Source organism: Actinokineospora sp. NBRC 105648 (genome assembly GCF_030269645.1).
Classification (GTDB): domain Bacteria; phylum Actinomycetota; class Actinomycetes; order Mycobacteriales; family Pseudonocardiaceae; genus Actinokineospora.
The window spans coordinates 111,411-169,081 of record NZ_BSTR01000001.1 but is presented as its reverse complement, the minus strand read 5'-3'; the positions used below and the strand labels follow the sequence as shown (position 1 = coordinate 169,081).

The following is a 57,671-nucleotide window of genomic DNA, read 5'->3' as shown; positions in this document are numbered from 1 at the left end:
GACACCCGACCAGGAGAACGGCACCCGGGCCACCCCGTCGCCAACCGCCCCGTCACTACCAACGCTGCTACTGCCCACAACGGCGATCGCTTGCAGGGCGGCGTCGAGGAGCGCCGGGTGCACCCCGAAGTCACCCGCGTCCGGCCGCCCCGGCAACCCCACCTCGGCCCAGGCAGATCGTTCAACAATTCTACGTGAGGACAAGTGAACATCAGGATTGTTCACAGGTTGAACTGGTGAATCGTCCAACCAGACAGCGCGGAGTCCCTGGAAGAGCGGGCCGTAGTCCAGACCGGCGGCCGACAGCCTGGAGTAGTGATCGCCCAGGTCGACGGAGTCCGCGGTGTCGAGCGACCAGGTCTCGGCGGCGGCGTGCTCGGTCGGGTTGTCCGCGGCGAGGGTGCCGGACGCGTGATGGGTCCAGGGTCCGTCGCCGGCACGGGAGTGGATCGTCAGGGCAGCGTCGGCGACGGTGACCTGGAGTTCGACGGCGCCACGCTCGGGCAGGGCGAGCGGCGCGTGCAGAGTCAGCTCGTCCACGACCGGTCGGGCGACGAGGTGACCCGCGTGCAGGGCGATGTCCAGCAACGCCGTGCCGGGAACAACAGCCGTGCCGTGCACGCGGTGCTCACCCAGCCACGGGTGGGTCGCCAGCGAGAGCCTCCCGGTGAGGACGAGCCCGTCACCACTCGCCGGGGTGAGAACGGCGGCTAGCAACGGGTGACCCGCCGAACGCAAACCCGCCGAGGTCACGTCGCCTGTGGGCGGGACGTGCTGCCAGTAGCGCTCCCCCTGGAACGGGTAGGTGGGCAGGTCGACATGCCCACCACCACCCCACGGCTGGAACACGGCGGCCCAGTCCGGGGTCGCGCCGTGCACGTAGGCGTGTGCCAGCGCGGTGAGCGCGGTCTCGACCTCGTCGCGGTCACGGCGCAGCAGCGGGGTGCTGTCCTCGACCAGCGCGGACAGGGCACCGTCGGGGCCGAGTTCGAGGTACGTGGCGTCACGGTCGGCCACGGCGTCAGCGAAACGGACGGGTTCGCGGACTTGGCGCACCCAGTAGTCCGGGGTGTCGATGTCGCCCGAGGCCGTGGTGGCGATCGGGATGCGCGGGGCGTGGTAGGTCAACCCGGCCGCGACCTGCGCGAACTCGGCGAGCATCGGGTCCATCAAGTGCGAGTGGAACGCGTGCGAGACCGTCAGCCGCTTGACCTTGCCGCCCTCGGAGCGCAGCTGCGACTCCAGCGCGGCCACGGCGTCCTCGGCGCCGGACACCACCAGCGACCGTGGACCGTTGACCGCCGCGAGATCAACACCTGCGGGCAGGTCGACCTCGTCGGCCTGGACGGCCAGCATCGCGCCGCCGGGCGGGAGGGCCTGCATCAGCCTGCCACGGGCCGACACCAGGGCACAGGCGTCGTCCAGCGACAGCACCCCGGCCACGTGCGCGGCGGCCAACTCGCCGATCGAATGTCCAATGAGGACGTCCGGGACGACGCCCCACGACTCGAGCAGCCGGAACAGCGCCACTTCCAGCGCGAACAGCCCCGCCTGCGTGTAGACCGTCTGGTCCAGGTCCCCGCCCGAGCCGAAGACGACCTCGGCCAGCGGTCGGTCGAGTTCGACCAGCGCGCACACCGCGTCGAAGGACTCGGCGAACACCGGGAAGGTGGCGTGCAGGACACGCCCCATGCCCACGCGCTGGGAACCCTGACCGGTGAACAGGAACGCGATCGGGCGACCCGGGCGCGCCGTTCCCCGCACCACCCCAGGACCGCTCGTCCCGGCCGCCAACGCCGCGAGCCCCGGCACGCCGGACAACACAACCGCGCGGTGGCTCAACGCCGCTCGACCGGTGGCGAGCGTGCGGCCGACATCAACCGCAGACCGCAGTTCACCTGACAGCGCCGTGGCCAACTGCCCGGCCCGCGCCGTGAGCGCGAGCGGCGTGTGCGCGGACAACGGCCAGAAGGCCGGGCCGTCGATGGGCTCGGGGGTCGAAGACATCGGCGGGTCGCCGATGATCACGTGGGCGTTCGTGCCGCTGATGCCGAACGCGGAAACCGCCGCACGACGGGGATTCGCGCGCTTGGGCCACGGGCGGGGATCAGCGAGCAGCTCCAAAGCGCCCGTCGACCAGTCTACATGCGACGACGGCGACTCGGCGTGCAGCGAGGCGGGCAGCACCCCGTGGCGCAGGGCCAGCACCGCCTTGATCACCCCGGCCGCGCCCGCCGCCGCCTGGGTGTGCCCCAGGTTCGACTTCACCGAGCCCAGCCACACCGGGTCGACGCGGTCCTGGCCGTAGGTGGCCAGCAGCGCCTCGGCCTCGATCGGGTCGCCCAGCACGGTGCCGGTCCCGTGTGCCTCCACGACGTCCACATCGGACGAACGGAGCCCCGCCGAGGCCAGCGCCGCCCGGATGACGCGCTGTTGCGATGGGCCGTTCGGCGCGGTGAGGCCGTTCGACGCCCCGTCGGAGTTCACCGCCGAGCCCTCGACGACCGCGAGCACCGGGTGCCCGTTGCGCCGGGCGTCGGAGAGGCGCTCCACCAACAACACACCGACGCCCTCGCCCCAGGCGGTGCCGTCAGCGTTGTCGGAGAACGGTTTGCAGCGGCCGTCAGCGGCGAGGCCGCGCTGACGGCTGAACTCCACGAACGCGCCGGGTGTCGCCATCACGGTCACACCAGCCGCGAGCGCCAGCGTGCACTCCCCGTGGCGCAACGCCTGTGCGGCCAGGTGCAAGGCCACCAACGCCGATGAACACGCCGTGTCCACGGTCAGCGCGGGCCCCTCCAGCCCGAACGCGTAGGCGACCCGCCCGGACATCACACTGGCCGCGCCGCCGGTCGCGACATGCCCCTCCGGCACGTCGACCGCGAGGGTCAACCGCGTGTAGTCCTGACCGTTGGTCCCGGCGAACACACCGGTCCGCGAGCCACGCAGAGAACGGGGATCAATGCCCGCCCGCTCGAAGACCTCCCAAGTGGTCTCCAGCAGCAACCGCTGCTGCGGGTCCATCGCGACGGCCTCGCGCGGCGAGATGCCGAACAGGTCCGCGTCGAACCGGTCGGCCGCAGTGAGGAACGCACCCCGGTCGACGTAGGAGGTGCCGGGGTGGTCCGGATCGGGGTGGACCAGTGTGTCGAGGTCCCAGCCGCGGTCGGTGGGGAACGGCCCCAGCACGTCCCGGCGTTCGACCAGGAGCTCCCACAGCTGCTCGGGACTGTCGATCCCACCCGGGAAACGGCAGCTCATACCCACGATGACCACCGGGTCGTCGGTCACCGCGACCGGCGCCGGCACATCGTCCACTGTGGAATCACCGACGAGGTGCGCGGCGAGCGCCATGGCGGTCGGGAAGTCGAACACGACCCCGGCCGGAAGCCGGAGACCGGTGGCGGTCACCAGCCGGTCCCGCAGCTCGACCGAGGTCAGCGAGTCGAAGCCCAGATCGGCGAACGCCCGGTCCGGCGCGACCCGGTCCGCCGAGTCATGCCCCAGCGCCGCGGCGGCCTCGGTGCGGACCAGGGTGATCGCGGCGCGCAAGCGCTCGGCCACGGGGAGGTCCGCGAAGGGGCTCGAACCAGCAACCCTTCGATTAACAGTCGAATGCAGCATCAAAGCGGAGAGCAGCGGGCTGGGCCGGGCAGCGGTGAAAGTCGCGCCGAAGCGGTCCCAATCGACCTGGGCCACGGTAACAGCCGTCTCGCCGTGGTCGACCGCCTGGGCCAGGGCCGCGATGGCCCGCTCCGGCGACATCGCGGTGAGTCCGCGTTTGCGCAGGTATTCCTCGCCGTCCTCGGCCGCGAGCATGCCCGACCCCGCCCACGGCCCCCACGCCACCGAGGTGGCGGCCAGGCCCAGTGCGCGACGGTGCTCGGCGAGGCCGTCGAGGTAGGCGTTCGCGGCGGAGTAGGCGGCTTGGCCGCCGCTGCCCCAGGTGCCCGCGATCGACGAGAACAGCACGAAAGCGTCCACGTCCGGGCACAGCTCGTGCAGGTTCGCCGCGCCGGTCACCTTGGCGTGCAGAACTTCCGCGAGGTGATCGGCCGTGGTCTCGACCAGCGGGGACGCGCCGATGACACCGGCGGTGTGCACCACGGCGGTGATCGGGTGCTCAGCCAGCAACGCGGCCAGCGCGTCCCGGTCGGCGACATCGCAGGACACCGCGACAGCCTCGGCGCCCAAAGCGGTCAGCTCGGCGACGAGCTCGGCCGCGCCGGGGGCGTCCGGACCGCGCCTGCCCGCCAGCACGATCTTCGCCGCCCCACGGCCCGCCAGCCACCGGGCGACGTGCCCACCCAGCGCACCCGTCCCGCCGGTCACCAGGACAGTGCCCGGTTGCCACGGTCGCGCGCCCGCGGGTTTGGCCGCCCGGCGCAGCCTGCGGCCGAACGCACCGGTCTCACGGACGGCCACCTGGTCTTCGTCGCCGCTCAGGACGCTCCGAAGCAGGCGCGCGTCATCCACAGTGGACGGTAGGTCGATCAGGCCGCGCCACTGCGGCAGCTCCAGGGCCGCGACCCGCCCCAGGCCCCACACCGCGCTCGCGGTCGGGTCGGGGACATCACTCGCGGCAACGGCCACCGCACCCCGCGTGATACCCCACACCGGGATGTCAAGACCGACCACGTGCAGCAGATCTTCAGGTCGTTCAGCCAGACAGAGCACGCCATCGGCGTCGATCGGGGCACCGAACCGGACACCGACCGCGTCCAGCACCTCGGCCAAGTCGGCTGGTACGACGCCGTCGGCGCTGAGCACAGCCCACCGGCGCCGCTCGCCCGCGACCTCAGGCAAGCGCTCCCACTCGACGACATACCGATCCAGGTCCACAGTGGACCGCCCAGCCGCGTCCAGCCAGAACCGCCGCCGCTGGAACGGGTACACCGGCAGGTCGACCCGTCGACCACCCCACGGCGCGACCACGGCCGACCAGTCGACCTCGGTGCCGTGCACGTGCGCGGTGGCCACGGCGTGCAGCAGCGCGGCAGGCTCCGGTCGATCGACCCGCAAGGCCGGGGCGAAGACACCTTCGCCGCCCTGCCGCGCCAACGCGGTCAACGTGCCGTCCGGGCCCAGCTCCAGCATCGTGGTGACCCCGGCCGTGCGCAGTCCGTCAATGGCATCGGCGAACCGCACGGTCTCGCGGACCTGGCGCACCCAGTAGTCCGGCGTGTCGATCTCGCCGGAGGAGGTGGTGAAAATCGGGATGCGTGGCGCCCGGTAGGTCAGACCGGCCGCGACCTGCGCGAACTCGGCGAGCATCGGCTCCATGCGGTGCGAGTGGAACGCATGCGACACCGTCAGGCGCTTGACCCGCACGCCGTCGGCCCGCAGTTCTGACGCCAGCGCGACGATCGGCTCCTCGTCCCCTGAGAGCACCAGCGACCGCGGGCCGTTCACCGCCGCCAGGTCCAACCCTGCGGGCAGCTCGACCTCGTCCGCTTCGACGGCCAGCATGGCGCCACCTGTGGGAAGCGCCTGCATGAGCCGACCACGGGCGCGGACCAGCGTGCACGCGTCGTCCAGCGACAGCACCCCGGCGACGTGCGCGGCGGCCAGCTCGCCGATGGAGTGACCTGCCAGCGCGGTGGGTCGCAGTCCCCACGACTCCACGAGCCGGAAGAGGGCGACCTCAAGCGCGAACAGCGCGGCTTGGGCGTTGACGGTCTGGTGGATCTTGTCGTCGTCGGCGAACCCGACCCGGGCGCGGATCTCGTCGTGGGCGTTGGCGAAGGTCGGGAACGCGGCCCGGAGCTCGTGGCCCATGCCCGGCCGCTGGGAGCCCTGGCCGGTGAACAGGAACGCGAGCTTGCCCGGCACCGCGACGCCGGTGACCAGGTCGGCCGCGGAATGCCCGGCGGCCAACGCGGTCACCGCGTCGGCACTGAAGGCGACGGCTCGGTGGTCGAGGACCGCCCGTGTGGTGGCCAGGGAGTGCGCGAGGTCCAGCGGGTCCATGTCGAGGTCTCGCAGCTCGGCGGCGCGGGCGTGCAGGGCTTCGGGCCCACGAGCGGAGATCACGAACGGCAGCACCGGCGGCGCGACCCGGTGGGCCGCCACCGATTCGACAATCGGCGCCTGTTCGATGACCGTGTGCACATTGGTGCCGCTGATACCGAACGACGAGACGGCCGCACGGCGAGGACGGTCGGTCATGGGCCAGTCACGCGGTTCGGAGAGCAGCCGTACAGCACCGGTCGACCAGTCCACATGGGACGAAGGCGTATCCGCGTGCAGTGTCTTGGGCAGGATGCCGTGCCGGATGGCCTGCACCATCTTGATCAGGCCCGCCATGCCGGAGGCGGCCTGGGCGTGGCCGATGTTGGACTTGAGCGAGCCGAGCCACAGCGGCTCGGCCCGGTCGGCGCCGTAGGTCGCCAAGAGCGCCTGCGCCTCGATGGGGTCGCCCAGCCGGGTGCCGGTGCCGTGCCCCTCCACAGCGTCCACATCGGACGGAACCAGGCCCGCGTTGGCGAGCGCCTGCCGAATGACCCGTTGCTGGGACGGGCCGTTGGGCGCGGTGAGGCCGTTGGACGCGCCGTCGGAGTTGACCGCGCTGCCCCGCACCACGGCCAGGATCTCCCGCCCCTGGGCCAGCGCGTCGGAGAGCCGCTCGACGAGGATCACCGCGACCCCCTCCGACCAGCCGGTACCGTCGGCGGACTCGGCGAAGGCCTTGCAGCGGCCGTCGGTGGCGAGGCCACCCTGGCGCGCGAACTCGGTGAACGCGGCTGGGGTCGGCATCACGGTGACGCCGCCCGCGAGCGCCAAGGTGCACTCGCCCTGACGAAGTGCCTGCGCGGCGAGGTGAAGGGCGACCAGGCTGCTGGAGCACGCGGTGTCGACGGTGAGCGCGGGCCCTTCGAGGCCCAGCGTGTAGGCGACTCGACCGGAGATCACACTGTTGGCGCTGCCGGTGAGCAGGTGGCCCGCCACCTCGTCCGGCGTGTCGGACCCGAGGCCGTAGCCGGAGTTGGACGCGCCGACGAACACACCGGTTTGGCTGCCGCGCAGCGAAGTCGGGTTGACGCCCGCGCGTTCGAGCAGCTCCCAGCACGCCTCCAGCAGCACCCGCTGCTGCGGGTCCATCGCCGTGGCTTCCCGGGGCGAGATGCCGAACAGCTCGGCGTCGAAGCCGGTCGCGTCGTGCACGAAACCGCCCAGTGCGGCGAAGTCCGCGCCAGTGACGTCCCAGCCGCGGTCGGTCGGGAACGCGGAGATGCCGTCCGCACCGGCCGAGACGAGGTCCCACAGGTCCTGCGGCGACCGGACGCCGCCAGGGAGCCTGCACGCCATGCCCACGATGGCGATCGGTTCGGTCGTGGCCACCGCCACCGGAGCGGCGACCGGGGCGGCGTCCCCGCCGAGCAGGACCACCAGGTGAGTGGCCAGTGCCGTGGCCGTGGGGTGGTCGAACGCCGTGGTCGTCGGCAGCGCCAGTCCGGTGGCCTCGGCCAGGCGGTTGCGCAGTTCCACGGCGGTGAGCGAGTCGAAGCCCAGGTCGGCGAACGCGATGCCGGGATCGACCGGCGTCCGGTGGCCCAGCACCGCGCCGACAGCCTTGGTCACCAGGTCGAGCAGCGTGACCTGGAACTCCACAGTAGACAGTTCGAGCAACCCCGCGTCGGCTTCGCGGTGCTCCTCCGGGGCCACCAGGGACAGCAGCGGACTCGGCCGGGTCGAGGTGAACACCGGCGCGAAGCGGGACCAATCGACATCGGCGACCGTGACGCACGCCGCCGGATCGACCACGGCGGCATCGAGGGCGGTGATCGCCAACGCGGGCGCCAGCGGGCGGAGACCTCGTTTGCGCAGGTAGTCGGCGGCGTCGCCACGTGCTGCCATGCCCGCGTCGGCCCACGGGCCCCAGGAGACCGAGGTCGCCCGGCGCCCCTGGGCCCGGCGGCGCTCGGCCAGCGCGTCGAGGTGGGCGTTGCCCGCCGCATAGCCCGCCTGGTTGGCACTGCCCCAGACGCCCGCGATCGACGAGAACAGGACCAGCTCCGCGTCGGGCAGCAGTTCATCGAGGTTGTCGGCCGCGTCCACCTTGGCGCGCAGGACATCTGTGAGTCGCTCGGGAGTTAGGGCGGCGATCGCGACGTCGTCGGTGACACCCGCCGCGTGCACGACCGCAGCGATGTCCTCGTCCGTCAACAACTCGGCCAATGCCGCCCGATCGGCGACATCGCAAGCCACGACATCCACGAGCGCGCCGAGGGCGACCAACTCGACGCGGAGGGCTTCAGCGCCGGGCGCGTCAAGGCCGCGCCTGCTGGTGAGGATCAAGTGCGGGGTACCCCGCGAGGCGAGGGCACGGGCGACGTGCGCGCCCAGGGCCCCGGTGCCGCCGGTGATCAGGACGGTGCCATCGGGCCGCCACGGCTGGGCCGCGACCGAGTCGGCGAGGCGGAGCCTGCGGGCGTACGCGCCGAACTCACGGATCGCGACCTGGTCTTCCGAGCCGCCCAGCACCGCCGCCAAGCGGGCTGCGGCGCGCGTGTCCAAGTCGGCGGGCAGGTCCACCAGACCACCCCAGCGGTCTGGGTGCTCCAACGCGGCCACCCGGCCCAGACCCCACACCTGCGCGGCCCCTGGACGCCCTGCGGCATCCACGCAGGACACAGCGGCCCTGGTCAGCACCCACAGCGGTGCCTCGGCCGCGTGGACGAGCGCGAGCACCTCGGCGAGGTCCGGCTCGACGGCGACCACCCCGGCCAGACCGGGAACGGGCTCTTCGACGACCTCGACACCGGCCGAGCGCAGCGCCTTCGCGACTCGCGCGTCCGTGACCAGCCAGGTCCCGGTGGCGGGGGTGGCGGCCTCGACCGACACCCAGGAAACCTGGTAGCGCCAAGAGTCCACAGTGGCCTGAGACTGGCGGCCCTTCCGCCAGGTGGCCAGCGCGGGCAGCACGGCGTCGATCCCCGCCGTCGACAGGTCGAGCGTGGTCGCGAGGGTGGTGACGTCACCGGCGTCGACAGCCGCCCAGAACAGGGCCTCGGCCGGGTCGGCGGTGAACTCAGGGACCTCTGAGACCTCTGGGGCAATGTCGAGCCAGAACCGCTCGCGCTGGAACGCGTAGGTGGGCAGGTCGACGCGCCTGCCGCCGGGCGTGAGGGCGCGCAGGTCCAGCGGGGCGCCACGAGTGTGCGCGGCGGTGACGGCGGCGAGCAGCGTCTCAACCTCCGCACGCCCCGCGCGCAGCGTCGGGATGCCGTGGTCGACCAAGGCGGACAGAACGCCGTCGGGACCAAGCTCGAGGTAGGTGCCGACGCTGGCACGGGACACCGCGTCGGCGAACCGGACCGTGCCGCGGACCTGGCGCACCCAGTAGTCCGGCGACGTCGGGTCACCATCCGAAGTGGACAAAATCGGGATCGACGGTGAGTGGTAGGTCAGACCGGCCGCGACCCGTGCGAACTCGTCGAGCATCGGGTCCATGCGGTGCGAGTGGAACGCGTGGGACACCGCGAGCCGCTTGACCTTGCGCCCCTCGCCGCGCCACTGGACCTCCAGGGCGGCGATCACGTCCTCGTCGCCCGACACCACCAGTGACCGGGGTCCGTTCACCGCGGCCAGGTCGACTCCGGCGGGCAGGTCGAGCCCGTCAGCTCCGTCGGCCTCGACCGCCAGCATCGCACCGCCCGTGGGCAACGCCTGCATCAGGCGGGCGCGGGCGGAGACCAGGGCGCAGGCGTCGTCCAGTGACAGGATCCCGGCGACGTGCGCGGCGGCCAGCTCGCCGACCGAGTGTCCGATGAGGACATCCGGCACCAGGCCCCAGGACTCCAGCAGCCGGAACAGCGCCACCTCGAGCGCGAACAGCGCGGGCTGCGCGTCGCCGGTCTGGTCGAGAGCGTCGCCGAAGTCGACGCGCGCTCGGATCTCGTCGTACGCCGAGGCGAATACCGGGAACGCCGCGTGAAGCTCCGTCCCCATCCGCGCGCGCTGCGAACCTTGACCGGTGAACAGGAACGCCACACCCGTGGACGCGCGCCCCCCGGTACCGGGCGTCAGACCCGCCAGCACATCTTCCCTGGTCAGAGCCGCGAAGGTCGTGCGGTGTGCCTGGAGTTGGCGGGCGGCAAGCGAGTGCGCGAGGTCGACCGGCCGGATGGCCGGGTCGCGCTCGACCAGCGCGCGCAGCCGTTCGACCTGGGCGGCAAGCGCTTGCGGCGAGTGCGCCGACACAGCGATCGGCACCGGGTGCGTGGGCTTGACACCTGCGGGACGCGCGGCGGCGGGCGCCTCCTCGATGATCGTGTGCACGTTCGTGCCGCTTACCCCGAAGGACGACACCCCCGCCCGGCGCGGCCGATCGCCCGCGTGCCACGGCCGCGCCGACGTCAGCAGCGACACCGCCCCGGCGGTCCAGTCGACGTGCGGTGACGGCTCGTCGACGTGCAGGGTCGCGGGCAGCAGGCCGTTGCGAAGGGCCTGCACCACCTTGATCACGCCCGCGACACCCGCGGCGGACTGGGCGTGGCCGAGGTTGGACTTCAGCGAGCCCAGCCACAGCGGCTCGGTCCGCTCGGCGCCGTAGGTCGCCAGGAGCGCCTGGGCCTCGATGGGGTCACCGAGCGCGGTACCGGTGCCGTGCGCCTCGACGGTGTCCACATCGGATGGTTTCAGTCCCGCGTTGGCCAGCGCGGCGCGGATGACGCGCTGCTGGGCGGGACCGTTGGGCGCGGTGAGGCCGTTGGACGCGCCATCCTGGTTGACCGCGCTTCCCCGCACCAAAGCCAAGATCTCGTGGCCGTTGCGCTGGGCGTCGGACAACCGCTCGACCAACAGCACGCCGACACCCTCGGACCACCCGGTCCCATCGGCGCCCGCGGCGAACGACTTGCACCGGCCGTCGACCGACAACCCCTTCTGGCGACTGAATTCCGTGAAGATCCCAGGGCTCACCATGACGGTCACGCCACCGGCCAGCGCCAGGTCGCACTCGCCGTTCCGCAACGCCTGAACGGCCAGGTGCAGCGCCACCAGACTGCTGGAACAGGCGGTGTCCACGGTGACCGCGGGCCCCTCCAACCCGAAGGTGTAGGCGAGCCTGCCGGAGGCGACGCTCGTGGAGCTGCCGGTCAGGAAGTGCCCCTCGACCCCCTCGGGCAGCCGCACGTTGACGCCGTAGCCGGAGGACGCGACACCGACGAACACCCCGGCGGAGGTGCCGCGCACCGAGCCGGGCTCGATGCCCGCCGCCTCGAACGCCGCCCAGGTGGCCTCCAGCAGCAGGCGCTGCTGGGGGTCCATCGCGGTCGCCTCACGCGGGGAGATGCCGAACAGCGCGGCGTCGAAACCCGTTACGCCGTCGAGGAACCCGCCCGCGCGGGTGTAGGTGGTGCCGACCCGCTCGGGGTCCGGGTCGTAGAGCGAGTCGAGGTCCCACCCGCGATCGGTCGGGAACGGGCCGATGACGTCGCGCCCCTCGGCGACCAACCGCCACAGGTCCCCAGGGGACTCAACACCCCCTGGATACCGGCAGCTCATGCCCACGATGGCGATCGGTTCGTCGACCCTGGTCGAGGTGGCGACCCGCGCCCGCGGAGCGGCAGCCTGGGTGTCGGGCATGAGCGAGAGCAGGTACGCGGCGAGCGCGGCCGGGGTGGGGTGGTCGAAGATCAGCGTCGCGGGCAGGCGCAGACCCGCCGCCCCCGCCAGCCGGTTGCGCAGCTCCACGGCGGTGAGGGAGTCGAACCCCAGTTCCTTGAACGGGCGGGCCGGGTCGATGCCGTCCACAGTGGAGTGACCCAGGACCGCGGCGACCTCGGTCCGGACCATGGCCACGAGCACCCGCGTCCGCTCGGCGGCGGGAAGCGCGGCCAGCCGGTCAGCCAGTGACGCGTCGGTGGCGGTGGCCGCCCGGCGGGTCTGGGTCCGGACAAGACCGCGCAGCAACGCGGGCAACGGGGTCAACCCGCGGGCGACAGCGGGGTCGAACCGGACGGGCACCGTGTGCGCGAGCGGGCTGCGCAGCACGGCGTCGAACAGGGTGAGCCCCTGCTCGGTGCTCAACGCGCCGCCGATCCGGGTGGCGCGTGCCAAGTCGGTGGTGTCGAGGCCGCCGCTGATAGCGCTGGCCTGAGCCCACAAGCCCCAGGACAACGACGACCCAGCGAGCCCACGGGCCCTGCGGTGGGCGGCGAGGCCGTCGAGCAGCGCGTTCGCGGCGGCGTAGTTGGCCTGGCCGGGTGAGCCGAACACCGATGAGGCCGAGGAGTACATCGCGAACACGGCCACGTCGCCGACCAGCTCGTGCAACGCGAGCGCGGCCTCAGCCTTGGGGCGCAGCACCGCGCTGATCCGCTCGGGGGTCAGCGCGGCCAGCACGCCGTCGTCCGCGATGCCCGCGGCGTGCACGACACCGGTGAGCGGTCGATCACGCGCGATGTCGGCCAGCAGCGCCCCGAGCGCGGTCCGGTCGGCCACGTCGCAGGCCACCACGCGGATGTCCGCGGGCAGGTCCAGCAGTTCGGCCACGCCCTGGGCGTCCGGGCCACGCCTGCTCGCCAGCACCAGGTGCCGCACGCCGTGCTCGGCGACCAAGTGCCGGACGAGCGCCGCGCCGAGGACCCCGGTACCGCCGGTGACCAGCACCGTCCCCTGTGGATCGAAGGTCTGGGGCACGGTCAGCACGTTCTTGCCGATGTGCTTGCCCTGGCCCACGAACCGGAACGCCGACGGCGCGTCCCGCAGGTCCCACGCGCGCACCGGCAGCAGCGTGAACACCCCGCGGGCGAACAGGTCGAGCACCTCGGTGAGCAGCTCCGCGAGCCGGTCCGGGCCCGCCTCGCCCAGGTCGAAGGCCCGGTAGCCGGGGATGTCGGCGCGCAGGTCGGCCTTGCCCATCTCGATGAACCGGGCGCCCGGCTTGAGCAGCCGCACGGTCGCGTCGATGAACTCGCCCGCGAGCGCGTTGAGCACCACGTCCACGGCCGGGAACCGGTCGGCGAAGCCAAGATCGCGTGAAGACGCCAGGTGGTCCGCGGGCAGGCCGGTCGCGGGCCACTTGGCCGGGCTCGCGGTGCCGTAGACCTCGGCGCCCAGGTGCCGCGCGACCTGCACGGCCGCCATGCCGACCCCACCCGCCGCCGCGTGGATGAGCACCGACTCACCCGCGCGCAGCCCGGCGAGGTCCACCAGCCCGTAGTAGGCGGTGAGGAACACCATCGGCACCGAGGCCGCCTGGGTGAACGACCACTCGCTCGGCATCAGGGCGACCATCCGCCGGTCGACCACGACCGAAGGACCGAAGCCGCCGGAGAACAGGCCGAACACCCGGTCCCCAGGCGCCAGGTCCGCGACCTCGGCACCGACCTCGACCACGACGCCCGCACCCTCGGAGCCCATGAGCGCGCGCTCCGGGTACGAGCCGAGGGCGATCAGCACATCGCGGAAGTTGAGACCGGTGGCGCGTACCGCGATCCGCACCTCGCCGGGCGCGAGCTCGCGATCCGGAACCTCGACGAGTGCCAACTCGTCGAGTGAGCCCGCGCCGGGCTCCAAACGCCAGGCCGCGCTCTCGGGCGGCACGAGGCCGGTGGCCGCGCGCGCGAGCCGGGGCGCGAGGATCTCGTTGCCGCGCAACGCGAGTTGCGGCTCGTCAAGGGCGAGGATGCCCGCGATGACGGCGTCGGTGGGCTCGGTATCGGCGTCGACCAGCAGGAACCGGCCGGGGTTCTCCGACTGCGCGGACCGCACCAGGCCACCGAGCGCGGCACCGGCGAGATCGGTGACATCGTCGCCGGGACCCGCCGCGACCGCGCCGGAGGTCAGCACGACCAGGGTGGACTCGGCGAACCGGTCGTCGTCCAGCCAGGTCCGCAGGGCCGTCAGCCCATCGACCACAGTGGACTCGACGGCGCCGGTCGGCACCCGCCAGACCACGGCGTCGGCAGGCTCCCAGTCGGCGGGTTGGGCCCGGAGTACGGTCGCCTGGCTGTCCACAAGCGACAGATGGGTCCAGTCGAGGGCGAACAGCGAGTCACTCGGCCGGACGGCCGTCGGCTTGCGCAGGCCGAGAGCGCTGACCGTCGCCACGGGCGCGCCGGTCGGGTCGGTGATGGTGAGCGCGTAGGTGTCCAGGCCCCGCGCGGTGATCCGCACGCGCAGACTGGTGGCACCGACAGCGTGCAGGGCGACCCCGGACCAGGAGAACGGCAGGCCGGCGCGAGCCGGGTCGAGGCCGGTGGGGTGCAGGGCGGCGTCGAGCAGGGCCGGGTGCAGGCCGCACCGCGCGGCGTCGCGGTGACCGGGCTCGGGCAGCTCGACCTCGGCGAACAGCTCGTCGCCGGACTGCCAGGCGGCGGTCAACCCCTGGAACAGCGGGCCGTAGCGGAAGCCCGCCTCGGCGGCGCGCTCGTAGAACCCGGTCAGGTCGACCGGCTCGGCGATCGGCGGCCAGGTCAGCGGCTCGGGCGTGATCACCGCCGGGCTCAGCACACCGTCGGCGTTCCTGATCCACTCACCCTCGTCGACCCGGGAGTGGATCTGCACCGCGCGGGTACCGTCGTCCGCAGGCGCACCCACGCTGACCTGCACCTGCGCGGTCCCGCTGAGCACCAGCGGAGCCTCGATGGCCAACTCGTCCAGGGTGGGGCAGCCCGCCTGCTCACCGGCGTGCAGGGCCAGCTCCACGAACGCGGCGCCCGGGACCAGGACGTCGCCTAGGACGCGGTGATCGGTCAACCACCCGTGGCTCGACGCGGAGAGCCGCCCGGTCAGCAGCAACCCACCGCCCGCAGCCAGCGACACGGCGGCGCCCAGCAGCGGGTGGTCGGCGGTACCGAGTCCGGCAGCGGTGACATCGGCGCGGACGGTGGCGCGCGGCCAGTAGGCGTGCCGCTCGAACGGGTAAGTCGGCAGGTCGACCCGGGTGCCACCGGGCAGTAGGGCGGTCCAGTCGGGCCGGGCACCCTGGGTGTGGACGCGGGCCAGGGCGCGCACGGCGGTCGTCGGTTCGTCACGACCCGCACGGAGCAGGGGAACACCCGTACCGACCAACGCGCTGAGCACACCATCTGGACCCAGCTCCAGACAGCGGGCACTCTCGGGCAGGCGTGCGGCGGCGTCGGCGAAACGAACAGTCTCGCGCACCTGTCGAACCCAGTAGCCGGGCGTGTCCACCGCGCCGGTCGCCGTGGCGAGCAGGGGAATCCGGGGCGGGTGGAACGTGAGCCGCTCGGCGACCCGCGCGAACTCCTCGAGCATCGGCTCCATGCGGTGCGAGTGGAACGCGTGCGAGACGGTGAGCCGCTTGACCTTCCGGCCCTCCGCGCGCCATTGGGCCTCGAGCGCGTCGATCGCGTCCTCGTCACCGGACACCACGAGCGAACGCGGACCGTTGATCGCGGCGAGGTCAACGCCCGCAGGCAAAGTGACCTCGTCGGCCTCGACCGCGAGCATGGCACCGCCAGTGGGCAACGCCTGCATCAGCCGTCCGCGAGCGGCGACCAGTGCGCACGCGTCATCGAGCGAGAGAACACCGGCGACGTGCGCGGCGGCCAACTCGCCGATCGAATGTCCCAAGAGGACGTCTGGCCGCAGGCCCCAGGACTCCAGCAGCCGGAAGAGCCCGACCTGCAGGGCGAACAGCGCCGCTTGGGCGTTGACGGTCTGGTGCACAGACTCGTCGTCGGCGAACTCGACCCGCGCGCGCACCGCGTCGACGGCAGCCGCGAACACCGGGAACTCCCGGTACAGCTCGGCACCCATCCCCGGGCGCTGGGATCCCTGACCGGTGAACAGGTACACGAGCTTGCCAGGTGTCGCGACCCCGGCCTCGCCACGTTGGGCGAGGTCGCGCCCCTGCGCCACCTCGGTCAACGCGGCGATCGCCGAAGCCCGGTCAGCCGCGACGACCACAGCCCGGTGCGGCAGCACGGCACGCCCGGTGACCAGGGAGTATGCGGTGTCGAGCAGCGCGGCGTCGGACTCCGCGAGGAACTCGGCCAACCGCGCGGCCTGGGCCCGCAGGGTGTCGGCGGTGTGACCGGACAGGGCCAGTGGCACCAGGGCGGGCGCGGGGGCGGCCGCCGCAGGCTCAGGCTCGGGGGCCTGTTCCAGGATGGTGTGGGCGTTCGTGCCGCTGACCCCGAACGAGGACACCGCCACCCGGCGCGGGCGGTCGACGGCGGGCCACGGCCGGGTCTCGGTGAGCAGCTCGACGGCACCGGCCGACCAGTCCACGTGCGACGACGGCCGATCCGCGTGCAGGGTCGCGGGCAGCACACCGTGCCGCAGCGCCTGCACCATCTTGATCACACCGGCGACACCGGCGGCGGCCTGGGTGTGCCCGATGTTCGACTTCACCGAACCCAGCCACAGCGGCGTCGCCCGGTCGCGCCCGTAGGTGGCCAGGAGCGCCTGCGCCTCGATCGGGTCACCGAGCCGGGTGCCGGTTCCGTGCGCCTCCACGGCGTCCACATCGGATGGTTCAAGCCCGGCCGAGGCTAGCGCCGCCCGGATCACCCGCTGCTGCGCGGGCCCGTTCGGCGCGGTCAGACCGTTGGACGCACCGTCCTGGTTGACCGCCGACCCTCGCACCACAGCGAGCACCTGGTGCCCGTTGGCCTGAGCGTCGGAGAGCTTCTCGACGAGCAGGACACCGACGCCCTCACCCCAGCCAGTGCCGTCAGCGCCGTCGCCGAATGCCTTGCACCTGCCGTCCGGGGCGAGCGCGCGCTGGCGGCTGAACTCCACGAACGCCGCGGGCGTGGCCATCACCGTCACACCACCGGCCAACGCCAGGGTGCACTCGCCCGAGCGCAGCGCCCGGATGGCCAGGTGCAGCGCGACCAGGCTGCTGGAGCACGCCGTGTCGACGGTGACCGCAGGCCCTTCGAGCCCGAAGGTGTAGGAGATTCGTCCGGAAAGGACACTCGCGGCGCTACCGGTCGCCAGATACCCCTCGGCGGCCTCAGGGTCGGCGGCGATGACACTGGCGTAGTCCTGGCCGTTGGTCCCCGCGAACACCCCGACCGGCTTGCCGCGCAACGACTTCGGGTCGATACCCGCCCGCTCGAAGACCTCCCAGCAGGCCTGCAGCAGCACGCGCTGCTGCGGGTCCATCGCCGTCGCCTCGCGCGGCGACACCTCGAACAGCGCGGCGTCGAACTCCGCCGCGTCGGGCAGGAAGCCGCCCTCGCGCCCGTAGCTGGTGCCCGGCACGTCCGGGTCGGGGTCGAACAGCCCGTCCAGGTCCCAGCCCCGGTCGGCCGGGAACGGGCCGATGGCGTCCGTACCCGCGGCGACCAAGTCCCACAGCTGCTCGGGGCTGCCGACCCCACCGGGGAACCGGCAGCTCATCGCCACGATCGCGATCGGTTCGGCGTCCCGCTCCTCGACCTCGCGCAGCCGCCGGTGCGCCTGGCGCAGCTCGCCGGTGACGAACTTCAGGTGGTCGAGCAGCTTCTCTTCATTCGCCATCGTCAGCGACTCCCAGCGGGGACGGCCTCATCCGGACTTGCCGAACTCTTTGTGGATCAGGTCGAACAGGTCGTCGGCGCTGACATCGGCCAGCTCGTCGCCTGCGTCTTGCCCGCCGCCGGTCCCCTGTGGACCTTCGGTGACCCGCGGCGTGTCCAGCTGGGCCAGCAGATCGCGCAGCCGGGCGGTGATCGTGACCACCTCGACACCGGTCGGCGGCAGCTCGGCGAGCGCCGCCTCCAGCTTGTCGAGCTCGGCGATCGCGGGCAGCTCGTCCGCCGGGAGCGCCAGCTCGCCGAGCAGGTGCGCGGCCAGCGCGGCCGGGGTCGGGTAGTCGAAGACCACTGTGGACGGCAGCGCGAGTCCGGTCGCCGCGTCGAGCAGGTTGCGCAGCTCCACGCCGGTGAGCGAGTCGAAGCCCAGATCGCGGAACGGGCGCTCCGGGTCGATCGACTCGTCCGCCGAGTGCCCGAGCGCGACCGCCGCGCGAGCGGCCACCAGGTCAAGCACGAGTGCCGGGCGCTCGGCCGCGGGCGCCTCGGCGAGGCGGGCCCGGAGGTCAGGTTCGGGGGTCGCGGCGGGCCGGGCCTCGGGCAGCAGGTCGAGCAGCGGCGGATTCCCGAGGGTGCCCGCGAACCGGGACCAGTCGATGTCGGCGACGCACACGGTGGTCTCGTCCCCGTCGAGCGCGGCGGCCAACGCCTCGATGGCCTGCTCGGGCGACAGGGCGGTGACCCCGGTCCGGTGCTGCCGTTCGGCGTGCTCGGCCCCCATGCCCGCCTCCGCCCACGGGCCCCAGGCGATGGCGGTCGCGGGCTTGCCCCGGGACCGGCGGTGCTCGGCGAGGGCGTCGAGGTAGGCGTTGGCTGCGGCGTAGTTGGCCTGGCCGGGGTTACCGACCACACCGGCGAAGGACGAGAAGAGCACGAACGCGTCCAGCTCACCCGCCAGCTCGTCGAGGTGGCGGGCGGCGTCGGCCTTGCCGCGCCACACCGCGTCCAGGCGGTCCGGGGTGAGGGTGTCGATCACGCCGTCGTCCACCGTGCCCGCGGCGTGGAAGACCGAGGTGACCGGGTGCTCGGCCAACAGCCCGGCCACCGCGTCACGATCGGCGACGTCGCAGGCCACGACGTCGACCCGGACCCCCGCAGAGATCAACTCGTCCCGCAACCGCGGCGCACCAGGTGCGTTCAACCCGCTGCGGCTGGTGAGCACCAGGTGTCCAGCGCCCCTGGTGACCAGCCAGCGAGCCACGTGCGCACCGAGCGCGCCAGTGCCGCCCGTGATCAGCACCGACCCGCTCGGTGTCCACTGTGGTCCGGATCGCTCGGTGCGGCGCACGAGCCTGCGCGCGAGCACGTGTTCGTCGCGCAGCGTGATCTCGTTCTCACCACCGGCCAGCACGGCGGCGAGACCGACCGCGTCGGTGGTGTCGATCAACCCGCCCCAACGGCGGGGCAGCTCCAGCGCGGCGACCCGGCCGAAGCCCCACACCGCGGCGTGGCCGGGACCCGTGGTGCTGTCGGTGACGCACCAGAGCGGGACGTCAATCCTGCCCAGCAGGTCTAAGACCTGGTGCGGGGTATCGGGCGTGGCGATGGCACCCGCGTACTCACCGGGCACGATCTCCCCGGCCGAGTCGACGACGACGGTGTCGATGCCCGCCATGGCCGCGGTGATGGCGGGCGTGGGGGCGACGAGCAGCCAGGGGCCGGCGAACGGCTTCGCCGCGAGCTCCACCGGGACCCAGTCGACGCCGTAGCGGAGGTGGTCGAGCCGGGCCGGGCGGTCGACCTGGGGCCAGAAGCGCTTGTGCTGGAACGGGTAGGTCGGGATCGGCGCGGGTGTGCCCGCCGGGAACAGCGCGGTCCACTTCGGATCGCCGCCGCGCACGTAGTACTGGCCGACGGCGGTGAGCAGCGTGGACACCTCGGCGCGGTCGCGGCGCAGGGTCGCGATGGCGTCGGGGACGAGGGCGGACAGCACGCCGTCCGGGCCGAGCTCCAGGCACTTGACCCCGGCCGGGAGCTGGGCGGCCGCGTCGGCGAAGCGGACGGTCTCGCGGATCTGCCGCACCCAGTAGTCGGCGGTGTCGATCACGCCGGTCGAGGTGGTGATGATCGGGATGCGCGGGGCGTGGAAGGTGAGCCGCTCGGCCACGGCGGCGAACTCGGCGAGCATCGGCTCCATCAGGTGCGAGTGGAACGCGTGCGACACGGTGAGCCGCCGCACCTTGCGCCCCGAGGCCCGCAACTCGCTCTCCAGCGCCGCCACGGCGTGTTCAGCCCCCGACACCACCAGCGAGGTCGGCGAGTTGACCGCCGCCAAGTCGACGCCGCCGGGCAGGTCCAGGTGTTCCGCGGCGACGGCCAACATCGCGCCACCCGCCGGGAGCGCCTGCATCAGCCTGCCGCGGGCACCGACCAGGGCACAGGCGTCGTCGAGGTCGAGCACACCGGCCACGTGCGCGGCGGCCAACTCGCCGATCGAATGTCCGATCAGGACATCCGGGGTGACGCCCCAAGACTCCATGAGCCGGAACAGCGCCACTTCCAGGGCCAACAAGGCCGCCTGGGCGTTCCCGGTCTGGTCGATCGCGGCGTCGTCCCAGTCGACGCGCAGACGCACGGCGTCGAACGCGTCGGCGAACACGGGGTAGGTCGCGTAGAGTTCTTGCCCCATACCCGCACGCTGAGAACCCTGACCGGTGAACAAGAACGCGAGTGGGCCAGGTCGAGCCACACCGCGCAAGACGCCGGGTGCCTCGTTGACCACAGCAGCCAGACCGCGGTGCAGACCGGCCAAGTCGTCGGCGACCACGACAGCCCGGTGCTCCAAGCCCGCGCACGCCGCGGCGAGCGTGCGGCCAACAGCGCTGGGCGGCAGGCTGACCGCGGCTAGCTGAATTGCCCGAGCCCGCAACGCTTCGGGGGTGCGAGCGGAGATGACCCAGGGCAGCGGTGCGGTGTGGGTGGGCGCCGGCGGAGCAGCTGCGTAGCCCTCGAGAACAGCGTGGGCGTTCGTACCGCCGATGCCGAACGCGGAGACCGCGGCCCGACGGGGGCGGTCCAGCTCGGGCCACGGTCGGGCCTGCGTCAACAGTTCGACACCGCCCTGCGACCAGTCGACGTGCGAGGTGGGCGCGTCGACGTGCAGGGTGCGCGGGAGCAGGCCGTGCCGCATGGCCAGCACCATCTTGATCACCCCGGCGATACCCGCGGCGGCCTGCGTGTGGCCGATGTTGGACTTCACCGACCCCAGGTACAGCGGCTCGCCGCGGCCTTGCCCGTAGGCCTGGATGAGCGCGTGCGCCTCGATGGGGTCGCCCAGCGCGGTCCCGGTCCCGTGCGCCTCCACAGCATCCACATCAGACGGACGCAGACCCGCCGTGCGCAACGCCTGGCGGATGACGCGTTGCTGGGAGGGACCATTGGGGGCGGTGAGCCCGTTGGACGCGCCGTCAGAGTTGACGGCGGTTCCCCTCACCACAGCCAAGATCTCGCGCCCGTTGGCGATCGCGTCGGAGAGCCGCTCGACCAGCACCAAGCCGACACCCTCACCCCACCCGGTGCCGTCTGCCTGCTCGGCGAACGGCTTGCACCGACCGTCGGCCGCGAGCCCTCGCTGATGGCTGAACTCGACGAACGCCGTCGGCGTGGCCATGACGGTGACTCCACCCGCGAGCGCCATCGCACACTCACCCGAGCGAACCGCCTGCACGGCCCAGTGCAACGCGACCAGGCTGCTCGAACACGCCGTGTCGACCGACACAGCGGGCCCCTCGAGCCCGAACGTGTACGCCACTCGACCAGACAGCACCGCGGCCGCGCTGCCGATGGCGATGTGACCTTCGAGTCCATCGCCGTTGTTCGCCATCAGGGCCGCGTAGTCCTGGCCGTTGGTGCCAGCGAATACACCGACCCGCCTGCCATTCAGCGCGGTCGGGTCCAGACCGGCGCGCTCGAAGGTCTCCCACGCGGTCTCCAGCAGCAAACGCTGCTGCGGGTCCATCGCCAGTGCCTCGCGCGGCGAGATGCCGAACAGCTCGGCGTCGAACCCCGCCGGGTCGGCGAGGAACCCGCCGAGCCGGGCGAACTCGGGCGCGTTCCGCAGGTCCCAGCCGCGGTCGTCCGGGAAGCCGCCGATGGCGTCCACTTCGGACACCAGCAGGTCCCAGAACCGCTCCGGCCCGGCGGCGCCCGGGAACCGGCAGGCCATGGCCACGATCGCCACCGGCTCCGGGGCACCGGCGAGCACCGGTTCCTCCGGGGCGGGCGGCGCTTGGACGGCGGGGGCGAGCAGGCTGTGCACGTGCGCGGCCAACGCGGCGGGGGTCGGGTGGTCGAAGACGAGACCGGCCGTCAGGGTCAGACCGGTGGCCTCGGCCAGGCGGTTGCGCAGCTCGACGGCCGTGAGCGAGTCGAAACCCAGGTCCCGGAACGGTTTCGCCGGGTCGACCGGGCCCGTCTGACCGTGGCCGAGGACGGCTCCGGCCTGGGTGCGCACAAGTTCGTCGACCACTCGCAGTGCCGCCGCGTGGTCCAACCCCGCGAGCGTGCCCGGCAGGTCACGGGCAGGCGCCTCGGGTGCGCGGGCGGAGACCTCGGGCAAGTCGCCGATGAGCGGGCTCGATCGGGTCGCGGTGAAGGCGACCGAGAAGCGCGCCCAGTCGATGTCGGCCACGGTGACCGCGGTGTCCCCGGAGTCGATCGCGTGCCCGAGGGCGGCGAGCGCGAGCGCGGGCGGCATCGGGGTCAGGCCGCCGCGACGCAGCCTGCGCGCGATGGAGTCCGCACCCGCCATGCCCGAGTCGGCCCACGGGCCCCAGGCGATCGCGGTGGCGGGTTTGCCCTGGGCACGGCGGCGAGTGGCGAGGGCGTCGAGGTGGGCGTTGGCCGCGGCGTAGGCGGCTTGACCCGCGTTGCCGACGGTGCCCGCCAGGGACGAGAACAGGACGAACGCGTCGACCTCACCGACCAGTTCGTCCAAGTGGGACGCCGCGTCCGCCTTGGCGCGCAGGACGGCGGCGAGCCGGTCCGGGGTGATCGACTCGAGCACGCCGTCGTCGACCACGCCCGCGGCGTGGAAGACTGCGGTGACGGGGTGTTCGGCTAGCAGCGCGGCGAGGGCGGAGCGGTCAGCGGCGTCGCAGGCCAGCACCGTGGCGGTCGCGCCCGCCTCGGCGAGTTCGGCGACCAGCTCGGGCACCCCCGGCGCTGCCGGGCCGCGCCTGCTGGTCAGCAGCAGGTCGGTCGCGCCCCGCGCGGCCAACCAACGGGCGACGTGCGCGCCCACGGCTCCGGTCGCACCCGTGACCAACACTGTCCCCCGTGGGATCCAGGACTCGCGCGCGGCCAGCGGTGCGCGGCTGAGACGTCGGGCGAGGACACCGGATCGGCGCACGGCGACCTGGTCTTCCGCACCCGCGAGCACGGCGACGAGTCGGGCACACGCACGCTCGTCCAGGGTCTCCGGGAGATCGACCAGGCCGCCCCACCAACGCGGCTGCTCCAGCGCCACCACCCGGCCGAAGCCCCACACCCGCGCCTGCAGAGGGTCCACATCGGACTCGCCGTCGGTCGCCACACCCGCCCGGGTGACGCACCAGAGCCGGACGTCCAGGTCGGCCTCGGCCACGGTCTGGGAGACCCGGAGCGCCAGCGCGAGGTCGCCCGCGCACAGCACGCCCGCGACGCCGTCGAGCGCGGCCCGGTCCACCTCGCCGACCGCCCGCACGGTCACGCCGACCGCGCCGAGCACGTCGGCGATCGCGGAATCGCCCACCACGAGCCAACTGCCGTCCAACGGCGCGGCGGGCAGGTCCACCGGCCGCCACGTGACCTGGTACCGCCAGGTCTCGGCGCGGGAGGTGTCGCGTCGTTCCCGACGCCAGGAAGCGAGGTTCGGCAGCACCCCCGCCAAACTGTCCCTTGTGGAGTCATTCAGCCCGAGCGTGGTCGACAGGGCGGCCACGTCCTGCTCCTCCACCGCCGCCCAGAACCGGGCGTCGACGGGGTCCGTGGTGACGCTGACCAGCGGGGCGTCCACCCAGTAGCGCCGCCGCTGGAAGGCGTAAGTCGGCAGGTCGACCCGCTTGCCGCCCCACGGCGCGAAGATCGCCGACCAGGTCACCGGTACACCCCGCACGTGCAGCGCGGACACCGCTCGCAGGACGGACTCCTGCTCCGGGCGACCCGCCCGCAACATCGGCACACCCGTCTCGACCAGCGCGGACAGCACGGCGTCCGGACCGATCTCCAGGCACCGGACGCCCTCGGGGAGGTCGGCCACGGCGTCGGCGAAGCGGACGGCCTCCCGCACCTGGCGCACCCAGTAGTCCGGGGTGGCCGGGTCGCCGGACGAGGTGGGCACCAGCGGGATCCGCGGCGAGTGGAAGGTCAGACCGGCGGCCACCTGGGCGAACTCGGCCAGCATCGGGTCCATCAGGCGCGAGTGGAAGGCGTGCGAGACGGCGAGCCGCTTCACCCGCAGGCCCTCGGCACGCCAGCGCGCCTCCAGTGCGTCGATGGCGGCGGCGGTGCCCGAGACCACGAGTGACCGGGGTCCGTTCACGGCAGCCAGGTCCACGTCGTCGGGCAGCTCCACCGACGACGCCTCGACGGCGAGCATCGCCCCGCCGTCGGGCAGCGCGTCCATCAGCCTGGCCCGCGCCGACACCAGCGCGCACGCGTCCGCCAGCGACAGCACACCGGCGACGTGCGCGGCGGCCAGCTCGCCGATCGAGTGTCCGATGAGGACATCGGGTCGCAGTCCCCACGAGTCGGCGAGCCGGAACAGCGCCACTTCCAGGGCGAACAAGGCGGGCTGGGCGTTACCCGTGCGCAGCAGGTCGTCGCCGATGGTGAGCTTCGCGCGGACCTCGTCGTAGGCAGCGGCGAAGACCGGGAATGCCTCGTACAGCTCAACGCCCATGCCCGCGTGCTGCGCGCCCTGGCCGGTGAACAGGAACGCCAGCTTCCCCTGGACGGCCTCACCCCGCGCGAGCAGCGGTGACACCTGATCCGCCGCCAGGTCCACGACGGCCTCCCGGCCGAACGCGACGGCCCGGAACGGCAACGTCGCGCGATGGGTCAGTGACTGTCCGATGTCGACGGGGTCCGCGACCACCTCGGCTAGCCGGCTCGCTTGCGCGCGCAGTGCCTCCGGGGTGGCGGCCGAGAGCAGCCACGGCACCACGGCGGGCCTGGTACGGGTTCGCCCGGCCACCGGCTCGTCGGGAACCTGCTCCAAGACGGCGTGCGCGTTCGTCCCGCTGATGCCGAACGACGACACCGCCGCCCGCCGCGGCCTGCCGACGGCGGGCCACTCCCGCTCGGCGACCAGCAGCTCCACCGCGCCCGAGGACCAGTCCACGTGCGGCGACGGCTCGTCCACGTGCAGCGTCTTGGGCAGCACCCCGTGCCGCATGGCCTGCACCATCTTGATCACGCCACCGACGCCCGCCGCCGCCTGGGTGTGGCCGACGTTGGACTTGAACGAGCCCAACCACAGCGGTTCCACCCGGTCCTGGCCATAGGTGGCCAGCAACGCGGACGCCTCGATCGGGTCCCCCAGCGCGGTGCCGGTGCCGTGCGCCTCGACAGCGTCCACATCGGACGCTCGGAGCCCGGCTGAGGCGAGCGCCGACCGGATGACCCGTTCCTGCGACCGCCCGTTCGGGGCGGTCAGACCGTTGGACGCGCCGTCGGAGTTGACCGCCGAACCACGCACGATCGCCAACACGGGGTGGCCGTTGCGGCGGGCGTCGGAGAGCCGCTCGACCAGCAGCACACCCGCGCCCTCGGCCCAGCTCGTACCGTCGGCCGCCGCGGCGAACGACTTGCAGCGCCCATCGGGGGCGAGCCCGCGCTGACGGCTGAAGTCGACGAAGACCGAAGGTGCCGACATCACGGTCACGCCGCCGACCAGCGCCAACGAGCACTCGCCCGACCGCAGGGCCTTCGCTGCCCAGTGCAGGGCGACCAAACTGCTGGAGCACGCGGTGTCAACGGTGACCGCGGGCCCCTCAAACCCGAAGGTGTACGCGATCCGCCCGGAGACGACGCTGCCCGCGCTGCCGGTCGCCAGGTAACCCTCCACATCGGACGGTGTGGTGGCCATGCTGGCGGCGTAGTCGTGGTACATCACGCCCGCGAACACCCCGGTTCGGCTGCCACGCAACGTGTCCGGGTCGATACCCGCTCGCTCGAACGCCTCCCACGACAGCTCCAGCAGCAACCGCTGCTGGGGGTCCATCGCCAGGGCTTCGCGCGGCGAGATACCGAAGAACTCCGCGTCGAATTCGGGCGCCTCGTGCAGGAAGCCGCCGTGCCGGGTGTAGGTGGTGCCGGGGACGTCGGGGTCGGGGTGGTAGATCCGGTCGAGGTCCCAGCCGCGTCCGGTGGGGAAGCCGGTGATGCCGTCGCGACCCGCCACCACCATGTCCCACAACGACTCCGGGCTGTCGACCCCGCCCGGGTAGCGGCAGCCCATAGCGACGATGGCGATCGGGTCGTCCTCGGCGGCCACCACGTCCGGCTCGTCGGGCGTGCCGTCGAGTTCACCGCGCAAGTAGTCGGCGAGCGCGGCCGGGGTCGGGTAGGAGAAGACGAGCGTGGCGGGCAGCCGCAGGCCAGTGGCCGCGCCGAGTCGGTTGCGCAGCTCGACGCCGGTCAGCGAGTCGAAGCCCAGGTCCTTGAAGGTGCGCGACGGTTCGACCCGGTTGCCCGAGGTGTGCCCGAGCACGGCGGCGACGTGGCCGCGTACCAGCTCGTCGGGGTCCGCGACCGCGATCACCGGCTCGGGCGCGCGCAGGGCGGTCGCCAGGGCGAGCACGTGCGGGTAGTCGGGCGCGTGGTCGAAGAGCGCGAGCCCCTGCGCCGGGGTGAGGACGCCGCCCAGGGAGCGGAACCTGGCACGGTCGGCGCTGGTCAGGGTGGCTCCCATGCCCGCGTCCCAAAGCCCCCAGGCGAGGGATCGGGCGGGCAGACCCTCGGCGCGCCTGCGGGTGGCGAGACCGTCAAGGAAAGCGTTCGCGGCGGCGTAGGCGGCCTGGCCCGCTGTGCCGAAGTGCGCGGCCACCGAGGAGAAGAGCACGAACTCGGTCAGCGGGCGGTCACGGGTCAGCTCATCGAGGTGGACGGCGGCGTCGACCTTGGCGCGCAGCACCGCGGCCACCCGCTCGGCGTCGAGCGAGCCGACCAACCCGTCGTCGACCACGCCGGCCGCGTGCACGACCGCGGTGATCGGCTGATCACTCAGCAGCCGGGCCAGTGCGTCTCGGTCGGCCGCGTCGCAGGCGATCACGGTCGCGCCGAGCGCGTCGGTCTCCGCCGAGCGCTGTCCCCGACGGCTGGTCAGCACCAGGCGGACACCGCGTTCGGCCAGGTGCCGGGCGATGATCATGCCGAGGGCACCAGTGCCACCGGTGATCAGAACGGTGTCCTCAGGCCCGAGACGGGGCTCGGCGTCAACAGTCCCCCGGACAGGGTGCGGGGCCAGGACGACGCCGTCCCGCACCGCCAGCTGCGGCTCGGCGGCGCGCGGCACGGCGGAGCCGTCGGTGTCGAGCAGGGCGAACCGGCCGGGGTGCTCGGTCTGCGCGGACCGGACCAGCCCCCACACCGCACTCGCGGCCGGGTCCACCGACTCCCCCGGCCGGATGGCCACCGCGCCACGGGTGTGCACGACCAGGGTGCCGGTGTCACGGGTGAGCCAGTCCTGCACGAGCGCCAAGGCGTCGCGCACCGCGCGATGGGTGCGTTCGACCAGGTCACCGGCTGGAATCTCGAACAGCGGGGCCGAACCACCGAGCGGGACCTCGGTCGGCTCCCACTCGACGGTGTAGGCGACACCGGACTCGCGGAGCGCAGCGGTGGAGATCGCCCGGAAGGTGAGTGACTGGACGCTCAGCACGGGCGCGCCAAACGGATCGACCGCGTGCAGGGCGTACTCGTCTTGGCCTCGCCGGGTCAGGCGGGCGCGCAGCGCGGTGATGTCGGTTGAGTGCAGGGTGACGCCGGACCAGGCGAACGGGAGGAGGGTGACCCCGTCGCGGGTGAGGCCGTCGGCGCCGAGGGCGTGCAGGACCGCGTCGAAGACCGCCGCTCGGGGACCGGCGAGATCCACGTGGGCGTGGATGACGTCCTCGGTGCGCCACACCGATCGGAGCCCTTGGAACGCAGGGCCGTAGTCGAGGCCGATGGCGGCCAGGTCCGCATAACCCGCAGGACTGCCGGGGCCGCCGGGCAGGACAACCGGGTCCACCTTGGTGGCCGGGGTGTCGGTGAGCCTGCCCGCCGCGTGGGTTGTCCACGGCTCGTCGCCGATCTGGCTGTAAATCGAGATGTCCGCGGCGGACACCACGACCTGGAGGCGGACCGGCTCGCGGGTCAGCACCAGCGGCGCGCGCAGGGTCAGCTCGTCGAGGTTCGGCCTGCCGAACAGGGCGCCCGCGTGCAGGGCGAGGTCCACGAAGGCAGTGCCGGGCAGCACCGCCGCGCCGCGCACCGAGTGGTCGATCAACCACGGGTGGGTGGCGAGGGAGACGCGGCCGGTGAGCACGATGCCGTCGCCGGTGGCCAGCGGGATGGCCGCACCGAGCAGCGGGTGCCCGGCCGGACCGAGTCCCGCGCCGATGACGTCGACGGCGGTGGCCTCCGGCCAGAACCGCTCGTGCTGGAACGGGTAGGTCGGCAGCTCGACGCGGTTCGCAGGTCCACTGTGGACCCGGTGCCAGTCCAGCCCCGCGCCCCGGACCCACAGGCCGGCCAGGGCGTCGGCGATCGCCCCCGGCTCCGGGCGGGTCGACCGCAGCAGCGGGACACCGTCGTCGACCAGGGCGGAGAGCACGCCGTCCGGACCGAGCTCCACGAACACGGCGCCGTCGTGCTCGGCGACCGCGTCGGCGAAGCGCACGGTCTCCCGGACCTGGCGCACCCAGTAGTCGGGGGTGGCCGGGTCGCCGGTCGAGGTCGGGGTGATCGGGACGCGCGGGGTCTGGTAGGTCAGCGACGCCGCGACCTGGGCGAACTCGGCGAGCATCGGGTCCATCAGCCGCGAGTGGAACGCGTGCGAGACCGTCAGCCGCTTGACCTTGCGCCCCTCGGAACGCCATTGGACCTCAAGTGCCGCGACGGCCTCCTCGCCGCCGGAGACCACAATGGACTCGGGTCCGTTGACCGCGGCGAGGTCGACGCCCTCCGGCAGCACGACATCCGACGCGGCCACGGCGAGCATGGCCCCGCCGGTCGGGAGGGCCTGCATGAGGCGGGCCCGGGCGGACACCAGCGCGCAGGCGTCGTCGAGGGAGAGGATCCCGGCGACGTGCGCCGCGGCCAGCTCGCCGATGGAGTGGCCGACCAGGGCGTCTGGCCGCAGGCCCCAGGACTCGACCAGGCGGAACAGCGCGACCTCGAGGGCGAACAGCGCGGCCTGGGCGCTGCCGGTCTGGTCGATGGCGTCGTCGTCGAACGGCAGCCGCGCGCGGACCTCGTCGAAGGCGGTGGCGAACACCGGGAACGTCGCGCGCAGTTCAGCGCCCATGCCGACGCGTTGGGAACCCTGACCGGTGAACAGGAACACCGTCTTGCGCGGCGTGGCCAACCCGGTCCGCCCACCGCCGTCGACCACTTCGGCGAGCCCGGCGAGCAGGCTCTCCCGGTCCTCGGCCACGACCGCGGCTCGGTGGTCGAGTGCCGTCCGAGTGGTGGCTAGGGCGTGGGCAAGATCAGCGACGTCGGCGTCGACCGTGCGCAGTCGAGCCGCCTGCGCGCGCAGCGCCTCGACCGAACGAGCCGAGAACAACACTGGGAACAACGCGGGTCGACTGTCCATAGCGGACTCAGTCGCTACCGGCGCCTCTTCGATTACCGTGTGCGCGTTGGTGCCGCTGATGCCGAACGACGACACCGCCGCCCGCCGAGGGCGGGCGCCGCGCAGCCAAGGACGGTTATCGGTCAACAGCTCCACCGCACCCGCTGACCAGTCGACGTGCGGGGACGGCTCGTCGGCGTGCAGCGTGCGCGGCAGCTCGCCGTGCCGCAGCGCCTGCACCATCTTGATGACACCCGCGAGGCCCGCGGCGGCCTGGGTGTGGCCGATGTTGGACTTGACCGAGCCCAACCACAGCGGCGTGGAACGGTCACGCCCGTACGCGGCGAGCAGCGCGCCCGCCTCGATCGGATCGCCTAGCGCGGTGCCGGTCCCGTGCGCTTCCACAGCGTCCACATCGGACGCGCACAGACCCGCCGAGTCGAGCGCGGCACGGATCACCCGCTGCTGCGATGGACCGTTCGGCGCGGTGAGGCCGTTCGACGCGCCATCGGAGTTGACCGCGGAGCCACGCACCAGCGCCAACACCTGGTTGCCATCGCGGACCGCGTCGGACAGCCGCCGCAGCGCGATGACCGCGACACCCTCGGACCAGCCCGTGCCGTCCGCACCCGCGCCGAACGCCTTGCACCGCCCGTCCGGCGAGAGCCCGCCCTGGCGGGCGAATTCCGCGAAGATCCCCGGCGTCGACATGATCGTCACGCCACCCGCGAGAGCCAGGTCACACTCGCCGGCGTGCAGCGCTTGGGTGGCCAGGTGCAGCGCGACCAAACTGCTGGAGCACGCGGTGTCGACGGTGACCGCCGGGCCCTCGAAGCCGAAGGTGTACGCGATCCGTCCTGATGCGACACTCGCCGTGCTGCCGGTGAGCAGGTATCCGGCCGAATCGCCCGCAGGCTCGTGCATGCGCGGGCCGTAGTCCTGGGCCATGGCACCGACGAAGACACCGGTGCGACTGCCCCGCAACCGCGCGGGGTCCATGCCAAGGCGTTCCACCGCCTCCCACGAGACCTCCAGCAGCATCCGCTGCTGCGGGTCCATCGCCAGCGCCTCACGCGGGGAGACGCCGAACAGCTCGGCGTCGAACCCGGCGATGTCGGCGAGGAAGCCGCCCTGGGCGGGCATGTCCGCGGGCAGCTCCCAGCCACGGTCGGAAGGGAACTCCGAGAGCGCCTCATCTCCCCGGGAAACCAAGCGCCACAGGGCTTCCGGCGAGTCGATGCCACCGGGGAAGCGGCAGGCCATGGCGACGATCGCCACCGGCTCGTCGGCCGCGCGAGTGCGTGGCCCCTCGGTGACGCGCTCGCCACCGAGCAACTCGTCGCGGGCGAAGGCGGCCACCGCGAGCGGGGTCGGGTGGTCGAACAGCAGCGTGGTCGGCAGCCGCAGCCCGGTCGCCACAGCCAGCCGGTTGCGCAACTCGACGGCGGTGAGCGACTCCAGGCCGAGGTCCTTGAACGTGCGCGCCGGGTCGACCGCGTCCGGCCCGGAGAACCCGCCGACGACCGCGGTGTGCGCGCGGACCAGGTCGAGCACCAGCCCGATCCGGGCGTCCGCGGGCGCGGCGAGCAGCCGACCGCGCAGCGAGTCGTCCCGCTCGACCGCCTGGTCAGTGGCGGTGGAACCCGGGCGCCAGTGGCGTTCCCGCTGGAAGGCGTAGGTGGGCAGGTCAACGGCGACGCCGGGCGGCGGCGCGAGGTCGACACCGTGCGCCTGCAACTCGGCGGCGGCGAGCAGCAGTCGATCGAGACCGCCCTCGTCGCGGCGCAGCGAGCCGACCACCACCGCTTCGTCCACTTCGGACTCGGTCAGGGTGTCCCGGACGGCGGGGGCGAGTACCGGGTGCGGCGTGGACTCGACGAAGAACCGGTAACCCGCGGCCACCAGCGTCCGGGTGGCGGCTGCGAACTCCACGGTGCCGCGCAGGTTCCGGTACCAGTACTCGGCGTCCAGCGTGGGCGACCACTCACCGGTGACCGTTGACAGGAAAGGGATCTCGACCGGTCGCGGTTCGATGCCGTCGAGCACGGCCAAGAGCTCGTCGTGGATCTCCTCGACGTGGGCGGAGTGCGACGCGTAGTCCACCGGCACGCGCTTGGCGTTGACGCCGCAGACCGCCGCGAACCCGTCCAGCGACTCCGGATCACCGGCGACCACCACGGCGGCGGGTCCGTTGACCGCGGCCACCGAGAGCCCCGGCCAGTCCGCGAGCCACTCCCGCACCTGGTCAGGCGCGGCGGGCACCGACAGCATCCCGCCCCGGCCCGCCAACGCCACCAACGCCTTGCTGCGCAGCGCCACGACCTTCGCGGCGTCCGCGAGGGACAACGCCCCGCAGACGTGCGCGGCGGCGATCTCGCCCTGCGAGTGGCCGACCACGCACTCCGGCCGCACCCCCAGCGAGCGCCAGATCGCGGCCAACGACACCATCACCGCGAACAACGCGGGTTGGACGACATCCACCCGGCTGAGGTCGCCCGAGCGGAGCACTTCCGGAAGCGACCAGTCGACGTGCGGGTCCAGCGCCTCGGCGCACGCGGCGATGCTCTCGGCGAAGACCTCGTCGGTGTCGAGCAGGTCGCTGGCCATCCCGGCCCACTGAGAACCCTGGCCGGAGAACAGGAACGCGACCTTGCCCTGGGTCACCGCGCCGGTGACGACCCCGGCGGCGGGCAAGCCCGCGGCGACAGCGGCCAGCCCGGCGCGCAGTTCGGCCCGGTCCGCGGCGACGATGGCCGCACGCTGTTCGAAGGCCGTGCGCGTGGTGGCCAGGGAGTGCGCGATGTCGACAACCCCGTGCTCGACCTCGCGCAGCAGCGAAGCCTGCGCCCGGAGTGCCGCCTCGGTCCGCCCGGAGACGAGGACGATGACCCGTGAGTCCTGAGTAGACTGTGAAGTCGGCGCGGGCGCCGGTCCGAGGACCACGTGGCAGTTGGTGCCGCCCATGCCGAACGCGCTGACCCCGGCATCGCGGCCGACCAGCGGCGCGACTTCGGTCTGCACCAACAAGTTCAGCTCGTCGAGCGGGATGCGCGGGTTCGGCTCGCGGAAGTTCAGGCTGGGTGGGATCTCCCCGTGCTCGACCACCAGGCTCGCCTTGATCAGCCCGGCGATGCCCGCCGCGCCCTCCAGGTGGCCCAGGTTCGTCTTCGCCGACCCCACCGGAAGCGGCGCCGAGCGCGCGCGGCCGAGCGCGGCCCCCAGCGCGGCGGCCTCGATCGGGTCGCCCATCGGTGTCCCGGTGCCGTGCAGTTCGACGTAGCCGACCTCGTCCGGCGCAACGCCCGCGCGCTCGTGCGCCTCGCGCAGCACGGCTTCCTGGGCGTACCGGCTCGGCGCGGTCAGGCTCGCGCCGCCGCCGTCGTTGTTGACCGCGCTACCGAGGATCACCGAGTGCACGCGATCACCGTCGGCCAACGCCCGCGCCAACGGCTTGAGCAGCACCAAGCCGCCGCCCTCACCGCGGACGAAACCGTTGGCGCGCGCGTCGAAGGTGTAGCAGCGACCGTCCGGGGACAGCCCGCCGAAGCGCAGCGCGCTGACCGTGCTCTCCGGGGCCAGGTTCAGGTTGACCCCGCCCGCGATGGCCAGGTCGGACTCGCCGCGGCGCAGGCTTTCGCAGGCCAGGTGCACCGAGACCAGCGCGGAGGACTGGCCCGCGTCCACCGCGAGGCTGGGTCCGCGCAGGCCGAACAGGTACGAGACCCGGTTGGCGATGACACTGCGGTGCAGCCCGGTGATGGTGTGCCGGTCGATCGCGGCGTCGCCGTCGCGGTGCAGCAAGGTGGCGTAATCGTCCCAGATGGCGCCGACGAACACCCCGGTCCGGCTGCCGCGCAGCGCCTTTGGCGGGATCCGCGCGTCCTCGCAGGCGGTCCAGGCCAGTTCGAGGGCGAGCCGCTGCTGCGGGTCCATGGCCGCGGCCTCGCGCGGGGCGATGCCGAAGAACCCGGCGTCGAAGCCGGCCACGTCGGCGAGGAAGCCCCCGCGCGGCACCTCGGCGAGCGACCAGCGGTCCGCTGGGACCTCGGTGGTGGCGTCGGTGCCGGACCGCAGCAGGTCCCAGTACCGGCGCGGGTCGTCCGCGCCCGGGAATCGGCAGGAGAACCCGACAACCGCGATGGCCTCGGCGCGCACTTCGGACATGAATGCCTCAAACCCACTCGATACCGTGAGTTCCCGCGCGCGGGAACTCGACCGAAGCCGGGACCGGAAAAGGGCGCGCCAACGACGTGAATTGCCTCCGATTCTCCTCGGACGCGTCCCCGGGTTGGACAGTAGTTAGGCCGTGTCAGCGCGGCCAACCCCTATGGCCCCGGCCCCTGCCCCTAACCTGCCGGGTGTGGCGAACGCGCAGGTCAGCGGCATCGAATGGGGGGTGGCTCAGCCCACCGGAACGGCTTCGGCGGCCACCCGCTCGGCGCGTTCGGCCGCCTTGCGCGCGAGCTTTTCCCGCAGCCTGCGCGTCTCGGTGAGATAAACCCAGCCGGAAAGCGCGAACGCGGCCAAGCCGAGTACCAGCATCAACGCGATCGCGGGCCATTGCAGACCGTCGGGCAGGTAGAGCGGGAAGAACCAGACCTTGGCGATGTCACCGCTGAGCTTCATCCCCAGCGGCACCAGGCCCTGCGGGAACAGCGCGATGCAGCCGATGAAGAAGCTCGTCCACAGCAGACCGCGGCGGTGCCGGGGCATGGCCTTGAGCACGGCGGTCTCCGCGCCGACCTGGCCCTCGTGCTCCTTGCCCGCGCGCATCAGGTAGAGCAGCTCGGGCCCGCGCGCGATCAGCTTCTTCACCGCGGCCGCACCGAGCAGCCAGTACGACAGCGCGCCGACGAACAGCCCCACGGGCACGCCCGCCCAGACGAGCAGCGGTTGGTCGAGGAGTTCGCCCGCGAGCACCGTCCCCAGCGCCGGGGTGGCCACGCTCAGCGCCAGCAGCAGCATCACGAAGGCCTGGCCGGTGACGTCGCCGTGGTCGAGCGGGGAGTTCTTGTTCTTGTGCGGGTCCGGCCCGGGGACGAGCTGGTCGATCGCGACCACGAGCAGCAGGCCGCCACCCCCGCCGAGCAGCGAGAACGTCGCGGCCAGCGCCCACGGCCAGAGCGCCGGGTCGCCGTGCAGCAGGACGCCGAGCACGGTCAGCGCGATCGAGAGCGGTCCGAAGAGGGTGAGCCAGGCCAGCTGCCTGCCGCGCACGTCGGCGGTCTCGGTGCCGGGCAGCAGCAGGGTCAGCCAGAGCGCGGTGCCGTCCTGGCCGTAGAGGTTCGCGCAGGTCACCGAGGCCATCAGCGCGGTGATGGCGCCGACGAACGGCAGGAACGCGGTGGCGTCGAACAGCAGCGGCAGCAGCCCGCTCAAGATCGCGAACGCGGGCGCGACGACCAGGCTCTGCACCCGCAGCGGGTCGCGCAGCCAGGTGCGGACCTCCTTGACGTAGACCGCCGACACCGGACCGCGATCGGCCCGCCGGGCGGCGGCCTGGGCACTCGACCCGCGCACGACCGGGCGGGCCAGCCGCCGCGGACCGAGCAGCCTGCCCCAGAACAGCACGAGCAGCACCACCAGCACGGCGAGCCCGGCCAGCGGGAGCAGTGTCCACAGCCAATCGCCACGCGCGGACGCCTCCACCGCCAGCACCGCCCAGCTCGACGGCAGCAGGCGCACGACCAGCGAGAACGTCGGCGAGAACCCGGTCTCGAGCACCACGTCCAGGGCGATGAACACGACCCAGCCGGACTGGCTCAGCACCATCATGGTCGCGGTGATCAACGCGGTGACCGCCGCGCCGGAGCGCGAGCGCGACAGCGCGCCGAAGAACCGCCCGGCCAGCCGGGACAGCAGCACCACCAGGGTCAGCTGGAGCACCAGCCCCGGCACCGAGACGATCACCGGCAGGACCCCGAACCGGGCCGCGTAGACGATCAGAGCGGTGAACGCGACCAGCGTGACCGCCGTGGTGACCCCGACGAAGGCCGCGCCCAGCAGCCCGAGCGCCAACCGCGTGCGCGGCACCGGCTCCAGCGCGAACTGCTCGGCGCGCAGCACCGGGTCACCGCCGAAGGCGGGCCCGAGCATCCAGCCGAAGGCCCAGATGGCGAAGGTGACCGCGAGCAGGTCGAGCACCGTGCCGGGGGCGGCGTCGGCGGTGGCCAGCGCGATCGTGCCCGCCGCCAGGGCCAGCCCGACCAGGCCGCCGGTGAGCATCCAGGTGGCCCGCGGCCCGGCGATGGTGTGCCGCAGGACTGTCAGCTTCATCCGGATCAGGACGCCAGCCACGACAGGCCCTCCCCGCCGCCGACCCGGACGCCGACCAGTTCGACGAAGGTCTCCTCGAGCGTGGTGGCGCCGCGCACCTCGGCGAGCGGCCCCTCGGCGACGACCCGGCCCCTGGCCATGACCGCGACCGTGTCGCACAGCTGCTCGACCAGGGCCATCACGTGGCTGGACAGCAGCACCGAGCCGCCACCGCCGACGAACCGGTTCAGGATCCGCTTGATGGTGGCCGCCGACACCGGGTCGACCGCCTCGAACGGCTCGTCGAGGACCAGCAGCCGCGGGCCGTGCAGCAGGGCCGTGGCAAGGCCGATCTTCTTGCGCATGCCGGTGGAGTAGTCCACGACGAGGGTGCGTTCGGCGTCGCCGGTCAGCTCCATGACGTGCAAGAGCTCTTCGGCGCGGTCCGCGGTGGTCTTGGCGTCCAGACCGCGCAGCTGCCCCAGGTAGGTGAGCAGCTCTCGGCCGGTAAGGCGTTCGGGGAGGGCAAGACCGTCAGGGAGTACGCCCATGAGCTTGCGCGCGCTAAGAGGGTCTTCCCAAACATCTACGCCGAAGACCAGCGAACGGCCCTCGTCAGGGCGCAGCAGGCCGACAGCCATAGACAGCGCGGTCGTCTTGCCGGCGCCGTTGGGGCCGACGAGGCCGTAGAACGAGCCAGGGGCGACGGTGAGGTCCACGCGGTCGACGGCGGTGTACTCCCCGAACACCTTGTGCAGGCCGAGGAGACGGAAGGCCGCTGTCTCGGGCGTACCGCCTGTGTCATCTACCTGCGGCTGCACTGCGCTCACGCTGCTAGTCCCCTTCGTGTGCTTTTGCCCGTGATCACCGGGCGGCGGTGATCGTACAGTCGCGGGCAGTCACCAAAGTGAACCGCTGATCACGCTTGTGCCGCTAGAGCGGGATGTTCCCGTGCTTGCGCGTAGGCGGTTGGACTCTCTTGTTCCTCAAGAGTCTTAGCGCCCTCGACACCTCTATGCGCGTGTGTGCGGGTTGGATAACCCGATCGACGTACCCGTGCTGGGCGGCAGCATACGGGTTGCTGAATGTGCGCTGGTACTCGTCGGTGAGTTCGGCGGCCAACCGGGCCCGGTCCTGCGGCTCGGCGGCGAGCAGCGAGCGGCGGTGCAGCACCTGCACGGCGCCGGTCGCGCCCATCACCGCGATCTCGGCCGTGGGCCAGGCGAGGTTGACGTCGGCACCCAGGTGCTTGGAGCCCATCACGGCGTACCCGCCGCCGTAGGCCTTCCTGGTCACGACGGTCACCTTGGGGACCGTGGCCTCGGCGTAGGCGTAGATCAGCTTGGCACCCCGGCGGACGATGCCGCCGCGCTCCTGCTCGACGCCGGGCAGGTAGCCGGGCACATCGGCCAGGGTCAGCAGCGGGATGTTGAAGGCATCGCAGAACCGGACGAACCGGGCGGCCTTCTCGGAGGCGGCGATATCGATGGCCCCGGCGCTGAACAGCGGATTGTTGGCCACGACACCGACGGAATGGCCATCGACCCGGGCGAACGCGCAGATGATGTTGCGCGCGTAGCTGGGCTGGACCTCTTGGAACTCCCCGTCGTCGACGATGGCGGCGATCAGCTCGGTGATGTCGTACGCCCGGTTGTCCGCGTCCGGGATGAGGGAGTCCAGTGCCCGATCCTGCTCGGTCACCTCGGCGGTGTTCGGGTGGTCGTAGCTGGGCGTCGGGTCGAGGTTGTTGCCGGGCAGGTACCCGAGCAGTGTCTGCACCCACGAGATCGCGTCCTGCTCGTCCTGCCCGACGTAGTGCGCGTTGCCCGAGACCTCGGCGTTGACCGTCGGGCCACCCAGCTCGTCGAGCGAGGTCCGCTCACCGGTGACCGCTTCGACCACCTCGGGCCCGGTCACGAACATGTACGAGGTGTTGTCCACCATCACGGTGAAGTCGGTGATCGCGGGCGAGTAGACCGCACCGCCCGCGCAGGGCCCCATGAGCAACGAGATCTGCGGGATGACCCCGGACGCGCGCACGTTGCGCATCCCGAGCTCGGCGTAGTAGGCCAGGGAGACGACGCCTTCCTGGATGCGCGCCCCACCGGAGTCGTTGATGCCGATGATCGGGCAGCCGATGCTCATCGCCAGGTCCATCACCTTGAGCACCTTGCTCCCGAACGCCTCGCCCATGCTGCCGCCGAGCGTGGTGAAGTCCTGGGAGAACAGGCAGACCTGGCGACCGTCCACAGTGCCGTAACCGGTGACCACACCGTCGCCGTACGGCCGGTTGTGCTCCATCCCGAAATCGGTGCACCGGTGCCGCGCGAACTCGTCGAGCTCGACGAAGCTACCCGGGTCGAGCAGCAGGTCGACCCGCTCGCGCGCGGTCAGCTTGCCCTTGGCGTGCTGGCGGTCCACCGCCCGCTTCTCGGCGATCCCCACGGCCTCATCACGCCGGGCCGCCAAGTCCGAGATCCGGTCCGCGGTGGTCACCTGCCTGAACCTAGGCCGGGCGTGTCACCGGTAGCACCCCTAACACCCCCGCCGGTGCCCCTAGATGCCGACAGTGCGGCCTCCGGGGCAGCCCGGGCGGGCCGACAGCCGCCCCGGCGGACGGTGACGGCGGGGTCGGGCGGCTGTTCCCATCGAGTGGACCTGCCGTCGAACAGAGGAGCGGACCATGCCGTGGAACCCCGACACCTGCAAGTGGGGCGCACCCGCGAGCTTTACCGACCAGGACGCCGCCAACGTGGTCAACGCCGCGGACTTCCGCCAGGCCGTCTTCGTGGAGATCTCGAAGAAGGACAAGAAGACCAAGCACGCCTTCACCTACGTGACCTACCAAGGCTTCCGCCTCTGCGTCAACGGCCACATCCACATCGACGGCAACAAGATCACCGGCCCCGGCAACAGCTACATCCCGGGCTGGGTCGGGTGGGACATGACCACCCCCGCCGCCGCCGTGCCGGTCATCGGCGCGCTGCCGCTCGGCGGCACCTTCCCCGGGGACGACCGCTACCCGCACCCGGTCCCGGTGCCCTCGGTCAACGCCACCGGCGACTGACCCCCTACGCGCCCTCCAGCTCGTTGTCGATGAGGGCGAAGATGTCGTCCTCGGTCGCCGCCGCGAGGTCCTCGTCCCCACCGGGTTCCGGGGCGGCCGCGAACTTGGCCAGCAGCGCGGTGAGCCGGGCGCGAACCCGCGCGGCGTCACCTTCCCCGAGGTCGGCCAGGGTCGCGTCGACCCGGTCCAGATCGGCCAGCAGGGCGACGGCCGGGCTCGGTGGCGCCGGGACGAGCTCCGCCAGCAGCCGGGCGGCCAGGGCCGCCGGGGTCGGGTGGTCGAAGACCAGGGTGGCGGGCAGCCGGACACCGGTGGTGGTGGCCAGGCGGTTGCGCAGCTCGACCGCGGTGAGGGAGTCGAACCCCAGGTCGGCGAACGGTCGGGCGGGGTCGATGGCCGTCGAGGCGGCGAAGCCGAGCACGGTGGCCGCGTTGCCCCGGACCAGGTCGACCAGCAGGCGGACGCGCCCGGTGGCCGAGGCGGCCAGCAGCCTGTCCGTCAAGCCCTGGGCGGATTCCGCGGCGCCCGCGGCTCGTCGAGTGGTGCGGATCAACGACCGGAGCACTGGGATGTCTTGCAGCGCCCGGTTGTTCACCAACGCCGCGACAACCGCAGGTGTCGGCTCGGCTAGAGCCCGATCCAGCAGCGCGAGGCCCGTCGACGCTGTCAGCGCAGGGAAGCCACTGCGGGACAAGCGGTCTCGGTCTTCGTCCGCGAGTGAACCGAGCATGCCGCCGTCGAGATCCCAAGGGCCCCAGGCCAACGCGCGCGCCGACTGCCCGCGCACGTGTCGGTGCTGAGCCAACGCGTCCAAGTACGCGTTGGCAGCGGCGTAGGCGGCCTGGCCGGGAGTGCCGATGGTCGCGGCGATGGAGGAGAACAGCACGAACTCGACCGCGTCCGGGAGCGCCTCGTGCAAGGCCCACGCGGCATCCGCCTTGGCGTGCAGGACCTCGCGGACACGCTCGGGGGTGAGACTGGTGAACACGCCGTCGTCCAGGACGCCAGCGGCGTGGAACACCGACCGCACACCAAACTCGCGCACGACCGCGTCCGGCTCCGCCGCATCGCCCGCCACGACGGTGACCTTCGCGCCGAGACCCTCCACAGTAGACACCAACTCGGGGACACCTGGCGCGTCGGGTCCGCTTCGGCTCAGCAGTACCAAGTTCTTCCGACCGGCGGCCGCCAGGTGCCGGGCCACGAGACCACCCAGCGCACCCGTGCCACCGGTGATCAACACCGGCTCGGCGGGATCCGGCTCGTGCGGGACGGTCAGCACGACCTTGCCGACGTGCCGCGCCTGGCTCATGAACCGGAACGCCTCGCGCGCCTGCCGCACGTCCCAGACCCGGCGCGGCGGCAACGTGAGCACCCCCGCCGCGAACAGGGCCAGCACCAACGCAAGGATCTCGCCGATCCGGTCAGGCCCGGCCTCGGCCAGGTCGTAGGCCCGGTACCCGGGAACGCCCTGGCGGATGTCGGTCTTGCCCATCTCCAGGAACCTGCCGCCCGGCTTCAACAGCCCCAGCGACGCGTCCACGAACTCACCGGCCAGCGCGTTCAACACCACGTCGACAGCCGGGAACCGCTCAGCGAAGCCAAGATCCCGCGACGACGCCAGGTGGTCCTCGGCCAGCCCGGTCGCCGCCCACTTGCTCGCGCTCGCCGTGCCGAACACCTCGGCACCCAGGTGTCGCGCGATCTGCACCGCCGCCATGCCGACGCCGCCGGCAGCCGCGTGCACCAACACCGACTCGCCTCGCTGAAGTCCGCCGAGATCGACCAAGCCGTAGTACGCGGTCGCGTAGACGATCGGGATGGACGCGCCCTCGACGAACGTCCAGTCGTCCGGAAGTCTTGCCAGCAAACGCTCATCGGTCACCGCGACCGGAGCGAACGCCGAGGAGAACAACCCGAGGACCCGATCGCCCACGGCGAACCGCGTGACGCCCGGGCCCACTTCGGTGACCACGCCCGCGGCCTCGCCGCCGATCGCCACCTCGCCCGGGTACATGCCCAACGCGTTGAGCACGTCGCGGAAGTTCAACCCGGCCGCCCGCACCGACACACGGACCTCGCCCACCGACAGATCGCCGTGGTCGAACGGGCGCAGGACGAGGTTCTCCAGCGTGCCGCGCTCGGTGGTGTCCAATCGCCACGGTCCACTGGGCGCGACGAGATCCGTTCCCGGGTCGGGAACCACGCGCGGCGTGAGGAGCGCGCCCGCCCGGATCGCCAGCTGCGACTCGCTCCCGGAGCGCACGAGGGCGGTCCACGGGTCGCCGTCGATGTCGACCAAGCGCACCCAGTCCGGGTTCTCCGTCTGCGCCGACCGGAGCAATCCCCACACCGCGGCGCCCGCCACGTCCGGGACATCGTCACCGGGCTCGGCGGCGACAGCACCTCGGGTCAGCACGACCAACGGCCGCTCTTCCCGCTCTAGCAACAAGTTCAGCCGATCATCGCCGACCGGGCTCAGCACCAAGACGTCCGCGTCATCAGCATCGACCACGGTCGCACCGGCTGCCCGCAGACCCGCCGCCGCGCCGAACGGGTCGCCACCGACCACCGCCCACCGCAGCTCGGACGGCTCGGACGGCTCGACCGGGACCCATGCCACCCGGTGCAACGGGGGCGCGACTGAACCGCCGACCACCGCGGCGCGCAAGACCACCCGGTCCACCGAGACAACCGGCGCGCCGGCCGGATCGACCGCGTGCAGGCTCACGCCGTCATCGCCGCTGGTGAGCCGAACCCGCAGGACACTCGCCCCGGTCGCGCTGAGCCGGACACCCGACCAGGCGAACGGCACGCCAGGACCACCGGAGCCGCTGACGTCGACCGCGAGCGCGTGCAACGCGGCGTCCAGGAGGGCCGGGTGCAGCCCGAACCGCGTCGCGTCGCTGCCGTCCGGGAGGGCCACCTCGGCGTAGACCGCTCCCTCGGCCCGCCACGCCGCGCGCAGCCCTTGGAACGCCGGACCGTAGTCCAACCCGGCGGCGGCGAGGTCGGTGTACAACTCGCTCAGGTCGACCGACTCACCCGGCGGCGGCCATTCGACGACCGCGTTCGACTCACCCGCGGCGCTCAGCGTGCCAGTGGCGTGGAGGGTCCAGGGCCGGTCCGACCAGCCGGAGTCCTCGCCTTCCCGGCCGTGCACGCCGACCTCGCCGTCAGGGGTGACCGAGACCTGCACCTGCACCGCGCGGTCGAGGACCAGTGGTGCGTGCAGCACCAGTTCGTCCAGGGTGGCGAGCCCGAGCGCGTCTCCCGCCCGCAACGCCAACTCGACGAATGCCGTGCCCGGCAGCACAACCCGGCCGTGCACGCGGTGGTCGGCGAGCCACGGGTGACTGCGGGTCGACAGCCGCGCGGTGAAGATCACCCCGGCCGATCCCGCGACGCCGACACCGGCGCCCAACAGCGAGTGGTCGACCAGTCCCAGTCCGGCGGCGGCGACATCGCCAGCCCACGCGGACGGGGTGGGCCAGTAGCGGTCGCGAGCGAACGCGTAGGTCGGCAGATCGATCCGGCGACCACCCCAGCCCGCGGTGATCGCCCGCCAGTCGACCTCGCCGCCGCGCACGTGCACCTCGGCGACAGCCCACAGGACGGTCTCCACCTCGTCGCGACCGGAGCGCAACGCGGGCGCGGCGGGGAGGTCCACCGTCGCGCTCAGCACGCCGTCGGGTCCCAGCTCAAGGCAGCGGGTAACACCGCTGGCGCGCGCTACGGCTTCGGCGAACCGGACCGGCTCGCGCACCTGGCGAACCCAGTAGCCGGGCGTGGCCGGGTCACCATCCACAGTGGTCTCAAGGGTGATGGTCGGCGCGCGGTAGGTCAGCGTCTCGGCGACCTTGGCGAAGTCGTCGAGCATCGGGTCCATGTGGTGGGAGTGGAAGGCGTGCGAGACAACCAGCCGCTTGACCTTGCGGCCCTCCGCGCGGCACTTCGCCTCCAGCGCGGCCACCGCGTCCTCGTCACCGGAGACGACCAGCGCGGACGGCCCGTTCACCGCCGCCAGGCACACCCCTGGGCCCAGGTCCAGGTCATCGGCCTCGACGGCGAGCATCGCGCCACCGGTCGGCAGGGCTTGCATCAACCGTGCGCGCGCGGCGACGAGAGTGCAGGCGTCGTCCAGGTCGAGGACCCCCGCGACGTGCGCGGCGGCCAGCTCACCGACCGAATGTCCGATGAGGACATCTGGGCGCACACCCCAAGACTCCACGAGCCGGAACAGCGCCACTTCCAGGGCGAACAGCGCGGCTTGGGCGTTCACGGTCTGGTCGATGTCGTCCTCGTCGAACGGCACCCGCTGTCGCACGGCGTCGAATGCCTCGGCGAAGACCGGGAAAGCCCGGTGCAGTTCCCGCCCCATGCCCGCGCGTTGGGAGCCCTGGCCAGTGAAGAGAAAGGCGGTCTGACCGTCGTCCGCCCGCCCGATCACCGCGTTGTCCAGGGACAAGCCGTTGAACAGCACAGCCCGGTGCTCCAACGCGCCGCGCGTCGAGAGCGATTGGGCGAGGTCGACGAGATCACCTTCCAGCTGCTCCGCCTGCGCCGCGAGGCGATCGGCGGCGTGCGCGGAGATCGGCAACGCGACCACCCTCGGCCGCTGCCCCTCGGGCGCTAGATGCTCTTCCACATAGGACTCAAGGATGACGTGCGCATTCGTTCCACTCATGCCGAACGACGACACCGCGGCCCGGCGCGGCCGCTCCAGGTCCGGCCAGGGCCGTTGCCGCGCGAGGAGCTCCACAGCGCCCTCGGTCCAGTCGACCTGACTCGACGGCGCGTCGACGTGCAGCGTCCGCGGCAAGATGCCGTGGCGCAGCGCCATCACCATCTTGATCACACCGGCGACACCGGAGGCCGCCTGCGTGTGGCCGAGGTTCGACTTGACTGAGCCGAGGTAGAGCGGCTCGTCCCGGTGTTGGCCGTAGGTGGCGAGCAGGGCCTGCGCCTCGATCGGATCACCGAGCCGGGTGCCCGTGCCGTGTGCTTCCACGACGTCTACATCGGACGCTTCCAGCCGCGCGTCGGCGAGCGCCTGGTGGATTACCCGCTGCTGCGAGGGACCGTTGGGCGCGGTGAGGCCGTTGGAGGCACCGTCGGAGTTGACCGCGCTGCCCCGGATGACCGCCAGCACCGGGTGGCCGTTGGCGATCGCGTCGGAGAGCCGCTCCACCAGCACCACACCGACACCCTCACCCCAGCCGGTGCCATCGGCGGCGTCAGCGAACGACTTGCACCGCCCGTCCCCCGCGAGCCCGAGCTGACGGCTGAACTCCACGAACGCCGTCGGCGTCGCCATCACGGTCGCACCACCGGCCAACGCCAGATCGCACTCGCCCTGCCGCAGCGCCCGCACGGCCAAGTGCAACGCGACCAGACTGCTAGAACAGGCGGTATCGACCGTCAGCGTCGGCCCTTCGAGCCCGAAGGTGTACGCAATCCGTCCCGAAAGGACAGAGGCAGAGTTCCCAGTCCCCTGATGACCTTCGCTGACATCACGAGCCCCCGCGAGCAACATCGGGTAGTCCTGACCGCTGGTACCCGCGTACACGCCAGTCCGACTGCCACGTAACGACTCCGGGTCGATCCCCGCCCGCTCGAAGGCCTCCCAACTGGCTTGCAGAAGCAACCGCTGCTGCGGATCCATCGCCAACGCCTCACGCGGCGAGATCCCGAAGAAGGTCGCGTCGAACTCGGCGACACCGTCGATGAACGCACCCTCGCGAACGTAGGAGGTGCCGTCGCCACCATCGGGGTCGTAAACCCGACCAAGATCCCACCCACGGTCATCCGGGAACGCCGCGACCCCATCCGCCCCCCGCAAGACGAGATCCCACAACCCCTCCGGCGACCGCACACCCCCCGGATACCGACACGCCATCCCCACCACCGCGACCGCCCCGGCCCCGGCCCCGGCCCCGGCCCCGGCCCCCAAAGACTCCTTTGAACCCCCCACTCCCCATGAGGACGTCCCCCACCCAACCCGGGGGGCGGCCCCAGGCCAGTCTACCGGGGCGGCGGGTGAATCGGGGCTCCGCGGCGGGGGCTGTGGATGGATTGTGGATAACTTTTCGAGGCGTATCCGCAGGTCAGCGGCCAGGGCGGTGGGGGTGGGGTGGTCGAAGACCATGGTCGTGGGAAGTCGTAGGCCGGTGGCTCCGGCGAGGCGGTCGCGGAGCTCGACGGCGGTCAGCGAGTCGAACCCGAGGTCGCTGAACGACCTGCGCGGACCCACCCCCGCCACGTCCGCGTGGCCGAGCACGGCGGCGACCTCGGTGCGGACCAGCTCCAGCAGGGCGCGCTCGTCCAGGTCCACCACCCGCGCGGCGACAGGCGGCGGCCCGACCCGGGGAGCCAGCGCCTCGAAGAGCTGGTTGGGGCGGCTCGCGGTGAAGGTGGGGATGAACCGGGGCCAGTCGACGTCGGCCACCGTCACGCTCTCGCGGGCGTCGACGGCCTGGCCGAGGGCGGCGATCGCGGCGGCGGGCTCCATCGGGTTGAGCCCGCGCTTGCGCAGGTAGTCCACAGTGGACTCAGCACCCGCCATGCCCGAGCCCGCCCACGGACCCCAGGCGACCGACACGGCGCCCACCTGCTGGGCGAGGGCGTCCAGTGCGGCGTTGGCGACGGCATAGGCGGCCTGCGACCCACTGCCCCACACCGCGGCCACCGAGGAGAACAGCACGAAGCGGTCCAGGTCCGGCAGGGCGGCGGCGAGGTTGTGGGCGCCGGTGACCTTGGCGGACATGACCTCGGCGAAGTCCGCCGGAGTCGCCGTGCGCAGCGGGCCGAACTCACCGCTGCCCGCCGCGTGGAAGACCGACGTCGGCGGGTGGGCGGCGAGCAGCGCGGCCAAGGCGTCGACATCGGAGACATCACACGCCGCGATGGTGACCCGAACGCCCCCGGCCTCCAAGTCCGCGGCGAGCTCCACCGCCCCGGGCGCAGCAGGCCCCCGTCGGCTGGTGAGCACCAAGTGCTCGGCCCCGCGACCGGCGAGCCACCGGGCAACGTGAGCACCGAGCGCACCGGTGCCCCCGGTCACCAGGACAGTGCCCCGCGCCCGCCACGGCTCGGCGGGGACTACCGGAGCGGGAGCCAACCGGCGCCCGTACAGCCCGAACGCGCTGGGTGAGCGGAGCCGCGCGGTGATGCCGGACGGAATGGGCAGTCCGGACTCACTGGGCAGGACCGAAGAGGCATCGAGCGGCGCAGCGGAAACCCCGTGTGACCCGCCTTCGACCTGGGTGGACGACTCCACCCGCACGGCACCAGCGGGCACACCCCGACCAAGCTCGACGCGGCGGGCGGGACCAGCAGAGAGGGACGCGGCATTCCCTTCAGCGGAGTCAGGGTGCAGAGGGGAGCCCACTGGCTCAAGGGCAGCAAGGGCCCCCTCAGGAACAGCGGCGAGGGCCTTCGACTGGGCGGACTCAACGGACTCCGCCAGAGCGGGAGCCTCCCGACGGGCAGACGCGGAGAAGAGGTCCGGCTCAGGTGCGGCGGACCGGATGGCGACCTGGTCTTCGACGCCGTTCAGGGCGGAGACCAGAAGACCAGCGGCGGCAGCGTCGAGGACGGGCGGTAGGTCGATCGCTCCTCCCCACCGCTGGGGGAACTCCAGGGCGGCCACCCGGGCCAGCGCCCACAGCGGGGCGGCGCCAGGGTTGACCAACTCTTCCTCACCGACGACTACGGCACCCTGGGTGGCGATCCAGACCCGGGTCGCGGTCGCGTCTTGGAGCAGGGCGAGGGTGTCCACTACCCCTTGAGTCAAATCCGGGTGTTCGGGGTGCGTGTCCGTGAGCAGGGACAACACGCCGTCAGCTGGGGAAAGGACAGGGCCGGTGGTCACGGTGGCACCGTGACCACGCAGGGCCTCGGCGCACCAGGTAGCCACGGGGTCGGCCGGGTCTCGGGTGAGGATGTGCCAGCTGCCGGTCAAGGTCGCGACGGGAGAGGGCAGCGGCGTCCACTCGATCTTGTAGCGGGGGCTCGCGGCCGCGGGCGGCAACGGCCAGAAGTGCGACCGCTGAAAGGGGTACGTGGGCAGGTCCACCACCCGCCCGGGGTGCGGCCAGGTGATGGGGATACCCGCGACGTAGGCCGATCCGAGGGCGCGCCACCACGCTGTCAGCTCGTCGAGCGAGGCGCGTTGGAGTGGGATGGTGACCGCATCGTCCACACAGGACCGAACGGCGGCGGACAACACACCGCCTGGACCAACCTCGACAAAGCGGGTGAAACCCTTGTCGTGCAACGTGGTCACAGCGTCCGCGAACCGCACGGTGGAGCGGACCTGACCCACCCAGTACTCCGGTGTGTCCACCGAGCCGGGGGCGGTGGGCGTCATCGGGATCGTCGGGGCGTTGAAGGTCAGGCCGGACACCACGGCGGCGAACTCGTCGAGCATGGGGTCCATCAAGCGGGAGTGGAAGGCGTGCGAAACCGGTAGGCGTTTGACCCGCACGCCGCTCAGGGACGCCTCGAAGGCGGCCACGGCGTCGGCGGGGCCTGACACCACCAAGGAGCGTGGACCGTTGACCGCGGCCAGGTCGAGGTCCAGCGGCAGGTCCACGGACGCCGACTCGACCGCCAGCATGGCGCCGCCCGCAGGCAGGGCACCCATCAGGCGGGCGCGGGCCGACACCAGGGTGCACGCGTCATCGAGGGACAGCACACCGGCAACGTGGGCGGCGGCGATCTCGCCCACCGAGTGGCCGACCACGCACTGCGGCACGACACCCCACGACTCGGCGAGCCGGAACAGGGCCACCTCGAGAGCGAACAGCGCGGGCTGGGTCAGCTCCGTGCGATCGAGGTCCGGCCCGGAGAACACCGCGACGTCCAAACCGAGTCGGGCGCACACGTCGTCGAACGCGGTGCCGAAGACCGGAAAGGCGCGCAGCGCGAGCCCCATCCCGGCACGCTGCGCGCCCTGGCCGGTGAACAGGAAAGCCACCTTCCCGGCCACCACTTCACCCACCACTGTGGACTCGTCGGCCACACCCGCGGCCAACGCGGTCAACGCGGCGGCACGGTCCGCGCCCGGCAGCACGACTGCCCGGTGTTCCAGCGCGGCACGGGTCGTGGCCAGCGAGAACGCCACATCCGCGACCGACTCCTCGACACCCCGCAAGCGACCCGCGAGTGCGCGAACAGCACCCGGAGTGCGGCCAGACAGGAACCAGGGCAGCTCTTCGTCCGCACCAGGCTCGGCCACTGCGCCAGGCGCCTGCTCGATGATCGTGTGCGCGTTCGTACCGCTGACACCGAACGACGACACACCCGCCCGCAGCGGCCGGTCGACCGACGGCCACGGGCGCGGCTCGGTCAGCAGCGAGACAGCGCCAGTCGACCAGTCCACATGCGACGACGGCGCGTCCACATGCAACGTCGCGGGCAGCACGCCGTGCCGGAGGGATTGGACCACCTTGATCACACCGGCGACACCGGCGGCCGCCTGCGTGTGGCCGATGTTCGACTTCACCGACCCCAACCACAGCGGCTCGGCCCGCTCTTGGCCGTATACCGCCAACAGCGCTGAGGCTTCGATCGGGTCGCCGAGGACGGTCCCGGTCCCGTGCGCCTCCACAGCGTCCACATCAGATGGCAGCAGTCGAGCAGAGGCCAGGGCGTCCAGGATCACCCGGCGCTGGGAGGGCCCGTTCGGAGCGGTCAAACCGTTCGACGCACCGTCGGAGTTCACCGCGGACCCACGCACCACGGCAAGCACACGATGGCCGTGACGCTGGGCGTCGGCCAGCCGCTCGACGAGGAGGAGCGCGACACCCTCGGACCACCCGGTGCCGTCGGCACCCGCCGCGAACGACTTGCAGCGACCGTCGGCGGCGAGCCCGCGCTGGCGGCTGAACTCCACGAACGCCGCAGGCGAGGCCATCACCGTCACGCCGCCCGCGATGGCCAGCGTGCACTCACCCGCGCGCAGCGAACGCGCTGCCATGTGCAAAGCCACCAACGACGACGAACACGCCGTATCGACGGTGACAGCAGGACCCTCAAGCCCTAGAACATAAGCGACACGCCCGCTGAGGACGCTCGTCGCGGTGCCGGTGAGCCCGTACCCCTCAGCGTCGGCGGTCGCGTAGCCGGAGGTGGCCGCACCCACGAAGACACCCGTGCGACTCCCCTTCAACGACTGCGGGTCGATGCCCGCCCGCTCGAACACCTCCCACGAGGTCTCCAACAGCAATCGCTGCTGGGGGTCCATCGCAGCGGCTTCACGGGGCGAGATGCCGAAGAACGCCGGGTCGAACCACCCGGCGTCGTGCACGAAACCACCCTGGCGCGAGTACGACGTCCCCGCCCGCGAGGACTCCGGGTCGTAGAGCACGCCCAAGTCCCACCCACGGTCGGTGGGAAAGTCGGAGATCCCGTCCCCACCGGTGGAGACCAGCTCCCACAACGCTTCCGGGGAGTCGACGCCGCCCGGGAGCCGGCAGGCCATCCCCACGATGGCGATCGGCTCGTGCGCGGCGTCGGCCAGTTCGCGGTTGCGCGCCTTGAGCCGCTCGGTCTCCTTCAGCGAGGTGCGCAGCGCCTCGACGTACTGCTCGATGGAGGCGGACATGCTCAGTTCTCCCCGTCGGTCGCGGCGACCAGTCGCAGCAGGTCCTCACCGTCCAATGTGTCCAGGTCGCTGGGCGCCGACTCGGCAGGCACGTCCAGGCCTGCCAGCCGCAGCAACGGGTCCAGCAGACCCGCCTCCCGCAACCGGGACAGCGGGATGGCGGCCAGCGCCGCCCGCACGTCCTGGTCATCGGACTGGTCATCGGCGTCGAGACCGAACTCGGCCACCAGGTGCGCGGCAAGCTCACCCGGTGTCGGATAGTCGAAGACGACCGTGGCCAACAGCGGTAGACCGGTGGCGGCGTTGAGCCGGTTGCGCATCTCGACCGCGGTCAGCGAGTCGAACCCGAGGTCGCGGAACGCTCGGCCAGCCTCGATCCCCGAGGTGCCGGCGTGTCCCAGTACTGCCGCTGCCTGGGTGCGCACCAAGTCCAAGACCAGCTCCGCACGCTCGTGAGCGGGGGTGGCCGTCAGCTGGTCGAGGAACCAGCCGGAGTCGACCACCTCGACCGGATCCGCCAGCAGCTCGGCGAGCAGCGGGCTAGGCCGGGAAGCGGTGAAGGCGGGGCCGAAACGTGTCCAGTCGACGCCTGCCACGGTCACCACGGTCTCACCCGAGCCGACCGCCTCCGCCATCGCGGCGAGCGCGCGATCCGGCGCCATGACCAGCACACCACGCCGGGCCAGCTCGTCGGTCGACCCTGCGGCCATACCGGCGCCTTCCCAGGCTCCCCAGGCGATCGACGTGGCAGCCTGGCCGCGCGAGTGCCGGCGTTCGGCGAGGCCGTCGAGGTAGGCGTTGGCGGCCGCGTAGGCCGCCTGGTTGGCGCCGCCCCAGGTGGCGGCGGCCGAGGAGAACAACACGAAGGCCTCGACGTCCGGGCACAGCTCGTCCAGGTACTCCGCGCCCGCGGCCTTGCCCGACAGGGTCTCCGACAGGCTGACGGCATCCAGCTCGGGAACTCGTCCGAGGCCGCCGACACCGGCGGCGTGCACGACGGCATCCGGCGGGTACGCCGCGACCAGCGCCGACACCGCGGATCGGTCCGCGAGATCGCACGCCACCACGACAGCGCCCAGCTCGGCGGCAAGCTCCGCGGCGCCGGGCGCGTCTGGGCCTCGCCTGCTCACCAAGACGACCCGCCCGGCCGAACGCGCCGCCCAGCGCGCCACCTCAGTACCCAGCGCACCGGTCCCGCCGGTGATCAAAACAGTCCCTTGTGGACGCCAGGACCCGTTCGGCGTCGGTGCTCTGCGCAGCCGCCTGCCCTCGACGACCGCGCCGATCCGCACCTGGTCTTCCCCGGTTCCGGTCAGCACACCCGCCAACGCGGTGGCGACGTGGTCGTCGAGCTGCGGCGGCAACTCGACCAATCCGCCCCACAGACGGGGGAACTCCAGCGCGACACTGCGCCCGAACCCCCACAGCGCGGCGTTGTCGGGTGAAGATCCCGAAGTCGCGACCCAGAGCCGGGTTTCTTTGTCCGCCAGCGCTTGCACCAGTGCGAGCGTGTCCATGAGCCCGAGCAGCGACAGCACGCCGGTCGGGGTGCCGACCACGTCGTCCAGGCCACCACGGATAACGGTCGCGCCGTGCGCCCGCAGTGCGTCAGCGATGCCGGAACCATCGTGGCCGGGAGGTTCCGCCAACAGCCAGGTGCCGGTGAGGACCGGTGCGGACGGCAACGCGATCGGCGTCCACTCGGCCCGGTAGCGCCACAGCGCGGTGTCAGCGGCGCGGGTCGGCCAGTAGACTTCGTTCTGGAACGCGTAGGTGGGCAGGTCGATCACTTGGCCGCCCCAGCCGTCGAGCACGGCACGCCAGTCGACCGGGACACCGTGCACGTGCGCACCCGCGACCGCTCGGAGCAGGGTGGCCACGTCGTCGCGGCCGGTGCGTTGAGTGGCCAGCGCCACGCCGGACACTCGCGCGGACAGGACACCGTCCGGGCCCAGTTCGACCCACCGGGTCACGCCCTGATCAGCGGCAAGGGCCACCGCGTTGCTGAAGCGCACCGTCGAGCGGACCTGCCGCACCCAGTAGGCGGCGTCAAAGGTCACCGACTCGTCCACTGTGGACAAGATCGGGATGGTCGGCGAGCGGTAGGACAGGCCGCGAGCCACCGCGGTGAACTCATCGAGCATCGGGTCCATCAGGCGGGAGTGGAAGGCGTGGGACACCGTCAGTCGCTTGACCCGCGTCCCCTTGGCCCGCAGCTCGGACTCGAACTGGGCTACGGCGTCCGCACTTCCCGACACCACAAGCGATCCCGGCCCGTTGACCGCCGCCAGGTCGACGCCATCAGGCAACTCGACGGAGTCCGCCTCAACGGCCAACATCGCACCACCAGGTGGTAGCGCGCCCATCAACCTACCCCGAGCCGACACGAGCGCGCACGCGTCGGAGAGCGAGAGCACGCCCGCCACGTGCGCGGCGGACAGCTCGCCGATCGAGTGGCCGACCAGGAAGTCCGGGCGCAGACCCCAGGACTCCAGTAGCCGGAACAGCGCCACCTCGAGCGCGAACAAGGCGGGCTGGGCCAGCTCAGTGGGTGCCAGGTCGTCCTCGAACGTCGACAGGTGCAGCCCCAGCAACGTGATCGCCTCGTCGAACGCCGTGGCGAAGGCCGGGAACACCCGCAGCGCCAGGCCCATCCCGGACCGCTGCGACCCCTGCCCGGTGAACAGGAACCCGACCTGGCCCGCACCACTGCCGGTGATCACCTCCGGGGACTCGACCCCGGCGGCCAACGCCCGCAGGCCGGGCAACGGATCATCGGCGAGCACCACGGCCCGGTGGTCGAGGCTGGCCCGGGTGGTGGCCAGCGAGTAAGCCAGGTCAGCAGGCGCGGCCGACAACGCCAGCAGCCGCGCGGCTTGATCGCGCAACCCCTCGACCGAGCGAGCGGAAACCAAGAAAGGCAGTGGCCCCAATGGTTCTCCGCCAGCAGGGGAAGAAGCGGGAACCGGCGCCTGCTCCAAGATCACGTGCGCGTTGGTCCCGCTCACCCCGAACGACGACACCGCCGCCCGCCGGGGTCGGTCCACCGACGGCCACGGGCGCGACGCCGTGAGCAGCGAGACCGCACCGGAAGTCCAGTCCACGTGCGATGACGGCGCGTCCACGTGCAGCGTCGCGGGCAACACGCCCTCTTGCAGCGCGGACACCATCTTGATCACACCAGCCACGCCCGCGGCCGCTTGGGTGTGACCGATGTTCGACTTCACCGACCCCAACCACAGCGGTTCGGTCCGGTCCTGCCCGTACACCGACAGCAGCGCCTGCGCCTCGATCGGGTCGCCCAGCACAGTTCCAGTGCCGTGCGCCTCCACAGCGTCCACATCGGACGGCAGCAGCCGCGCCGATGCCAACGCGGCCTCGATCACCCGCTGCTGCGCGGGCCCATTCGGCGCCGTCAAGCCACTCGACGCACCGTCGGAGTTCACCGCTGACCCGCGCACGAGCGCCAGCACACGGTGTCCGTTGCGCTGCGCGTCCGACAGCTTCTCCAGCAGCAGGACACCGACGCCCTCGCCCCAGCCCGTGCCGTCGGCCGCCTCGGCGAAAGACTTGCACCGCCCGTCCCCGGCCGTGCCCTCCTCGAAGCCGAAGCCAGCGAACATCATCGGCCCGGCCATGACAGTCACGCCGCCCGCCAGCGCCAACGAGCACTCACCGAGCCGCAAAGACTGTGCCGCCAAATGCATTGCCACCAACGACGACGAGCACGCTGTGTCCACAGTGACCGCAGGACCCTCGAGGCCGAGGCTGTAAGCGACCCGGCCGGACAGCACGCTGTTGGCGTTGCTGGTCCCCAGGAACCCGTCCAACGCCTCGGGCGGCACGGAGGTGGCGTAGTCGTTGTACATCACGCCCGCGTACACACCGGTCCGGCTGCCCCGCAACGATCCCGGGTCGATCCGCGCCCGTTCCACCGCCTCCCAACAGGCTGTGAGCAGCAACCGCTGCTGCGGGTCCATCGCCAGCGCCTCACGCGGCGAGATGCCGAAGAAGCCGGGGTCGAACGCACCCGCGTCGGCGACGAACCCGCCCTCGGGTGAGCCGGGCAGCGCGGCGAGGTCCCAGCCACGGTCAGTCGGCAGTGGGCCGAGCGCGTCGGTTCCCTCGGACACCAAGCGCCACAGGTCTTCCGGGGTCGCCACAGCGCCCGGGTAGCGGCAGGCCGTGCCGATCACCGCGATCGGCTCGGCCACGCGCTCCTCCAGGTCGCGGACCCGCCCGCGCGCCTCGCGCAGCTCGGTGGTCGCCCGCTTGAGGTAGGAGAGCAGCTTCTCCTCGTTCGCCTCGGCCATGTCGCCTCTCAGGACTTCTCGAACTCGCTGTCGAGCAGGTCGAAGATCTCCTCGGCGGAGGCCGAGTCCAGGTTCTCGGCCGCCTGCTCGGCGACCTCCCAGCGGGCGGCCAGCGCGCGCAGCCGGGCGGCGATCCGGGCCCGGTCGGGCTCGGCGTCGACGCCGCCGAGGGCCACCTCCAGCCGGGTGAGGTCGGCGAGCACGCCGTCGGCCACGGATCGCTGCCCGGGGGCCAGTTCGCCGTGCAGGAAGGCGGTGAGCGCGGTGGGCGACGGGTGGTCGAAGACGAGCGTGGCGGGCAGCCGCAACGCGGTGGCGGCGGCGACGCGGTTGCGCAGCTCCACGCCGGTGAGCGAGTCCAGCCCCAGCTCCAGGAAGCCCCGGTTGGGCTCGATGGCCTCAGGCCCGGGATAGCCGAGCACGGCGGCCACCTGACCGCGCACGAGGTCGAGCAAGATCCGCTTGCGCTCGACGTCCGGCGCGCCGGCGAGCCTGCCCAGCACGTCGGCGGACTCGGTGCGGGTCTCAGTGCCAGTCCCAGTGCGCACCAGGGCACGCAGGATCGGTGCCACGGCGCCACGCCCACGCAACGCGGCTGGGCTGAACACCATGGGTACCACGGTGGGCTCGCTGCCCGCGCACGCCACCGAGAACAGCGCCATTCCGTCCTCAGTGGACAGTTGGCCCATGCCGGAGCGCATCACCCGGCGGACATCTGCCTCGGTGAGCTCACCGGTCAGCCCGGTGCGCTCGGCCCACGGCCCCCAGGCGAGCGAGACACCCGGCAGGCCGCGGGCGCGGCGGTGCTGGGCGAGGGCGTCGAGGAAGACGTTGGCGGCGGCGTAGTTCGCTTGACCAGCGCCGCCGAACACCCCCGCGGCCGAGGAGAACAACGCGAACGCGGTGACGTCCCCGGCCAGTTCGTGCAGGTTGACCGCACCGCGCACCTTGGGCGCCAACACCCTCGCGACCCGATCGGGCGTGAGCCCGGTCAGCACGCCGTCGTCGAGGACGGCGGCGGTGTGCACCACGGCGTCGACCGGGTGCGCGGCGAACAGCGCCGCCACCGCGTCCCGGTCGGCGACGTCGCAGGCGGCGAGCACGACCCGCGCGCCGAGCCCGGTCAGCTCGGCGACGAGCGCGTCGGCACCGGGGGCATCGGCGCCGCTGCGACTGGTGAGCAGGAGGTCGCGGACACCGTGCGCGGTGACCAGGTGCCGCGCCAGGGCGCCGCCGAGCGTGCCGGTGGCGCCGGTGACCAGGACTGTCCCTTGCAGACCGCCGGCTGTCCCTTGTAGACCACTGGCGCCGTCCGCGACCGGAGTGCGGACCAGCCGGGGCGCGAAGGCCCGGCCCGCGCGCACCGCGACCTGGGGTTCACCGGCGGCGGCCGCGGCGGCGAAGGTGTCGTCGGCGGTGTCGATGTCGACCAGCAGGAACCGGTCCGGGTGCTCGGACTGGGCCGACCGCAGCAGCCCCCACACCGGGGCGTTGCCGAGGTCGGGCACGTCGTCCGGCCCCGCGGCGCCGGAGGTGACCACGACCAGCGGGACGGCCGCGACCCGCTCGTCGGAGATCCAGGCCTGGACCAGCGCCAGCGCCCGGACGGTCGCGTCGTGGGCGGCCTCGGCGGGGCCGCGGTCCGCCGGGGCGAACTGGGCGACCACCACGTCGACATCGGCGGCGGAGAGCAGACCGTCCAGGTCGGCGTACTCGCTGACCTGGTTGCCCGCCGCGGCGAGTACCGGCCCGAGCTTGAGGTCGTCGGTGCCCAGGAGTGCCCACCGCGAGGTCCCGGCGGCGGGGAGAGTGACCGGGGTGGACCAGTCGAGGCGGAAGAGCGAGTCGGCGACCACCCGGCGGGCGGCGGAGAGCGCCGCGCCGATGGGCCGGGCGATGAGCGACCCGATGTCGGCCACCGGGGTACCGGTGGCGTCGGCGACCTGGACCGCGATGCCGTCGGCGCCCTCGGTGAGCCGGACGCGCAGCACCGGCGAGTCAGTGGCCCGCAGGCGCACGCCCCGCCAGGAGAACGGCAGCTCAGCCGGGCGGTCCCCGGCGGCGCGCAGCAGGCCGATGCCGTGCAGTGCCGCGTCGAGCAGCGCGGGGTGGACCACGAACCCCCTGGTGGACAGGTCCTCCGGTAGGCGGATCTCGGCGATCAGCTCGCCATCGCCGCGCCACGCCGCCGTGAGCGCCTGGAACGCCGGACCGTAGCCGTAGCCGAGGTCGGCGATCCCCGCGTAGAACCCTTGTAGGTCAACGGGTTCGCCGAGGGTCCACGCCGTGTCGAAGGCGAGCGCCTCGGCGTGGCCGAGCGAGCCGGTGGCGTGCTTGGTCCACTGGAAGCCATCAGACTTCGAGTAGATCGCGACCTCGCGCCGCCCCTCCCCGTCCGGGGCGCCGACCGCGACCTGGAGCGTCACGGCGTCCGGTTCGGCGAGCACCAGCGGTGTGCCCAGGGTCAGTTCCAGCACGTCGGGGGTACCGACCTGGGCACCAGCGTGCGCGGCCAGCTCGACGAACGCGGTACCCGGCAGCAGCACGGCACCGAGCACCGAGTGGTCGACCAACCACGGATGGGTCCGCGCCGAGATCCGACCGGTGAGCACCAGCCCGTCACCCCCGGCGAGCGGGACGGCGGCACCGAGCAGCGGGTGCTCGGTGCCGGTCAGGCCGGCGGCGGCCACATCGCCCGCACCCGGGGAGACCAGCTCCAGCCAGTACCGCTCGCGTTGGAAGGCGTAGGTCGGCAGCTCGACGGTCCGCACCGGCAGGCCGTCGAACAGGGTGGTCAGGTCGACCGGGCCGCCGTGCGCGTGCAGCTCGGCGGCGGAGAGCCGGAAGCGGGCGAGTCCGCCCTCGTCCCGGCGGAGGGAGCCGACGGCCACCGCGTCGACGTCCTCGACGGTGTCCAGGGTCTCGCCGATGGCCGGGGTGAGCACCGGGTGCGGGCTGACCTCGACGAAGAAGCGGATGCCGTGCTCGACCAGCGCGCGGGTGCCCTGCTCGAACTCCACGGACTGGCGCAGGTTGCGGTACCAGTAGCCGCCGTCGAGCGCGATCGTGTCCAGCCACTCGCCGGTCACCGTCGAGTAGAACGGAATGGTGGCGGCGACCGGCGTGAGGCCGGTCAGGACCTCGTGCAGCTCGTCGGCGATCCGCTCGACCTGGGCGGAGTGCGAGGCGTAGTCCACCGGGATGCGCTTGGCGCGCACACCATCCGCCTCGCACCGGGCCAGGAACTCGTCGATCTCACCCGCGACGACCACGGTCGCGGGCCCGTTGACGGCCGCGATCGACACTCCGTCGGTCAGCCGCTCGCGCACCCGGTCGGCGGGCAGCGACACACTCGCCATGCCGCCGTGCCCGGCCAGCGCCACGATGGCCTGGCTACGCCGGGCAACGATCTTGGCGGCGTCGGCCAAGGTCAGCGCGCCCGCGACATAGGCGGCGGCGATCTCGCCCTGCGAGTGGCCGATCACCGCTGCGGGCTCGACACCGTGGGACCGCCACAACGCCGCGAGCGACACCATCACCGCGAACAGCGCCGGTTGGACGACGTCCACCCGGTCGAGCCCGTTTCCGCTGCTCAGGACGTCGAACAGGGACCAGTCGACGTGCGGGGCGAGGGCCTCGGCGCAGGCGTGCAGCTCGGCGGCGAACACCTCCGAGGTGTCCAGCAGCTCGACCGCCATGCCCGCCCACTGCGAGCCCTGACCGGGGAAGACGAACGCCACCTTGCCCGAGAGCGCCCGGCCCTGAACCAACCCCGACGCCGCTTCCCCACGGGCGAGAGCATCCAAAGTGGACAGATAGTCCGGCCCGATGAGCGCGGCCCGGTGGTCGAACCTGGCTCGGCTGGTGGCCAGGGAGTACCCGACGTCCGCGGGCGAGAACTCCGTGCCCGCCAGGTGATCTCGCAGTCGGGCGGCCTGGTCGCGAACAGCCTCGGCGGTGCGGCCGGAGAGCACCCACGGCAGCACGGCGTCCACCGGCTCCGGAGCGGATTCCTCGGCTACGTACTGCTCCAACACCAGGTGCGCGTTGGTCCCGCTGCCGCCGAACGACGACACACCCGCGCGGCGAACCCGGTCCACCGAGGGCCAGGGCACCGTCTCCGCCGCGGGGGCCACGGCGCCCGCCGTCCAGTCCACGTGCGGGGTCG

The 57,671-nt window shown here is 72.4% G+C and carries 8 protein-coding genes and 1 pseudogene (2 of these 9 cut by a window edge); 1 reads left to right on the top strand and 8 read right to left on the bottom strand.

The window, feature by feature from the left end:
* From QSK30_RS00500 to QSK30_RS00480, 5 genes are all read right to left on the bottom strand, one after another.
* On the bottom strand, positions 1 to 17,445 hold the 5' portion of the coding sequence (locus QSK30_RS00500; protein ID WP_285498713.1) for a type I polyketide synthase. The gene continues 6,678 nt to the left of window position 1, outside the view; the window shows 17,445 of its 24,123 coding nt (coding positions 1-17,445); the start codon lies at positions 17,443 to 17,445; its stop codon lies off the left edge, out of view.
* A 27-nt stretch (positions 17,446 to 17,472) separates the two neighbouring features.
* Entirely contained in the window at positions 17,473 to 33,423 is a 15,951-nt protein-coding gene (locus QSK30_RS00495; RefSeq protein ID WP_285498712.1) for a type I polyketide synthase, read from the bottom strand.
* A 237-nt stretch (positions 33,424 to 33,660) separates the two neighbouring features.
* Positions 33,661 to 35,556: a permease-like membrane multi-spanning protein gene (locus QSK30_RS00490; RefSeq protein WP_285498711.1), complete on the bottom strand. Its 1,896-nt coding sequence runs from the start codon at positions 35,554 to 35,556 to the stop codon at positions 33,661 to 33,663.
* Positions 35,541 to 36,344, bottom strand: a complete 804-nt coding sequence (locus QSK30_RS00485; RefSeq protein WP_285498710.1) for an ABC transporter ATP-binding protein — start codon at positions 36,342 to 36,344, stop codon at positions 35,541 to 35,543. Before QSK30_RS00485 ends, QSK30_RS00490 begins: the two co-directional genes overlap by 16 nt.
* Positions 36,345 to 36,447: 103 nt before the next feature.
* Positions 36,448 to 38,010 (bottom strand): acyl-CoA carboxylase subunit beta, encoded by a 1,563-nt coding sequence (locus QSK30_RS00480; protein ID WP_285498709.1) that lies wholly within the window; start codon positions 38,008 to 38,010, stop codon positions 36,448 to 36,450.
* Positions 38,011 to 38,197: 187 nt separating this feature from the next.
* Between QSK30_RS00480 and QSK30_RS00475 the strand changes: the two genes are divergently transcribed.
* Positions 38,198 to 38,581 (top strand): hypothetical protein, encoded by a 384-nt coding sequence (locus QSK30_RS00475; protein ID WP_285498708.1) that lies wholly within the window; start codon positions 38,198 to 38,200, stop codon positions 38,579 to 38,581.
* A 4-nt stretch (positions 38,582 to 38,585) separates the two neighbouring features.
* On the opposite strand, the gene QSK30_RS00470 is transcribed toward QSK30_RS00475, so the two are convergent.
* The 3 genes and pseudogenes from QSK30_RS00470 to QSK30_RS00460 all read right to left on the bottom strand — a co-directional run.
* Positions 38,586 to 49,196, bottom strand: coding sequence for an SDR family NAD(P)-dependent oxidoreductase (locus QSK30_RS00470; RefSeq protein ID WP_502871774.1), 10,611 nt, complete (start codon positions 49,194 to 49,196; stop codon positions 38,586 to 38,588).
* A pseudogene (locus QSK30_RS00465) lies at positions 49,193 to 53,464 on the bottom strand (type I polyketide synthase); the annotation flags it as partial. The pseudogene QSK30_RS00465 and the gene QSK30_RS00470, both read right to left, overlap by 4 nt.
* 47 nt (positions 53,465 to 53,511) lie before the next feature.
* Positions 53,512 to 57,671 carry the final stretch of a type I polyketide synthase gene (locus QSK30_RS00460; RefSeq protein WP_502871773.1) on the bottom strand. It continues 11,266 nt past the right edge of the window, so 4,160 of the gene's 15,426 nt are visible here — the last part of the coding sequence; its start codon lies off the right edge, out of view; the stop codon is at positions 53,512 to 53,514.

What these genes read in the sequence shown, in the direction of transcription:
- QSK30_RS00495 (WP_285498712.1), bottom strand. Translation starts at nt 33,423, where the DNA reads ATGTCCGAAGTGCGCGCCGAGGCCATCGCGGTTGTCGGGTTCTCCTGC.
- QSK30_RS00475 (WP_285498708.1), top strand. Translation starts at nt 38,198, where the DNA reads ATGCCGTGGAACCCCGACACCTGCAAGTGGGGCGCACCCGCGAGCTTT.